We start from the raw sequence: 56,785 nt of genomic DNA on the forward strand, positions 1-56,785 counted from the left end.
TGGCGGGGGCGTTCGAGTCGCCCCATACTAGGCATCCCGTTCCCGCTGCATCGGCCGGTATTGGTCGACTCGCCGCCCGGGGCACATCCGGGGAATGGACGGCGAGTACTCGCTTTCCCCCATCGTACCGAGGGAACGGCCGCGCGGTCGTCCCGTGCATGCGAAGGCCCCGACCTGCTCACAGGTCGGGGCCGTTTCATACTGCTAGAGCGCCTTGAGGACTCGGGGCTCGACGCGGTAGAAGATCCAGCGTCCGAAGAACATCAGGAACACGGAGACGCCCACGGCCACGCACAGCTGGAAGGTGGTCGGCGCCAGCTCGGGGATGAAGGCCGCCCGGTGCATCGAGAAGATGCCGATGAGCGGGTTCGACGAGAAGATGTCGTACAGCCAGGGGTTCTCCTCCATGGTGGGCGCTTCGGAGACCTTGGTGACCGGGTAGATGATCGCCGAGGCGTAGAAGAGCACCCGCATGATGAGCGGCAGGAAGCGCGAGACGTCCTTGTAGAGGACGTTGAGCCCGGCGAGGATGAACACCATGCCGGCCAGGAGCATCGTCTGCACCAGGATCGCCGGGAACAGCCACAGCAGGTTGAGCCCGAAGGTGCCGCCCTGCCAGATCGCGACGGCGATCAGGATCGGGAACCCGACCACGTACTCCGCGAAGCGCGCGAAGACCTTGGAGACCGGGAAGACCTCTCTGGGGACCTTCATCACGGTGATGAGCGCCGCCTGGCCGCCGAGGGACTTCGCGCCCTCGTTGACCCCGGAGCTGAACCACTGGTAGGCGAAGATGCCCGAGACGATGAAGAGCAGGTAGCCCGCGCGTTCGCCGTTCGCGTTCTCGGGCATGGCGTTGCCGCCGCCGAAGACGAGGTCGAACACGAACCAGTAGATGACCGTGAGGCCGAGCGGTTCGATGAGCGACCAGATGTAGCCCATCACCGTCCCCTGGTACTTGACGGCGAGGTCGCGGCGGACGAGGACCGACAGGGCGTTGCGGTGGCGCACGAGCGCCGTGAAGCCGGTGGTCAGCGGGAACTTCCGCTTGAGCGGCTTGACCTCGGCGGGGCGCGTGATCGGGCCGGTCTCGTCGCTGCGGGCCGAGTCGAGGAAGGCCGGGAGCTCGGCGGTGTCGTCGAGGTTGCGGCGGATCGGGGACGCGCCGGCGACCGGCATGTCCCGGCTCGGCTCGTTGCGGGTCGCGTAGGGCGCCTGCGGGACCTGGCCGGCCGGGTTCTGCTGGCCGGCCTGCTGCTGGTTCGCCTGCTGTCCGGGCTGCTGGCCCTGGTTCTGGGGGGCCGACGCCGGGGGCGGCGGGGTCTGGGTGTGCGGGGCCGGAGCGGTCGGGCGCGGGGGCGAGCTCTGGCCGTGGGGGGCCGGCGCCGTCGCGGGAGGCGGCGGGGGCTGCTGCGGCTGGAAGTGGCCGCTGCCGCCCTGGTTCGGCTGACCCTGCGGTTGGCCCTGCGGCTGGCCGTACGGGTTCGGTTGGCCCTGCGGCTGACCGGGCTGGCCGGGTCCGTGGGGCTGCGGAGCCCCGTAGGGCTGCTGGCCCTGCCCCTGGCCGGGACCGTGCGGCGGGGGCGGCGTGCCGTAGGGCTGCTGCCCTTGCGGCGCACCGTAACCGGGGTTCGGCGGGGGCGGCGCCTGGTGGTGCGTCGGCGCGCCGTAGGCCTGCGGCTGCCCGGCGGGCGCGGCGTAGGCGGGACCGTAGCCCTGCGGGGGCTGCGGTGCGTGGGGGCGCGGCGGCGAGCCCGCGGCGTTGCCCTGGTGTCCGGGGGTGATGCCGGGAGCGGCTGACGGGGGCGGGCTCGCGAAAGCCGCCGATCCGGAGCTCATGGACCCCGGCGGGTACCCCGCGGGGTTGGCCGAAGGCCCGGTACCGAAACCGCCCTGAGGGGCGGTCGTATCGGAGTTGTCCGGGCTCCCGTCGTTGTTCCCGGCTGGGCCGGAGACTCCTTCGGGGTGCGGGCTAATCGAGCTCATGCATCATCTCCGTCAGGTGTCGCTCCAGCGCCACCGAGTCCAGTTCACGATGTTCGAGAATCGTATAACGGCCTGGGCGGGTCCTCGGCGCGTAGGCCACCGCTGTGGCGAGCTCCGCGATTTGCAGTCCGAGTTCGTTCGCCGTGCGCGGCAGGCCGTGCCGCTTCATGGCGGCCGACAGCTCCTTGAACAGGGCCTTGTCGTCCCGCAGCCACGTGCAGACGAGCGCGCCGACGGCGCCCTGCGCCCCGTGCGTGGCCAGTCCGGGGTGGAGCGCTTCGAGCGCGTGCGCGATCTCGTGGCAGCCGCCCGAGCAGGGCCGGGACGACCCGGCCATGCTGGACGCGAGGCCGCCTTGGATCAGCGCGTCTGCGAGGGTCGCCAGGAACGACTCGTCGGCGATGGTCCCGGGGTGGCGCAGCACGGCCTCGGCCCCGGTGCGGGCGATCGCGGCGGCGAGGCCGTCCACGGGTTCGCCGTTCACCTCGTGCGAGAGCTGCCAGTCGGCGACGGCCGAGAGGTTCGTGAGCGCGTCGCCGATGCCGGACTGCAGCTGGTGCGCGGGCGCCTGGCGGATGAAGTCGAGGTCGGCGAGGACCGCGAGCGGCGGGTGGACCCCGTAGGAGACGGACACGCCGTCGCGCTCGAGCGAGGCGGTCGGCGACGCGAGGCCGTCGTGGGCGAGGCTGGTCGCGACCGAGACCATGGGCAGGCCGAGGTCGGACGCGGCCCATTTCGCGGTGTCGAGGAGCTTGCCGCCGCCGATGCCCACGAGGGCGTCGACCCGGTGGTCGGCGCGGAGGCTCTTGGTGAGCTCCTTGGCGCTGTGGAGGCTGCCGGGCGTGACGGTGTGGACGGTGGCGTCCGGCAGGTGGTCGAGCTCGGCCGCGATGCTCTCGCCGAGGCCGGGCCCGAGCGCGACGGCGACGCGCCCGCCCGAGGAGATCCGGGAGTCGGCGAGCAGTTCGGGGAGGCGCTTGAGCGCCCCGGCCGAGACTTCGACGGTGATCGGCGCCAGGACGGTGCGCGCGAAGGTCGGCAACCTACAGGCCCTCAGCGATGGTCTTTGCCAGCGCCCAGTCGGCGTGGTCGTCGACTTCGGTCCAGGCCACGGGCCCGGTGGAGACGGTGCCGATCTGGCCGGCCTCGGCGAGGAGCTGGAAGGCGTCCTCGTAGTAGAGGGTCGTGTCGCGCGTGTAGGTCGTCTCGAGGGCCTTGGTGAGGTCCTCGGCGACGCCGGCGGGGATGAGGCTGACGCCGATGTACTCGCCTGCGGCGGCGGCGATCGGCTGCTGCTTGTGGATCAGCTCGACGCCGCCCGCGCCCACGCGGACCTTCATGGCCTCGTCGGTGAGCTGCTTGTGGTCGTCGAGGGCGATGAGGAGCCGCGGGTCGGTCGCGGCGGCGGCGAGGAGGTTCCGCTCGACGCTCGTGGGGTGCACGGTGTCGCCGTTGACGAGCACGGCGCCCTGCGCATAGTGCTCGCGGGCGGTCCACAGCGAGTACGCGTTGTTCCAGTGCGGCTTGTCGTTGTCGACGATGGCGACGGTGACGCCGTAGCGCGCTTCGAGGACCGGGGCGTGCTCGCGGATCCGCTCGGCGGCGTGGCCCACGGTGATCGCGAGGTCGAGGACGCCGACCTCGGCCAGGCCGCGCACGATCGTGTCGAGGATCGTCTCCGTCGCGGTGACCGGTAGGAGGGTCTTGGGGAGCGCGTCGGTGTCAGGGCGCAGGCGCTGCCCTTGTCCGGCGGCGAGGATGACGCCTCTCACGAGTTTGCGGCCTTCCGATCGACGGCTGTAACCCGCCTAGTTTACAAGTCCCGAAAGGGGGGAGGCCCCTGCCGCATGTGCGCCTGCACACGTGGACCGGGGCCTCCGACCGGGATGGAGCGCTACTTGGACGAGACGGACTTGGCCAGGTTCTCCGACAGGGTGTCGAGGAACTCGTCCGTGGTCTGCCACGCCTGCTCCTTGCCGACGAGCGCGGCGAGGTCCTTGGTCATGCTGCCGCCCTCGACGGTGTCGATGACGACCTTCTCGAGCTGGTTCGCGAAGCCGGTGACCTCGGCGGTGCCGTCGAGCTTGCCGCGGTGGGCGAGGCCGCGGGTCCACGCGAAGATCGAGGCGATCGGGTTGGTCGAGGTCTTCTCGCCGCGCTGGTGGGCGCGGTAGTGGCGGGTCACGGTGCCGTGGGCCGCCTCGGCCTCGACGGTCTTGCCGTCGGGGGTCATGAGCACGGAGGTCATGAGGCCGAGCGAGCCGAAGCCCTGCGCGACGGTGTCGGACTGGACGTCGCCGTCGTAGTTCTTGCAGGCCCAGACGTAGCCGCCCTCCCACTTCATGGCCGCGGCGACCATGTCGTCGATGAGGCGGTGCTCGTAGGTCAGGCCCTTGGCGTCGAAGTCGGCCTTGAACTCGTTGTCGAAGATCTCCTGGAACACGTCCTTGAACATGCCGTCGTAGGCCTTCAGGATGGTGTTCTTGGTCGACATGTAGACCGGGTAGTTGCGGGCCAGGCCGTAGCGGAACGAGGCGCGCGCGAAGTCCTCGATGGACTTCTTGTAGTTGTACATCGCCATGGCGACGCCGCCGCCCTCCGGGTACTCGGCGGCCTGGATCTCGATCGGCTCGGAGCCGTCGGCCGGAGTGAAGGTGACGGTGAGGGTGCCGGGGCGGTCGACCTTGAAGTCGGTGGCCTTGTACTGGTCGCCGTGGGCGTGGCGGCCGATGATGATCGGCTTGGTCCAGCCCGGGACGAGGCGGGGCACGTTGCTCATGATGATGGGCTCGCGGAAGACGACGCCGCCGAGGATGTTGCGGATGGTGCCGTTCGGGGAGCGCCACATCTTCTTGAGGCCGAACTCCTCGACGCGGGCCTCGTCGGGGGTGATGGTGGCGCACTTGACGCCGACGTTGTACTGGTTGATCGCGTTGGCGGCGTCCACGGTGACCTGGTCGTCGGTCGCGTCGCGGTGCTCGATGGAGAGGTCGTAGTACTTGAGGTCCACGTCCAGGTAGGGGTGGATCAGCTCGTCCTTGATCTTGCTCCAGATGATGCGGGTCATCTCGTCGCCGTCGAGCTCGACGACCGGGTTCGCCACTTTGATCTTCGCCATAGTCTCGTTACCTCTCCTGCGCTCACCTGCGCCTGGTGTGTCCGCGCCGCTGAGGGCGCCGAGGCTGCCGCCCCTAACAGTACGAGCGTACTGGCTTTACCGTGGAAGCCCGCGCCCGGCCCCGGGAGTCGATGGTCACAGCACGGGCGCAGCGATAACGATTCCGTCTCAAGGCTGGCGTGCCCCGGGTCACGGCAGGTAGCTTCTTTAACTAGAAACATTCTTTCCAATTTGTTTCGCCCCCCGTCATCCGAGGCTCACCGGTTCTTGCGGGAACCGGTCCCCGACTAGCGCACGAAGGAGTGCACCGAGGTGACCGCACCTGCCGCGCCCCCGCCGGGCGACGCGCCGCCCCGTACCGCCGCCCGCGTGGTGCGGCGCGTCTGGACCTCCTACGTCTTCCGCCGCATCCTCCAGTCGGTCTTCGTGATCTGGCTGGTCGCGACCATCACCTTCATGCTCATGCAGCTCATGCCGGGCGACCCGATCGAGATCATGGCCGGGCGCCTCAACAGCTCCGGCATGTCGCACGACCAGGCCATGGCCACCGCCGCGAACATCGTCGCCTACGACCCGAACGCCAGCGCCTGGTCGCAGTACCTCGAGTTCCTCAAGGGCCTGGTCACCCTGGACCTGGGCAACTCGCTCACCAGTCCCAGCACCTCGGTGTTCGAGCACGTCATGGAGTACCTGCCCTGGACGCTGTTCGCCGTCGGCGCCGGCATCGTCCTGGCGGCGGTCATCGGCCTCTCGGTCGGCATGGCCACGGCTTACCGGCGCGGCTCGGTCCTCGACCACACCATGACCTCGGTCGGCTCGTTCCTGACGGGCGTCCCGAACTACATCCTCATCGCCGCGGTGGTCGTCCTCGGCTACACGGTGCTGGGCATCCTGCCGTTCCTTGACATGCGCGGCCGCGTCACGGCCGGCATCGAGCCGGGCCTGGACCCGGTGTTCTTCGGCGACGCGCTGTTCCACGCGATCCTGCCGATCACCGCCTTCGCGTTCACCTCCACCGGCGCGTTCATGCTCAACATGAAGGCCGCCACGACCGAAGTGCTCACCGAGGACTACGTGACGGTGGCGCGCGCCCGCGGCCTCAAGCCCGGCCGCATCAGCCGCAACTACGTGGGCCGCAACGCGCTCCTGCCGGTGGTCCCGCAGATCGCCCTCCAGCTGGGCATGCTCGTGGGCGGCTCGATCGTCATCGAGCAGATCCTCAACTACCCCGGGGTCGGGCAGATGCTGATGCAGGCCATCGGCAACCGCGACTACCCGGTGGTGCAGGCCGCGGTCATCATCCTCGCCACCTCGGTCGTCATCACGAGCCTCATCGTGGACCTCCTGCTGGTGAAGATCGACCCGCGCATCAAGTCCGAGAACCAGGAGGCGTGAGCATGACCGCTGTTGACATGCGCGCTGCCGAAGCGCCGGCCAAGCCCCGCCGCACCTTCCGGGAGAGCACGTTCGGCCAGATCTGGACCGGCCTCACCCGCTCCCCCGCCGGATTCGCAGGAACCGTGCTGGTCCTGGGGATCGTGCTGTTCTCCTTCGTGGGCCCGCTCGTGGTGGACCAGGACAACCCCACCGACACCACCAAGATCTGGACCGCGCCCTCGGGCGAGCACTGGCTCGGCACCCAGTACGAAGGTAAGGACACTTTCACGATCCTGGTGAACTCCGGGGCCGAACCCATCTGGGTCGGCGGCCTGGCGGCGATCATGGCCGTGTTCGTGGCCGTCGTCCTCGGCTCGATCGCGGGCTACTTCCGCGGCCGGATCGACGCGATCCTCTTGCAGCTTACGGACGTCACGGTGACGATCCCGCAGTTCCTGCTCATGATCGCAGTGGTCGCCTTCTTCGAGGACATCCCGCCGTGGGGCGTGGCGATCGTCGTCGGCTCCACCATGTGGGCGTTCCTGTTCCGGTCCATCCGGGCGCAGGTCATGTCCCTCAAGGAGCGCGAGTTCGTGGAGGCCGCGAAGCTCCAGCACCTCGGTCCGATGCGGATCGTGTTCCGGGAGATCCTGCCGAACATGGCCGGGTTCATCTTCGTGAACTTCGTGATCGCCGTGAACCAGGCCATCTACGCCATCGTCGGCCTCTACATCCTCGGCCTCATGCCCTCCGGCACGCCCAACTGGGGGCTGATGATCCACCTGTCATGGCAGAACAACTTCTTCCTCCTCCCGGTCGCGATGCCGTACGTGCTCGCGCCGCTGCTCATGATCGTGCTCTTCACGATCGGCCTCGTCACCATGGGACGCGGCCTCGACCAGGCCCTCAACCCGCGCCTGAGGGAAAGGTGAGACCATGACCGACCCGATTCTCAGCGTCCGCGACCTCTCCATCGCGTACCGCACCGGCCGCAAGGAGTCGGTGACCGCCGTCAGCGGCATCGACCTGGACCTCTACGAAGGACAGTCGCTGGCGCTCGTCGGCGAGTCCGGCTGCGGCAAGACCACCCTCGGCCTCGGCCTGCTGCGGCTGCTGCCGGGTCTGGGCGAGATCACCTCCGGCTCGCTCACCTACCGGCTGAAGGACGGCTCCACAGCGGACCTCCTGAAGATGAAGGCGGAGCAGCTGCGCCGCTTCCGCTGGGCCGAGGCCGCGATGGTCTTCCAGGGCGCGATGAACGCCTTCAACCCGGTCATCAAGATCCGCGACCACTTCGCCGACACCCTCAAGGACCACTCGGACGGCAAGAAGTGGACGAAGGCCGCCGTCGACGCCCGCGCCGGGGAGCTCCTGGAGACCGTGCGGCTCGACCCCGACCGGGTGCTCCAGTCCTACCCGCACGAGCTGTCGGGCGGCATGAAGCAGCGCGCGCTCATCGCGCTCGCGATCGCCCTCGACCCGCAGGTGCTCGTCCTCGACGAGCCGACCACGGCCCTGGACCTGCTGACGCAGCGCTCGATCGTGCAGCAGCTCCACGAGCTGCGCAAGAAGTTCGGGTTCACGATGGTGTTCATCACCCACGACCTGGGCCTCGCCGCCGAGCTCGCCGACCGGGTCGCCACCATGTACGCCGGGCGGATCATCGAGACCGGCTCGGCCCGCGACATCTTCTACGAGCCCAAGCACCCGTACACGGCCGGGCTCATCAACGCGGTCATGCCCGTCAAGGGCGACCGGCCCCAGCTCGAGTCGATCCCCGGCTACCCGCCGAGCCTCAAGGCGATGCCCAGCGGCTGCGCGTTCCACCCGCGGTGCGCGTTCGCCACGGACGCGTGCAAGCGCGAGCGGATCGACCTCGACCTGCTCACCGCGCGCCCGCTCGGCATGAGCCACAAGGCCGCGTGCCTCCACCACGACCAGGTCCGCTTCCAGCGCAAGAGCGCTGAACGGCCCGCGAACACCGTCGACAGCACCGTCGAAAGCGAGACCGCCGATGTCTGAGACACCGCTGCTGAAGCTGTCGGGCCTGGAGCAGGTCTTCGACACCCGCAAGGGCCCCGTGGCCGCCGTCGGCGGCGTCGACCTCGAGGTCAAGGCCGGCAAGGTCCTCTGCCTGGTCGGCGAGTCCGGCTGCGGCAAGACCACGACCGCCCGCGCGGCGGCCGGGATCACCCGGCCCACCGCAGGCTCGGTCGAATTCCGCGGCAAGTCGCTCACCGCGATGAACGCGGCCGAGCGCACCGAGTACCGGCGCTCGGTGCAGTACATCCACCAGGACCCGTACGCGGCGCTCAACCCGACCCGCACCGTCTGCTCCACGCTCACCGCCGGCCTCAAGCGGCACGGTCTGGTCAAGGGCCGCACCGAAGCCCGCGCCAAGGCCGCCGAACTGCTGCGGCTCGTGGACCTCACACCCCCCGAGTCCTACCTGGACGCCTACCCGCACCAGCTCTCGGGCGGCCAGCGCCAGCGCGTCAACGTCGCGCGCTCACTCGCCATGGACCCGAAACTGCTCATCTGCGACGAGTCGACGTCCATGCTGGACGTCTCGATCCGGGTGAGCCTGCTCAACACCCTCGGGCGGCTGCGCGACGAACTCGACGTCGGCTTCCTGTTCATCACCCACGACCTGGCCGTCGCGAAGTACTTCGCGTGGGACGGCGAGATCGCGGTCATGTACCTGGGGAAGGTCGTCGAGCACGGCCCCACCCCGGAGGTCATCGGGAACCCCCAGCACCCGTACACCAAGGCCCTCATCGGCGCGGTGTGCGAACCGGACCCGGACCTGGCGCGGACCAACCGCTCCGCGGAGCAGCTCCGCTCGGCGGAGATCCCGAGCCTCCACGACCTGCCCGCCGGATGCGCCTTCCACCCGCGGTGCCCGGCCTTCGAGCCGGGCCTGTGCGACGGCGAGCGGCCCCTGCTGCAGCTCGCGTCGCGACGGGACGTGGCCTGCCACGTGGTCGCCCGCGACCGCGCGCCGGCCCTGCTCGACGACCGCACCATCACCTTCGACGCCGTCCCCGGCTCGCGGCGGCCCGAACCCGAATCAGCCATCTGACCTCGGTAACCCCTGCTCAACCACATACACATCACTGCCCTCTACATTGATTGAAAGGAAACGGCGATGACCTCTCAGCGATTCGAGCTCAGCCGACGCAACCTCATGCAGGCGGTCGGCCTCGGCGCCGGCGCCGTTGCGACCGCGGGCGTCCTCGGCGCCTGCCAGGCCGAAGGCGCGGAAGGCGAAGGCGCCAGCGGCACCTTCATCTACGTCTACCCGTTCGACATCACCACCCAGCACCACAACGCGGCGATCAACAACGCCGCGCTGCTGGTCCCCGCGCCCGTGGCGGAGCTGTTCCTGCCCCGCCCGGCGATCCTCGACTGGGAGACCCTGGAGTGGATCCCGCAGCTGGCCGAGTCGGTGAGCCTCGACGGCACCACGCTGACGATCAAGCTGCGCTCGGGTGTCAAGTGGACCGACGGCAACGCCGTCACCGCGAAGGACGTCGTGGGCACCATCTACCTGCAGAAGCTCAACGCCGCGCAGGGCACGGTCGGCTGGGACCAGCTGGTCTCGGCGACGGCCGACGACGACACCACGGTCACTGTCACGTACTCGGCGGCGTTCCCCGGCGTCGAGCACGGCGCGCTGAAGGCCCAGATCCTGCCGCACGCCCGCTACGGCGAGTGGATGGACGAGGCCCAGGCCCTCGTCGAGGCCGGTGCGGTCCAGGGCAGCACGGAGCAGTCGGCGCTGGCGGAGAAGATCGCGGCCGTCGACTTCAAGGACGAGGACCCGATCACCAGCGGCGCTTACATGTTCGACCAGATCGGCGAGACCGTCATCAGCTTCAAGGTCCATCCGGACGGGCTGTTCGCCGACAAGGTGAAGTTCGCGAAGGTCGAGGTCCAGGCCGGCGACAACGCCGCCGCGGTGCAGATGCTGCTCTCGCGCGAGATCGACTACTGCACGCAGGTGCTGGGTGCGACCGACCGCCAGACCATCGCCGGGGTGGAGGGGCTCAAGGAGCTCTCGACGCCGGGCTTCGACGGCATCGGCCTCATGCTCAACCAGGGCCGGTTCCCCGAGTTCGCTGACGCGCGGGTGCGCAAGGCGTTCATGTACATCCTCGACGGCGAGTCCATCGGCGAGATCGCGAAGGGCAACGGCGGCTACTACATCCCGGCGACCTACTCGGGCCTGCCCGACCCGCACGCTGAGGGCCTGTTCGAGGGCGTCGAGCTCGAGTACTACACGCCCGACCACACCAAGGCGGCCGCACTGCTCGAGGAAGCCGGGTGGACGAAGGAGGGCGACGCCTGGCACACCCCGGCGGGCGACCCGGCCAAGTACGCGATCACCGGCGTCGAGGGCTGGACCGACTTCGTGCTCTCCGGCGAGCAGGCCGCGGCCCAGCTCACCGAGTTCGGCATCGACGTCAGCTACAAGAGCGTCCCCGAGGACAACCCGTGGGGCATCTGGGGTGCGGGCGACTACGACATCGCGGTGCGCCAGTGGGCGAACCCGTTCGTGCCCTACGCCTACGGCTCGTGGCAGATGGCCTGGTTCACCGACAACGCCGGCACCGCCGACGCCGCGGGCATGGGCATCCCGACCGACGCGGTCGAATCGCCCACCCTCGGCACGGTGAACGTCAACGACGTGTACCTCAAGGCCCAGCAGGGCACCGAGGAGGAGCAGGCCGAGGCGAACAAGACGCTCGGCATCGTCTTCAACGAGACCCTGCCGCGCCTGCCGCTGTTCCTGAACCAGCGGGTGAGCTACGGCGTCGAAGGCGCCCGCGTCAAGGCGATCGACCCGGGCTCCTACGCGCTCAACGACGTCTACTTCGACAACCCGATCATGGTCCGCCTCCTCGAAGGCGGCATCGAGCCGAAGTAACACCCACCTGGGACCGGCCTTCATACCGGTCCCCCGGACGGGCCCTCGGGCCGCGGTCCAGCTCCCCGGGCGGCCTGCTCGCGCCCGGGGAGCCCTGCACTGCCACCGAACACAAGCTCGGACCGGGCCTGCAACCCCGGCCCGGAGCCGCGCAGGACCGAGGCGGGTCAACGCGCGGCGAACAAGAGAAGCAGGGCCCCGGCACTGCGCTCCCAGGAGCGCAGCCGGGGCCCTGCTGCGTGCCAGTCGCGGGAGTCGGAGATCCCTTCACGTCGGCGGCCTTCACGGAATTCGGGGCCGTGCACGACGACAAAGGCTAGGGCCCCATCGCAAAGCGATGGGGCCCTAGCCCGACTGGTCTTGGCGCTCGTTTCCCCGCTAGTTGTCGTTGTCGTTGCAGCTCGGGTCGGTCAGCGGATTACAGGTGTCGTCAGGCGGCGTACTGGTCTCGTCGCCGCCCCCGCCGCCGTCGTCTTCTTCGGCGGCGGTGATGGTCACCGCGGTGTCGGGCGCGACGGCTGTGCCGCTGGTGATCGCGCCGTCCCCGCTCGTGACCGCCTCGATGGTCGTCGCGGCCGGATCGCCGTCGATCGTGGCCGTGAGCCCGAGACCCTGCAGCGTCGCCTGGAGGTCGGCCGGGGTGGTCGTGGCATCCCAGGTGATCACTACACCCTGAGCGGTGATGGTGACCGTGGTGTCTTCCTCCTCGTTCGAGTCGGCACCCGGATCCTGCGCGTACACGACGCCTACCTGCTCGCCTCCGCCGCCGTACTCGACCTCCACATTGAACCCGGCATCGTTGAGCGTCTGGGTCGCCCGGTCGACGGTCATGCCGAACACGTCGGGCACCGTGGCCCGGCCGCCCTCCGAGACGGTCAGCGTGACCTCGGTGGTCGGCGGGACCTTGCTCTCGCCCTTGGGGTTCTGGGACAGCACTTCACCGGACGGCTCGGCGCTCGCCTCCTGGACCACCTTGACCTTGAGGTTCAGCGCCTCGAGCTCGTCGGTCGCCTCTTGGACGTCATCGCCCACGACGTCCGGGACCGTGACGTCCGCCGGGGCGACCGTGACCGTGAGTTCCACCTCAGTACCCTCGTCGACCTCTTCGTCGCCCTCGGGACTCTGGGCGGTGACATGGTCGATGGTCGGATCGTTCGGATCGGTCGCCGCGACCTCCTCGAACGTCACCGTGAAACCGTCATCCTTGAGCGTCTGCTCCGCGACCGCCCGCTCCTGCCCGACCACATCGGGCACCGCCACCGCCTGGGAGGTCTCGAGCATCTGCATGATCCCCCACGACGCCGCGGTGACCGCGACGAGCGCGAGGATCACCCCCAGGGCGACCAGCCACGGGCGGCGCTTGCTCGAGGAGGTCGCGATCGGCGTGATCGGGGCCGTCGAGTCGGCGTTCGCCAGCATCTGGGTCCGGTCGCCCGCGCTCATCACCGCGGGGGCCAGCACGGCCTGCCCGCGCGCGGCGCGGATCAGGTCCTCGCGCATCTCCCCGGCCGAGTGGTACCGGTTCTCGGGGTTCTTCGCGAGCGCCTTCATGATCACGGCGTCGACGGAGTCCGGCACGTTCGGGTTGAGCTCCGAAGCCGGCCGGGCCTCCTCGCGCACGTGCTGGTAGGCCACGGAGACGGGGTTGTCGCCGGTGAACGGCGGGTGCCCCACGAGCAGTTCGTAGAGGACGCAGCCGACCGCGTACACGTCCGAGCGGGCGTCCACGGTCTCGCCGCGCGCCTGCTCCGGGGAGAGGTACTGCGCGGTGCCGATCACCGCGCTGGTCTGGGTCATGGTCGCCTGGCCGCTGGCCAGGGCCCGGGCGATGCCGAAGTCCATGACCTTGACCTGGTTGGTGTCCGAGAGCATCACGTTGCCGGGCTTGACGTCCCGGTGGATGATGTGGTGCTTGTGGCTGAAGTCCAGGGCCGAGCACATGTCGGCCACGACCTCGCACGCCGTCGCCGCGTCGAAGCGGCCCTCGGCGAGCAGGACCTCTTTGAGGGTCCGGCCGTTGACGAACTCCATCACCATGTAGGGGATGCCCATGTCCTCGCCGGTGTCGAAGACGGCGACGATGTTCGGGTGGTTGAGCGACGCCGAGTTCTGGGCCTCGCGCTGGAACCGGATGAGGAAGGACTCGTCGCGAGAGAGGTCGGCCCGCAGCAGCTTCACCGCCACGTCGCGGCCGAGTCGCAGGTCCCGGCCACGGTGGACTTCAGCCATCCCCCCGTAGCCGACGACCTCGCCGATCTCGTATCTGCCGCCTAGCAGGCGGGGCTCTGTGGTCATCGCGTTTTACGTCCTCGTGTTCCGTTCATCGCGGCTTGATTCTAATGGCACGAGCAGACCGGAAAGCCCGCTATCAGTTACAGTTCTCCGCCAGCTGGTTGCAGGTGCGCTCGCCCATCGTGGGCATTTCCATGCCGTTCGACGTGGGCTCTTCCGCAGGGGTGGTGTCGGCCTCGTCGTCGGGCGAATCGTCGGCGCTCTCCTCGACCTGGCTCGGGTCCTGGCTGTCGCCGTCGCCCGACGGCGTGCCTCCGCCGTTCAAGCTGAGGATCAGCCACACCATACCGCCGACCACGATGAGGCCTACCACGCCCGCGAGGACCTTGAGCAGGTTCGGGTTCATGCCCGGCTTTGACGCCGGCGGCGGCGTCACGGCTCCCAGGTTGATCCCCGGAGGCGAGGAACCGGGCGGGACCTGGCCTCCCATGGGCATTTGCGGGGCCGCGGTCACCGGGTCGGCGACGCCCGCGGGCGGCCCGCCCATGCTGACCACGCCCGCGCGGCGAGGCAGCTGCCCGACCGGCGGCATGACCGAGGTCGACATGGGGTTGGCGTCGACCGCGACGCGCGCGAGCGCGGCCATCTCGGTGGCGCTGGCGAACCGCTGGTGCGGGTTCTTGACCAGGGAGCGTTCGACGAACGCCCGCACGCCCGGCGGGATGTCCGGCGGCAGCGGCGGGGGCGGGGTGCGCACGTGGTGGAGGGCGAGCTCGATCGGGTTCTCGGCCTGGAACGGCCGGTGCCCGGTGAGGCCGTGGAAGGCGACGACCCCGAGCGAGTACATGTCCGAGGCGGGCAGCACGCCGGTGCCTTCGGCCTGCTCGGGGGCGATGTAGGAGGCGGTGCCCATGACCGAGCCGGTGGCGGTGAGGTCCCCGGACGCGCCGGAGCGGGCGATGCCGAAGTCGGTGAGGACGGCCTGGCCGTCCCTGTCGCGGACCAGGATGTTGCCGGGTTTGATGTCGCGGTGGATGATGCCGCGCTCGTGCGCCTGCTGGAGGGCTTCGGCGGTGGCCGCGATGATGGGCATGAGCTCGCGGGCGTCGAGGCGGCCGCGTTCGGCGATGAGGTCGGCGAGGGACTTGCCTTCGATGAACTCCATCACCAGGTAGGCGGTGGTCTCGCCGCTGGGCAGGTCGGCGTTGCCGAAGTCGTGCACGTTGACGATGTGCGGGTGGGTGAGGCCGGCGACCATCTTCGCCTCGGCGGCGAAGCGCTTGGCGAAGCCGGGCTCGCTCAGGAGCGCGGGGAGCATCGCCTTCACGGCCACGGTGCGTTCGAGCACGGTGTCCTCGGCCCGCCAGACCTCGCCCATGCCGCCCACGGCAATGCGTTCGCGCAGGCGATAGCGTTGCCCGAGCAGCATTTCGGGGCTCAACACGGCGTCTCCTCATTTCTTGGGGAGGGATCAGCTCCGGGGGGATCGACGCTTCAGTGTACTGGCAGGCAGCTCAGCCCCTGGTTCGTCGTGCGGCGGCACTGCCGCGCGACACCCCGGCCCCGACCTCTCTGAAGATCCACGTTCGGGCGAGCCGTTCGGTTGCTACGTCAGGGGATCGTGAGGAAACCGTGTCTTTGCCGCAATCATTCCCGATCGCGGCCCGGCCCGGTTGGCGGGGGCGCCGAGGCCGGCTCGCGGCCGGTCATTCCTCGGCGCCTTCCAGGACCTGCTGCATGAGGTCGCCGGAGATCTCGGCGGCCTTGGCCGAGGCGCCGTCGCCGTAGGAGTCGAGGAACACGCAGACGGCGACGGCCGGTTCGCCGTCCTTGTCCATCGCCCAGCCGTGGAACCAGCCGTGGTCGGGCTCGGGGTTGTCGCTGGAGTCGGAGTGCTGGGCGGTGCCGGTCTTGCCGCCGACGGTGTACCCGTCGATCTGCGCGGTCTGGCCGGTCCCGTTCTCAACGACCGCCTCCATGAGGATCTGCAGCTCCTGGGCGGTGTCGAGGTCGATCGAGCGGCCCAGGTCGTCCTCGGCGAAGTTCTGGACGGTGTTGCCCTCGGAGTCGGTGAGCTCGGCGACGATCTGCGGGGCCATCCGCTCGCCGCCGTTGGCGATGGTCGCGGCGACGATCGCGTTCTGCAGGACGGTCTCGCGGACCTCCTGCTGGCCGATGCAGGCCTGCGCCCGGAACGCCTCCTCGGAGAGGTCGCCGGTCCGCGAGGGCACGGTCTCCAGCGGGGTCTCGTAGGCCTCGCCGAAGCCGAAGGCCTCGGTGATCTCGGTGATCTGCTCGACGGACAGGTCCTCGACGCACATCCGCGCGAACGTGGTGTTGCACGAGAGCTCGAAGGCCTTCTCGAGCGTGTACTCCTCGTTGGGGCACTGGGCGCTGGAGTTCGTGATCTCGTGGTTCGTGTCCGGCGCGGTGTAGCCGTTCCCGGCCGGGACCATGTCGTCGGCCTTGCCGCCGTTCTCGATGTACGCGGCGGCCACGAGCGTCTTGAACGTCGATCCCGGCGGGTAGTACTCCTGGCGGGTCAGGTCGAGCATGTCGCCGGAGTCGTCGAGCGCGATCTTGGCCGCTTCGGCGGTCTCGCCGTTGTTCGAGGAGACCTCGGTCGGGTTCCAGCCGGGGTAGGAGGCCTGGGCGAGGATGCGGCCGGTCCGCGGGTCGATCACGACCGCGCCGCCCTCGACGTCGGTCTCCGCGAGGGCGTCGTAGGCGGCCTTCTGCAGCTCCGGGTCGATGGTGGTGACGACGTTGCCGCCGATCTTGTTCTCCTTGAGGAGGGTCGCCCAAAAGTCGTCGAAGGCCAGGAGCGAGCTCGTGCCGTTGAGCAGCGAGTTCTCGTACGCCTCGAGGTTGGACCCGCCGTAGTTGATCGACTTGAAGCCGGTGATGTTCCCGAAATAGTCGCCTTCGGGGTAGTTCCGCTGGTAGCCGTACGTGCCGCCGTCGGTCGGGACCGACTCGGCGATCACCGTGTCCCCGGCGAGGATCTGGCCGCGCGGGACCTCGTACTCGGCCACGAGGCTGCGGCCGTTGAGCAGGTCCTCGTAGTCCTCGTGGTGGAAGAACGCCACCCAGGTGGACTGGACCATGAGGGCGGCCAGCAGGACCAGCGCGATGACGCCCATGCGGCGCAGGGCCGGATTCATTCGCCGCCCTCCTTCCTCTTGTCGTCGTAGCCGTTCGGGGGTTCAGGGCGGTAGTCGAAGGCAGAGCTCGGCGGCGGTGGCGGGGTCTGCGGGGCGGGGCGGGTCGTGTTCCCGCCCGGGGGCGGGCTCCCGTAGGCCGAACCGGGCGGCGGCGGGGGCGTCTGCGGCGGGTACTGCGGGCCGCGCGTGTTCGGGTTGCCGAACCTGGCGGCACCGCCGGGTCCTCCCGGGCCGCCGGGGCCCATGGGACCGCCGAGTCGGTCGGGCGGCGGGGACATCGGGGGAGGCGGTCCGGGCGGAGTCGAGGAGGGGGGCATCGGCGGGCCGGAGACCGGGCCGCCCGGAGGCGGGCTGAGCACGTCCTCCTCCATGGTCCCCGCGGGCGGGCCGCCGCCTTGGAGGTGCCCGGGGATGATGAGCTCGGTCGGCTGGTCGCCGCCGGGGATCGGGCCGGAGTCCATGACGCCCGCCAGCTCGGCCTGCTCGGCGGCGCGCTTGGCGGCCTGCTCGGCGAGGAACTCCGGCGGGGCCTCGGTCTTCAGCAGGCCGAACGAGGCCTGCCAGGGTTTGCGGGCGTCGTCGGAGACGCGCACGAGCAGCGCGATGAGCAGCCACGAACCGACGAGCGAGGAGCCGCCCGCGGCGAGGAACGCGGTGGTCTGGCCGGTCATCGGGATGAGCCCGGTGACGCCGCCGAGCACCACGAACAGCTGGAACGCCACCAGGAACGCCAGGCCGCCGGCCATGAGCGAGCCGAACAGGTCGCGCGACATGATGCCGGTCTTGAAGCCGCGCTGGACGAGGATCGCGTACAGCAGCAGGATGCCGATGAGGCCGATGAGGCCGACCTCCTCGCCGATGGCGGCGAGGATGAAGTCCGATTCGGACGCGGGGATCGAGTTCGGGTTGCCCGAGCCGGGCCCGTTGCCGATGAGCCCGCCCGAGTTCATCGCGACCAGGCCCTGCACGAGCTGCCACGACGACGGGGTCGACCCGTCGCTCCAGACGTACTCGTGCTTCCACGGGTCGAGCCAGATCGCCACGCGCACCTGGAGGTGGCCGAAGAACGGGTAGATCGCGATGCAGCCGCCCACGAACATCGTGAGGCCGATGACGATCCAGGAGGCGCGGCGCGTCGCCATGTACAGCATCGAGAGGAAGATGCTGAACAGCAGCAGCGAGGTGCCGAGGTCGCGCTCCATGACGAGGATGACGAGGCTGGCGGCCCAGACGATGACGATCGGGCCGAGGTCCTTCATGCGCGGCAGCTGCAGGCCGAGGATCTTCTTGCCCGCCACCGAGAGCATGTCCCGCTTGCGCACCAGGTACACGGCGAAGAAGATGAGCAGCATCAGCTTCGCGAACTCGCTGGGCTGCACCGAGAAGCTGCCGAAGCGGATCCAGTTCTTGGAGCCGCCCGACGCCGAGATGGAGGCGGGCAGGAAGCCCGGGATCGCGGCGAGGAAGATGCCCGCGAACAGCAGGATGTACGCGTACCCCCGCAGCACCCGGTGGTTGCGCACCACGATCAGGAGCACGGTCAGCAGGAACACGCCGGCCATGTAGTACATGAGCTGGCGCCCGCCCTGGCCGGCGAAGATCCCCGCGTCGGCGGGAAGCGGGTCGTCGGTCTGGGCGGTGCGGTCGATGCGCCTGATGTAGACGATGCCGATGCCGGTGAGGAACGCGGCGATCGGCACGAACAGCGGATCGGCGTACGGGGCGAGGATCTTCACCGCGGTCCACGCGCACATCGAGACGATGAAGATGAGCAGCGGGAGCATGAAGGTCACCGAGGTGGTGGTCTCGGTGAGGGCCACGTCGATGGAGAGCTGGAGGAGGAAGACCGCGACGCCGCCGACGACGAGCATGACGATCTCGCGGAAGACGCGCTTGGGCATGCCCGTCAGCGGAGTGAGCGGCGGCTCGGACGGTCCCGCCGGCCGGGCGGTCGCCGACATCGGCTGGGCCATCAGTTCCCCTTGCGTCTCGGTCCAGAATGCTCTGCGAGCCTATATCGGCCGCGCTCAGTCGTCGCGACAGTCCTTCGCGGCCGCCGGGACGGCCTCGGTCTCGCCTTCCGCTGCGGCGCACAGCGGGTCGAGGCTCTCGTTGGCGGCGTCGGCGTCGACCAGGTCGCTCAGGGCGTCCTCGGCCGCGGCCGCGCCGCCGTCGACGGTCCTGCCGTTCTCGAGTTCGGACTCGACCGAGTCCACGGCGTCCTCGGCGGGCCGTCCGGAGTCCGTGTCGAGCCACGCCATCCGGTAACCCGCCACTTCAAAAGGGAGGCCTCGGTAGAGGCTGATGGTGCCCGCCTCTGAGACGCCGATGAAGTACTGCGTGCGGGCCCACCACACGCCGGCTCCGGCGGCGAGGGTGAGCACGATGAAAGTGGCGAGGATCGTGCGCCACACCCGGCCCTTCCGGCGGGCCTTCGGCTGCAGGTCGGTGGTCTCGGACTCGTCCGGGTCGACGGTGTCCTCGGTATCCTTGACGGCGCGGAGCACGGCCGTGTCGGATTCGGCGAGGCGCGCGTCGGCGGCGGCGCCGCCGATGAGCTGGCGCTGCTCGCCGGGGTGCTCGGTGACGACGTCGGCGACGAGGACGGTGACGTTGTCCGGAGCGCCGGCGTCGAGCGCCTGCTGCACGAGGGTCTCGGCGGCCTCCTGCGGCGACTCGGCGCTCTGCAGGGTGCGGGCGATGTCGGCGTCCGAGACGGGCCCGGAGAGGCCGTCGGAGCACAGGACCAGCCGGTCGCCGGGGACGCCCTTGATGGTCTGGAACGCCGGCTCGACCTCGGCCGCGCCGAGCGCGCGCAGCAGCAGGGAGCGCTGCGGGTGCCGCTCGGCCTCCTCGGCGGTGATGCGGCCTTCGTCGACGAGCATCTGGACGTACGTGTCGTCGACGGTGATCTGCTCGAAGCCGCCTTCGCGGAGGCGGTACGCGCGGGAGTCGCCGATGTGGACGAGGTTGAACCACTCGCCGTCGAACCAGAGGGCGGTGAGCGTGGTGCCCATGCCCTCCTTCTGCGGGTCGTCGGCCACGGCGCGGCGGATGGCGCGGTTGGCGTCGGCCACGGCGTCGGCGAGCTCGTCCACGACCGAGTCGGCGGGCGGGGGCACGTCCAGCCGGGCGACGGTGTTGATGACGATGGCCGAGGCGAGGTCACCGGCGGCCATGCCGCCCATGCCGTCGGCCACGGCGATGAAATGGGGCCCGGCGAACACCGAGTCCTGGTTGCCTTGCCTCACCACCCCGCGGTCGGAGATGGCCGCGTATCGCAGGTGCAAACTCATGAATCAACCGCCGTAGCGCGGGCACGCCCGCTGTTCGATGTCGACATCGCCGTCTCTCGTTCCTCGCGCTGCTAGGGACGCAGCTCGAAGGAGGAACGCCCGATCCGGATGGGCACCCCGAGCGGGACCGGCGTGGGTGCAGTGACTCTAGCGCGACCCAGGTAGGTGCCGTTCGTGGAGCCCAGGTCCTCGACCACCCACTGGCCGTCCTGCGGGCGCACGCGGGCGTGCCGGTTGGAGGCGAAGTCGTCGGAGATGACGATCGTCGAGTCGGGGGCGCGGCCGATCGAGATGGGCTGGCCGGAGAGCACGAACCGGCGGCCCTGGAGCTCGCCGGTGGTCACGACCAGCCACTGCGCGGCGTGGGGGGCCTGCGGGCGGGCGCCGCGGCCGCCGGGGGCGGGCGGGGCCGACACGGGGCCGGCCGCGCCGGGCCCGGCGGTCGCGGGACGGCGCTGGGCGAGGAGGTCGCGGGTGATCGTCCGGGCGGCGGCGAACACGAACAGCCACAGCAGCACGAGGAACCCGAACCGGGCGACGGTCTGGACTATCTCAGGCATTCGGCGCTCCCAGCGAATGAACGATCGGTCTCGGACACGGTAGCCCACCGTGGCACGGGTGCAGGCGCGAGCCGCCGGACCGAGCGGGTCGTCCCACCGCTACGGGCAAGGGGCCCAGGGCTTTCACGACCGGGCCCGGAGTAGCACGCAGCCCCGGCCTCGCGGACCGGGGCTTCACGTGGTCGCAGGCGCTAACCGGCCTGGAGCGTAAGAGAAGTAGTGCCGATCTGAATGACGTCGCCGGGCTGCATGGAGACGGTGGCGATCCGCTGGCCGTTGACCAGGGTGCCGTTGGTCGAGCCGAGGTCGGTGACCGAGACCTGGCGGCCGTCGAAGTCGACGCGCACGTGGCGGCGGGAGATGCCGACGTCGGGGAGGCGGATCTGGGCCTGCTCGCCGCGGCCGATGATCGTGGCGCCGTGGGCGACGGTGAACTGGCGGCCGTCGGCCGTCACCAGGACCGGGCCCGTGGGGGCCTGCTGCTGGGCGGGGCCGTAGCCGCCGCCGGAGACCGGCTGGTCCACGCCCTCGTTGAGGGCCGCGACCTCGGCGGTCACGCGGAACATGCCGGTGTCGAGGCCTTCGCCGCGCTCGATCTCGACGATGACGTCGCCGTACACGGTCCAGCCGTTCTCGCCGATGAACTCGGCCTGGGACTGGGCCAGCTCCTGAGCCAGCGCCGCCGCGTACGGGGCGAGGCGGTCGTGGTCGGGCGGGGAGAGGTCGATGACGTAGCGGTTCGGCACCAGCACGCGACCGCCGGCGAGGACCGCCTTGTGGGTCTCCGCCTCGCGCTGCATGGCGCTGGCGATCTCGACCGGGTGCACAACGCCCTTGAACATCTTGTTGAAGGTGCCCTCGAACAGGCCCTCCAGTTGTTTCTCCAAGCGTTGCAGAACGCTCACCGGTTCTCCTCCTCGTCAGACGCCATCCGGACCGTGACGCTCCCTTGCATAGCCGCGTCGTCTCCCGATGGTATCGGCTGGGTTCCAGCGACGGCGAGCGGTTGAGACGCAACCCGTCCCGGAGTCCTTTTCATATCGTCTGATCGGGTGAGGCCCCTGTCAGCCGCTGGTACCGAATGACGGACAGGCCAGGCAGGGTCGGGTGGCGGTGCCGGTCGAAGGCGCGTAGGGTGACGCGGGTGACAGATCGCGACTTCAGCTCATTCGTCCGGGACGTGCGCAAACGCGCCCACGTCTCGTTCCGCGAGCTCTCCGACTCCGCCGGGGTCTCCAACCCCTACCTCCAGGGCGAACGCGGTGTGCGCCGTCCCAGCGGCGCGGTACTGCGGCAGCTGGCGCTGGCGCTGCGCATGACCACCCCGATCATGTACCTGCGGGCGAACTTCACGCCCGAGAACGGCTCCGCGATGCCGCTGGCGATCGCCACCGACCGCGACCTCACCGCGAAGCAGAAGCAGACCCTCGCCGAGATGTACGAGGCCTTCTGCAGCGAGAACGAGCGCTCGGCCAAGTAGACGGAGCCGGGCGCCGGTGGGGCGCCCGGACTCTCAGATCCTTTCGCACGCGGCACCGGATACGGTGCCGCATTTCGCTTGCCGCTCAAGCACTCTGGCGGGCTACCGCTCGGCTTCGACGAACGCGCGCAGCGCTTCGAGCAGCGCGTCGTTCTCCTCCGGCAGGCCGATGGTGACCCGGACGCCGTCGCCTGCGAAGGGCCGCACCAGGATCGAGCGCTGCTCGCAGTGCGCGGCGAACGCGACCGCGCGCTCGCCCAGGGGCAGCCAGAAGAAGTTCGCCTGCGAGTCCGGCACGTCAGGCACCAGTTCCCGGGCGGCCATGACTGTGCGCTTGCGCTCCGAGGTCACGAGCGCGACCCGGCGGCGCATCTCGCCTTCCGCTTCAAGGGCCGCGAGGGCCGCCCGCTGCGCGGCCGCGTTGACCGCGAACGGGATCACGCAGCGGCTCACGGCGTCGGCCACCTCGGGCCGGGCGACCATGTAGCCCACGCGCAGGCCGGCCAGGCCCCAGGCCTTGGAGAAGGTCCGGAAGACGACCGCGTTCGGGCGATCTGCGTAGCGCTCGATCGCGTCCGGGCAGGCCGGGTCGGTCACGAACTCGCGGTAGGCCTCGTCGATCACGACGAGCACGTCCTCGGGGACCGAGGCGAAGACCCGGTCGAGCTCGTCGGTCGTGACGGCCGGGCCCGTGGGGTTGTTCGGGCTGCAGATCACGATCGCGCGCGTGTCGGGTCCGACGGCGGCGAGCATCGCGTCGATGTCGTGGCGGTGGTCGGGGGTGTTCGGCACCTGGACGCTGGTGAGCCCGGCGACGGTGGCCGCGATCGGGTAGGCCTCGAAGGAGCGCCAGGAGTAGACGACCTCGCTGCCGGGCTTCGCGACCGCCTGCATGAGGTGCCCGATGAGGGCGACCGAGCCGGTGCCGGTGACGATGCGCTCCACGGGCAGTCCGTGCCGCTGCGCGAGCACGCCCCGCAGTTCGGCGACGCCGAGGTCGGGGTAGCGGTGCACCGTGGCGGCCGCGCCCGTGATCGCTTCCACCACACCGGGAAGCGGGCCGTACGGCACTTCGTTGCTGGAGAGCTTCACGGCGTCAGGGATCGCCTTGCCGGGAACGTAGCGGGGGATGGATGCGAGGTCGTCACGCAGAGGATCGCTCATCGTGAGGGCTCCTTCTCAGGTTCGGCCTTCTCGCCGCCCACCTCGACGACGGCGGTGCCAGGGGATTTGTCGTGCAGGCATTGGCGGAAGGGTTGGTCTCGGATGCACCATATCCCGTCGAGGATCCACAGGATCGCGCCGAAGGGGAAGCACAGGAGCGGCAGCGCGAAGTACGACCACCGCAGCAGGAGCCGGCCCCAGCCGAGGTTCACGGGCGCGAGCGAGACGACCTTGATCCCCATGAGCCGCTTGCCGAGCGTCTGCCCGGTGTTGAGCGTCGCCGGGACCTCGTAGGCGAACCACAGGCCGAGGGCGATGAGCAGCACGACCCACAGCTGGTCGGACAGGCGCGAGGGGACGGCGACCTCCCCCGGGTCGGCCGAGGACGCGACCTCGAGGAAGTAGGGCCAGAACGTCTGCATCATCTGGTAGATGAAGTAGCCGTTGACGACCGCGTTGAGCGCCAGCATGCACACGACGTCCACGATCCGGGCGACGAAGCGCTGGCCGGGGTGGGCGAGGACGCGGCCGCCGAGGATGCGGTGGATGTCGTGGCGGGTGATCCAGCCGACCGTGACGCCGAGGGAGCGGATCGGGACGGTGTCGGGCGGCTGCACGGTGCCGGGGGTGCGCTGGATGATGCGCGGCGGCGGCCCGTCGCCGTAGCGGCGGTCCATGGGGAGGGTCTGCACCGCGGCTTCCGGTGCGTCGTCCTTAAGGGACGTGGGGAGGAGTTCCGGTTCGGGGTCGACCGGTTCGGGTTCGGCGGGGGGCTCGGCGTCGGCGGGGACGGGTTTGCCGACCCAGGCGTCGCCGTCCCAGTAGCGTTGCGTGGCCGGGTCGGCGGGGTCCGGGTACCAGCCGGGTTCGATCGTGGTCATCGAGGCCATTCTTGCAGCCTCGCCTCGACATTCCCAGTCAGTTCGCCCACAGCGGCATCGGGGTGGGCGGAACCTGCCTGAAGACAACGACACGGCCCAGTCGGTTACTGCCTCGACTGGGCCGCTCGCAACGTGCTGCACTTCCGACCGAGTTACCAAGCGTGATGTCTTTATAGCGGTGACTGGCCCCTAGGTGGCTGGTCCCGCTGTGCCTCCCGACGGCTCAGGTCGCACGTGGGTGCTCGGCGGCGGTGCCCGAATCCTTCCGGTCTGCGGAGAGCTTGTCCCCGGGAAGTCCTTCCGGATCCGTAACTCATTTCTACTCGTCTACTGACGGGTAGTAAACCCCTAACCGCAAAAAATCCGAGCGGAGTTCCGAATGCCCGAGCCGGGCACGACCTGCGGGGCCTGCGGGACCACCGGTTCCCGTGAATCCCCACGGGACCGGTGGGATGTGGTCTACCTTGCGGGACATCGGGGCCGAGAGCCCGCGCCAGACGAGGAGGCCGCCATGACGACGTACCCGCCGACCCCGGGCCCGCCCGAACCCGAACCGCCAGAGCCGGAACGGCCGGACCGGACAGAGCCGGAACGGCGCGGCGAGACCGAGGAGGGCGGCACCCCGTTCTCGGGGAACCAGCCGGGCCCGTCCGGACCCGAACCGGGCTGGAGCCCGCCGGGGGCCGATCCCGAAGGGGTGCCGCGCCCGACGCACGGGGAGACGCCCGGCGAGACGCCGCAGGCGCCCGCCGACCGGCCGTTCGGCGGCATCCCGCCCGCTCCCCCGCCGCCCGGCGCCGGGCCGGGCGAGTCACCGCCCGGCGGCGGCGGTTACACGCCCTACTCCGGCAGCGCGGTCCCACCGCCGCCTCCGCCCCCGCCGGCCTACGACGGCGACGGGCCGCTGCAGGGCCGCGAACCGCGCAACGGCCTCGGCACGGCGGCCCTGGTCTGCGGCATCATCGCGGTCGTCCTGTCGTTCATCCCCGTGCTCAACACCTTCACGTGGCCGCTCGGCGTCCTCGCGATCGTCTTCGGCGCGGTCGGCTGGAGCCGCGCGAACAAGCACATCGCCACGAACAAGCCGATCGCCATCACCGGCCTGGTGCTGGGCATCGCCTCGTTCTTCACGTTCTGCCTCATCTACGTCATCATCGGCGCGGGCGGCGGGATGCAGTACGACGCAGCCCCCATGCTTTAGGGAAGCGCAGCCTAGGGGCGCGAGCACTGCGCTCAGAACGACAGTGGCCGGGCGCGAATGCGCCCGGCCCGCTGCGTGCAAGAGGTCTCAGACCTGCAGCCAGGCCCCGCGCCGCATCACCGAGACGAGGTTGAAGTCGTCGTCGAGGACCACCGCGTCGGCGTACTTCCCGGTCTCGATCGCCCCGACGTCGCTCAGCCCCAGCAGCTCCGCGGGCGTCGCCGAGGCCATCTGCGACGCGGCCTCCACCGACTGCCCGGCCAGGCGGACCGCGTTGCGGAACGCGTCCAGCAGCGTGATCGTCGAACCCGCGATGATGTCGGTCCCGGCCACTGTCGCGACGCCGTCGTGGACCTCGACTTCGTGGCGTCCGAGCATGTAGCGGCCGTCGTCCAGGCCCGCCGCGTCCATGGCGTCCGAGACCAGCAGCGTCCACGCCGGCAGCGACGTGTCGAACGCGAAGCGCATCGTGCCCGGGTGCAGGTGGACCGGGTCGGCGACGATCTCGGAGAAGATCCGCTCGTCGTCCAGCAGCGCCGGGATCGGGCCCGGCTCGCGGTGGTTGAAAGCCCGCATGGCGTTGAACAGGTGCGTGGCCGCCTGGGCGCCCGCGTCGATCCCCGCGACGGTCTGCTCCCAGCTCGCGTTCGTGTGCCCGATCGCGGGCACGACCCCGCGCTGGTCCAGGAACTCGATGGCCTCCAGCGCGCCCTCGAGCTCGGGCGCGATCGTCACCATCTTGACCGCGCCGGTCTTGCCGTCCAGCTGCCCGGCCTCGATGAGCTCGGTCAGCTCGGACAGGTCCGGGTCGCGCAGCACCTCGACGCGGTGCGCGCCGCACTTCGCGGCCGAAATATAGGGCCCTTCGTAGTGGACGCCGGCGAGCGTGCCGTCCGCGACCAGCGGCTTGAGCGCCCGCGTCGCGTCGAGCAGGAACCCGTGCGTGGACGAGACCAGCGAGGCGACCAGCGAGGTCGTGCCGCGCGAGGCGTGGAACGCCGCGGCCCCCCGGGCCGACTCGGGGTCGCCGTTCGCCAGCGAGAAGCCTCCGCCGCCGTGGCAGTGGACGTCCACGAACCCCGGCAGGACCCAGCCGGTCGGATCGCCCTCCCGCTCGAGGATCCCCTCGAACCGGTCGCCGTCGACGATGAGGGTCCCGTTGACGATCCCGTCGGGAGTGACGATGCGGCCCACGGCCGGCAGCAAGACGCCGTCCACGGCGCTCCTTCCAATCGATCCGGCGTGTATGGGCCCACCCCGGTGCGGCACAATGATCGTGAGCGCACGAGCATGACTTGAGCATCGCTCGAGCGCCGAAAGACGTACAACGAACACTATCGCGCAGACCGCGGCCCGCCCGCCGCGATCCCGACCCGAGGAGCGACGTGGACCGCTACGCCCGGTGGAACACCCTGCTGGAGATCCTCGCAGAGACCGGACGCATCACAGTGGAGGAAGCGGCCGAACGGCTCGGCGTCTCCCAGGCCACCATCCGGCGCGACTTCGACCAGCTCTCCCAGCAGCAGATGATCACCCGCACCCGCGGCGGCGCCGTCGCGGGCGGCATCTCCTACGACCTCCCGCTGCGCTACAAGACCGCCCGGCACGTCGAGGAGAAGCACCGCATCGGCACCGCGGCGGCCGGACTCGTCAGCCCCGGCCAGGTGATCGCCCTCAACGGCGGCACCACCATCACCGAGGTCGCGCGGGCGCTCGCGACCCGCACCGACCTGGTGGCGACCCCCGGCTCCACGGGCCTGACGATCGTCACCAACGCGCTGAACATCGCGAACGAGCTCATCGTCCGGCCCCATCTCAAGGTCGTCGTCGTCGGCGGCGTGGTCCGGCCCCAGTCGTACGAGCTCATCGGCCCGCTCGCCGCCCCGATCCTGCGCGAGATCACCCTCGACATCGCGTTCCTCGGCGTCGACGCCATCGACATGAAGCTCGGCGCCACCAGCCACCACGAGGGCGAAGCGGCCATCAACGCCCTCATGGCCGCCCGCGCCCGCAAGGTCGTGGTCATCGCGGACGGCTCCAAGATCGGCGGCCACGCCTTCGCGCGGATCTGCCCGACCGACCGCGTCCACACCCTCGTCACCGACGGCAACGCGCCGCCCGAGCAGCTGCGCGGCTTCGAGGAAGCGGGCATCCGCGTCATCGTCGTTTGAGGGCATTGCCGCCCGGGCGATAGGCTGGGCGTGCCCACCGGCGCGAGCAAAGGTTACGAGCGATGGCGACCCCCGATCCGAACGTCCGCATCTCCAACGCCGAGCGCGAGGCCGTCATCGGCCGCCTGCACGCCGCGACCGAGGAGGGCCGCCTCGAACTCGACGAGTTCGCCGAGCGCTCCCGCAAGGTCTACGAGGCCAAGACCTTCGCCGAGGTCGAGCAGCTCCTCACCGACCTGCCCAAGACCACGGGCGCGCTCGCAGTCCCCGCGGAGCGCACCACCCACCCCGCGCCGGCCCTCGAACTGACGCACAGCTACACGACCTTGCGGAAGGACGGGGCCTGGAAGGTCCCCGCACGCATCGTCGTCAGGCCCCAGCACGGCCGGACCGTGCTCGACTGCCGCGACGCCGTGTTCACCAGCGACGACATCGAGATCGAACTCGATCTCAAGTACTCAGGGTTCACGCTCGTCCTCCCCGAGGGCGCCACCGCGGTCGACGACAACGTCCAGCTCGACGGCGGCCGCGTGTTCAACCGGAGCCGAGCCGGAGGCGACGGCCCGCGCTTCCGCCTCACCGGCCGCACCCACTTCGCCCGGGTCCATGTCCGCTACGAACGCCGCTTCCTCTGGTGGCGTTGGTAAGACCGACGCAGCAGCGGCCGGCCTCCCGTTTCGGGCGACCGGCCGCTTTCGTGTGCGATCAGCGCTGCTGCGACGTCGCGTCCGGAAGGGTCGGGTCGAAGAGGCCGGTCCCTTCAGGAGCGTTGGGCTCGAAGGGGCGCATCTCCTGTGGGTAGGCGCCGTCGTCGGGTTCCACTGCGTCCTTCGGCTGGCCGAGGCGGTCGAGGGCGAACGAGACGAAGACGGCGACGAGCAGCACGCCCGCGTACATCGCCTGCGAGTAGTCGGCCTGCCAGGAGCCCTCGCCCGCGTCGGCCACCGCCCGGTTCCACAGGAGCAGGCCGGCCCACACCGCGATCGTGGCGAAGACGACGCCGAAGACGCCGCCGCGGCGGCCCCACAGGCTCGTCCCCGCGAGGAGCACGATGGCGAAGGCCAGGAGCTGCGGCTCGACCGCCGTCGCGTAGTCGCCGTACGGGCCGAAGTTCAAGTGGTGCTCGCCCTCGATCGGACCGAGGGCGTACATGTACGTCACGTACCCCGCACCCGCCGCCAGCAGCATCGACAGGACCGTGCCGCCCAGCAGCAGGAACACCGCCGAAGCGGAGCGCTCGCCGTCCCCGTCGGCGAGGCGCTTGACCGCGCTGAAACCGTCGCGCATACCCGGGGCGAGGCCGATGAAGCCGCCCGCGACCGCCAGGACCGCGGCCCCGCCGAGGACGTAGAGGCCGTTCGGATGGGCCGGCAGGGTGTACGTGCCCGGGTCGGCGAGCCGGTAGGTGACCGGGAGGGCCGCGATGACCGCGACGCCGATCGCGAGGCCCGCGAACCAGGGCGGGATCCGGAACGCCGCCACGAGCAGCACGTACAGCAGGCCCGCGACGACCGCCGCGCCCGCCACGTAGCCCATGTAGAGCCACACGTCCGTCTCGAACGGCGCGGCGACCGTGATCGCGAAGGCCAGCGCCGGCGCCGCCAGGTTCACCGCGCCGAGGCGGAGCGAGAGCCCGATCGCCAAGGCCGCCAACAGGACCGGTGTGAGGTGGAGGGCGTGCCGCGACAGCGACTCCATGAAGTCGTCGACGCCGAAGAGGTCGTCCTGGCGGCGGTAGACCATGAACAGCGCGTTCAGGGTGAGCAGCAGGAGGATGGCCTCCCAGATGAACTGGAAGACGAGCCGGTCGCGGGGGGCCGCGGCGGCTACGGGTTCGGCTTCGTAAGGTCCTTGGCCCGCAAAGGGATCGACCGGCCCGCCGTCGCCCGTGGTGGGCATCGGCGGCGGTGTGAACTCGAGCTGGCGGGTCTGGTCGAGGGCGTCGTCGCGCTCTGGGGGGATGTAGGTCATGCGTACGTCCTTTGTGGGAGGTCAGCGGCCGTGGCGCGGCGAGCCGAAGCCGTCGCGGGGGGCGTCGCGCAGGTCGTCGAAGACGCCCGAGGCGCCGAAGGGGTCGGCGGTCGCGCTCTGCTTGGGGATGCCCCCGGTGGTGCGGATGCCGCCGGTGTTCGTCCACTGGTCGCCGCCGGACCCCAGGCCCGCGAAGTCCTCGTCGTACTGGTCGAAGGCGTCGGTGCGCTCGCGCGCGGCGGGCGGGTCGTCCTCACGCAGGTCCTCGATGGACCCGGCGCGGCGGGTGGAGGCCGCCTCGGCCTCGTCCGCGGTGTTCATGACCTCGACGAGGCGGGTGACGAGGAACCCGGCGACGATGGCGCCCAAGGCGATCCAGCTCGGATCGAACGACCAGCCGCGCCCTTCCGCCAGCCACATCAGGCCCAGCAGGAGCGCCGAGGCGAACACGGTGCCGCACACGCCGCCGCGGCGGCCCATGAGACTCGTGCCGCCGACCAGCGCCGCACCGAGGGCGACCACCGTGAGCAGGATCGGGTCGGGCAGCACAGCCGCGCCCCCTTCGGGGACCGCGGTCCAGGCCGAGACGACCCCGGCGGCGCCGGCGAGCGTCGAGGAGAGGAGCACGCCGAAGAAGACGAGCCCGCCTCTGCCGTGCCGCTCCCCCGCCGGCGTCTCGCGGATGGGCGCGAGGCGGGCGCGGACGCCGCCGAACGCACCGACGAGCCCGAGGAACAGGGAGACGCCGACCGCCGCGCCGAGTGCGGCGAGCACGCCCGTCTGCGGGAGCTCGGCGAGCATGAACGCCGCAGGGTCACCGGCGGAACCGGCCCAGAGGCCGATCGCGCCGCCGACCGCGCCGCTCGCGGCCCAGCCGGGGACGCGGAGCCAGGCCGTGAGGGTCGCCAGGACGATGCCGATGAACGCGGCCACGCCGAGGCCCACGCCGAGCGCCATGGCCGAACCGGAGCCGGAGGCGTCGACGAACATCCACGCGGCGATGAGGGCGATGGGGCCCGCCGCCAGGTTGACCGCGCCGACGCGCAGGGAGACGGCCATCGCAGTGGCCAGCATGGTCACGGGTGCCAGGGCCGCGAAGAAGCCGGTCCAGGAGCCGTCCGCGAACGGGCCGCCGCCCGACTGGGTGAGGGCGAACACGACGCCGCCCGCGAGGAGCAGCAGGCCGATCTCCCAGACCAGGTGGACGGCCATGCGGTCGGAGGGGGTCTCGTCGTCGCCCGCAGGCGCCGACTTCCCTGCGTCAGTTCGGATCAGCGTGGTCGAGTCGTCGTTTCGACCCGTGCTTTCACTGCGGGAGTCAAACTTCATGGGGCGCACCTCTAAACGCGCGAGATATTGGGGATATGGGGGATGGGTCCAGCGATGGGGTCGGGGTCGGTCAGGGTCGGTTCGGCTCGCGGGAATCCTCACCGCGCGGCTCTTCCTCCTGCGGGGGGATGCGGCAGGAGTGCTCGAGCCAGAGCGCGGCCGCCGTGAGCGCGGCGCACGCGATGGTGCCCAGGACCGCTGGCGTCAGGTCCTCGGCGGCGGCGGTCAAGCGCCCGGACTGGACCGCGAGCCACACGGTGAATCCCAGGTAGGCGCCGAAGAAGGCGGCACCGGCGATCGCGGCGGCCTTGGCCAGCACCGCGAAGCGGGCGATCTGGAGCGCGTGCTCCGGACCCTCCAGCCCGCCGGACGCGCGGGACGGCAGGCCGCCCGCACTCGCCGCCTGGGTCTGCCTTCGGCTGGGGCGCAAGGTCTTCCGCGTGGTCCAGGCCATCCACGCCAGCAGGGCCGCCAGCGCGAACAGGACCAGGGAGTTGTACACGGAGAGGTCGGGGAACTGCTGGTAGTAGCGGGCGGCGAGCAGCAGTGTCAGTGCGGCCCCGGCCAGTCCGACCACCGCAAGGGTGGACGGCGCGGTGGGCCTGAGGCTCGGTCGGGGACCGTGCTCGTCACTGCTCATACTGTGCTCTCCTTCACGGCTCCCGAGCTTCGCCGTGTTTCGACCATATCGGGTGGAGCCTGCGCAGTGCGCGCGCATCCGCCGCGACGGACTCGTCGCGTAGCAGCTCCCTCACCCGACCGCGGCCGGGCAGCTCCGCGTCGCGGTCGATCGCGAACCACGGCACCAGGACGAACGCCCGCTGGTGGGCGAGCGGGTGCGGCAGGGTGAGGCGGGGCTCGTCGGAGAGGACGGGGGCGCCGTCGTCACCGGTGACGGCGATGAGGTCGACGTCGAGCGTGCGCGGACCGTAGGGCCGCTCGGGGTCGCGGACGCGCCCGGCCTCGGCTTCGAGGCGCTGGCCGAGGGCGAGCCAGTCCTCGGCGGTGCGCTCGGGGTCGCTGGCGATGACCGCGATGTTGTAGTAGGTGGGCTGATCGTCGTCGCCGCCCCAGGGCGGGGTCTCGTAGACCTCGGAGACGGCGTCGGGGTTCACGGCTTCGAGTGCGGCGGTGAGGGCGGCCTCGCGGTCGCCGAGGTTCGATCCCATGCTGAAGACGACGCGGGTCATCTGCTGCCTCCTTCTCGGCGAGGCCAAAGGGCCGGGCACTGCTGGCGAGTGGTCACTTGGCGGGCCTTTCGATGGTGACGGCGACGTCGGCGAAGTGCTGGGCGATGGGGGCCTGGGGCTTGTGGACGGTGACGACGGCGGAGTGGACGCGGTCGAGGGCGAGGCAGGCGTCGGCGAGGCGTTCGGCGAGGGTCTCGATGAGGTTGACGGGCTCGCCCGCGACGATGTCGGCGAGGGCGTCGGCGAGCGCGCCGTAGTCGACGGTGTGCGCGAGGTCGTCGCTGCGGGCCGCTTCGGTGGTCGAGGTGCGCAGGGCGACGTCGATGATGAAGTCCTGGCCCGCTTCCCGTTCGTGGTCGAACACGCCGTGGCGACCGTGCACCCGCAGGCCGGTCAAGGTGATCAGGTCGGTATCCACGGGCCGAGCCTACTCGAACGGGCGGGGGCGTCGAGGAAGGACGATGCGCAGGCTATTCGGCCTCGCGTTCGGCCGCCTCGGCCTGGCCGCCCTCCTCTCTGGCGCGCACCACCAGCCAGGTGGCGGCGGCGAGGATGACGCCGGCGATGAGGATCGGAATGAGGCGGAGGTTCCCGCCGAGCCAGTCCAGGAGCTCCAGGTACTGCGAGGTCGGGTCCACCAGGACCAGGGCCGTGAACAGGGCCGCGATCCCGCCGACCGCCATGACCGCCCACGACCGCCAGCCCCCGGCGACGCCGAAGCGCCGCCCGAGCACCTGCGCGGCGTTAAAGATCCGCTTCGCCCGCAGCACCCGGATCGACCCCACCAGCGTGACCAGCCGCAACACCTGCGCGCCGCCGGCGGCGAGGACGAGGCTGGCGAGCGTGAGGACGCAGACGAGGAGCATCCACTTGTGCCGCCAGAGCCATTCGCGCTTGTGCTCGGCGGCGAGAAGCAGGATGACGGACTCGGCCCAGAGCACGATCCCGGCGGCCCAGCCGATCACCTTGCCCGCCATGGCCATCTCGCCATCGGACCACAACGTGAGGAAGACGGCGGGCACCGAGGCGCACACGGCGATGATGACCGGCAACCGCAGTTTGTACTGGAGGAACCGGGCTATGACCGTGAGCTTGTCGGGGCGCCAGAAGGGGGTGGGAGGCACCGTTACAAACTACCGGGCGGCTGCTGCGCCACGGGAAGGCGTGGTGAGGGGTCCGCGCGGATCGGCTAGACTCGTCTCTCGCGCCCCCGTAGCTCAGGGGATAGAGCGTCGGTTTCCTAAACCGTGCGTCGCAGGTTCGAATCCTGCCGGGGGCACCACCGTATGCAGCGGTTTCACCGCAATTCTAGTGATTTCTCGCGGCGCTTCGCCGTGCTCGGATTCCGGGGGTTCCGTGCCGGTCCGGCGGCGGCTCCGGTATTCGGGGCGGTCGGCCCGAAGTGGAGGGAGGCGCGTGGCGCGCCTCCCCTTTTCGCCGTCTTGACAAGGCTTCTCGCGCGCGGATACGCTGATCCTCCAGTATTTGTTTCCATGACAATATATGGCGGGAGCGCGATGGACGAGGAAGAGCGGAGCGGGTACGTGTTCCGCGGGAACGTGCAGACCGGGGCCGTGGGGACCGGGGCCTCGGCCACCGTGGGGGCCATCGGGGAGGGCTCGCGCGGGTACGTGTTCGCCGGCGCGTCGGACGCCGACCGGGAGCTGCGGGCCGAGCTGCTGCGGCTCGTGGGCGACCTGCGGGCGGCGCTGCGCGAGCAGCGCGAGAGCGTCGGCGAGGAGTACGCGGTCATCGAGGACACCATCGACGACCTCGAGGAGTCGGTCGTCGAGGCGAAGCCGCCCCGCCGCCTCCACAGCAAGGCCAAAGCCATCGAACGCCTGGTGAGCCCGTTCGCGGCACTCGCGGAGCAGGTGTCGAAGCTCTTGGAGCTGCTGCAGCGCCACCAGTCCTAGGGACGCGGAAGCGGGCGGGGCCCGAGGTCCCGCCCGCCGTTCTCAGTGTGTCAGCACTGTTCGCGAACATGAAGCTGTCTTGCTTTTCAAGCCGTATTTTCAGAGCTCGGGGAGGCCCCCACCGGCCTCCCCGAGGCTCTATCCCACCAAACAGAACAAAGTCCCGGGTGCGCGGCGTTCCCTGCCAGGTCGCCGCGCTTGGTGTTCCGCCTCAGCGGAACCGTGCTGTGTAGATGTCGCCGTCGCGGATCCAGGCGAGCTGGAGCGAGGCGAACATGTCGTCGACGATCTCTTCGTCCGGCAGCCCGTAGTGCTCACCGAGGCTCCGGCCGCGGTAGTGCCACAGGAGTCCTGCCTGGACCTGGGCCGCATCCGCGGTGTGCTTCCCGCACGAGCGGGCGCAGCGGTAGAGCACTTGACCGCTGCGGTCGTACTCGATCGCCATCACCTGCTGGCACATCGAGCTCCGCAGCTTGCCTGCCGCAGCTGCCCCCGGCAACGTCTTGGCCTCAAGACGTTCCATGGCACTCAACCCCTCTCCGGCGACGATCGGTCCTCACCGGAACTGGTCCGATCAGGCTCTGCAAAACCACTGGCGTTTCCGGTTGTGCGATGCAGGTCGCCGCGCGGCGAAGACGATTGCCGATCCGAGGGATTTGCGTCCCTTGGCCGACCATGCGCCGTCGCGTACACGAGCGCCGGTTTGACGGCTTTTCGAGTCCGTGACCACGGTCGCACACTTTCAGCGTCCGTGTCTATGTGCATTCTCACATGAATCTTAACATGCATCAACACCGGGCAGATGCACGTGCATCCGCTCGAGCATCCTCATGTGCACTCACGCTGTGTAATGTGGGACACTTGGTCCGACCAGCGATGGGGATGTCGGAAAACTCCTCTGCGCGGCCGCTCTGGTAGGGCCGTGCCCCGGAACCCCGACCGAACCGGATGCCGGTCGTAATTTCCGAAAGATCCGGTCGGACACGCCGACCACTGGTGGAAGGATCTCGAATGGACAAGGCACGCAACGGCATCCCTGCTGGGGAGCTCCCCTCGTCGCTGGCATGGCGCAAGAGCGCCAGGAGCGGCCCGAACGGCGGCAACTGCGTCGAACTGGCCACGCTTCCCGGCGGCGAGGAGATCGCAGTGCGGAACTCGCGCTTCCCCGAGGGCCCGGCCCTCATCTACACGGTCGCCGAGATCAAGGCGCTCGTCGAGGGCGCCAAGGACGGCGAGTTCGACGACATGATCGCCTAAGCCCCTCCGGGCGAGAGCCCTTGGGCAGCACACTCACCCTGGCGGGATCGGCCTAGCGGCTACCCTGTCAGGGTGAGTTTTCGTCCACTGCGAATCGATCTGGGAAGGGGGTGAGCAATGGCCAAGGCGAGTCCGGACGACCTGCCGAGCGGCACGACCACGCTGCGCGTCATGATCGGCGGGAAACTGCGGCAGTTGCGCCAGGACGCCGACATCTCCCGCGAGGAGGCGGCCTACGAGATCCGCGCCGACGCCACCAAGATCAGCCGCGTGGAACTGGGCCGCGTCTCCTTCCGGCTGCGCGACGTGCGCGACCTGATGATCATGTACGGCGTCACCGATGAAGACGAGATCGAGCGCGTCGTCGAGATGGCCCGCGAGGCCAACCGACCCAGCAAGTGGAAGCGGTACAACGACTTCCTCCCCGACTGGTTCAGCAACTACCTGGAGATGGAAGGCGCCGCCTCGATGATCCGCACCTACGAGGTGCAGGTCATCCCCGGTCTACTGCAGAGCGAGGCGTACGCCCGGGCGGTGCTGATGCTGGGCTACGGCCACACCCCGCTCACGGAGATCGACAAGCGGATCGAGGTGCGCATGAAGCGCCAGGAGATCCTCGACCGCGAGGAGAAGCGGCCCGAGTTGTGGGCCGTGATCGACGAGGCCGCGCTGCACCGACCCTTCGGCGGCGCGAACGTCATGCACGAGCAGATCAAGTCCATGATCGAGGCCTGCGACAAGCCGAACGTGCGCGTCCAGGTCGTCCCGTTCATCGCCGGCGCCCACTCCGGAGCCGGTGCGCCCTTCACGTGGCTGCGGTTCGCGTACGAGGAGCTGAGCGACGTCATCTACCTCGAGCACCTCACCGGCGGCCTCTACCTTGAGCGCGACAACGAGATCGACGCCTACCAGGCGGCCATGGAGCACCTCTGCGTCCAGGCCACCCAGCCCCACAAGACCCAGGACTTCCTGAGCAAGGTCCTCAAGGACCATTACAGCTAGTAACCGCCGGCGCCTCTGGACGCTGTTGCACCGAAAATGGAAATTCACTCGATCGAGTGAGGCTTCTTCTGGACACGACGAAGGCGAGCGCCGGCCCGGCGCTCGCCTTCGGTCTCGTCGGTCGTCAGGCCTTGTAGCCGATGCCGGCCATGATGATCCGCTGGTGCTCCTCGAGGTCCTCCACGGCCGGGACCTCCCGGTCGGGCTCCCCGGGGAACCAGCGGGTGGGGTAGTCCAGGCCCGGCGGCACGAGCGGCAGGCCCTGGAAGTGCGCCTCGATCTGCTCGGGCGTGCGGATCCAGCCGTTGCCGAGGGCCTGGATGCAGGACTTCTCCATCGCCTTCTGCTCCGGGTACCCGGTGTCGGCGAAGTCGGTGATGTGCAGGTAGGACCCGCTCGGGCAGGCGTCGAGCAGCGTCTTGATCCAGCTGCCCGGGTCCTCGTCCGGGTGGAAGTGCATCATCAGACCCACGACCATCAGCCCGACGGGGCGGGTGAAGTCGATCATCTTGTTGACGTCGGGGTGGTTGAGGATGCTCTGCGGGTCGCGCAGGTCCGCGGTCACGATCGTCGTCGAATCGTTGGTGGCCAGCAGGGCCCGGCCGTGCGTGAGCACGATCGGGTCGTTGTCCACATAGCACACTTTGGCGTTCGGGTTGATCCGCTGCGCCACCTGGTGGGTGTTCTCCATCGTCGGCAGGCCCGCCCCGATGTCGAGGAACTGGTCGATCCCCTGCCGGGCCACGTACTCCACGCCCTTGCTGAGGCCGAGGCGGTTGTCCTGGCTGGCCTCGCGGATCTTCGGCACGTGCTTGGCGATCATGGCGGCACCTTCGCGGTCGACCGCGAAGTTGTCCTTGCCGCCGAGGGTCGCGTCGTAGACGCGGGCAATGGAGGGCCTGGAGATGTCGAAGTCGGGCACGTAGTCTTCTGCGTTCTCTGCCATCGGCTCAGCCTCTTCGTCGAAGGAACGGTGAAAATATCGTACGACCTTGATCACAGTGCCGAACGTCGGGATCACCCCATCGGGCCACAGTGCTCACATTTGACTCCCGACGAATCAATAAGCACACCAACCACTCCAAGTAACAACGGTCCACTGCGGGCGCTCAAAAACATGAGGGAACGTCAAAGGGCCCGGGCATCACTGCCCGGGCCCTTCGGCGGAAGTCGCTACTCCCCTTCGTCCTCGGGGTTCGCCTCGATCCAGTCGGCGACCTTGTCGTCCCGCACGGCCTCCCAGAGGCTCACGGCCTCGGGGTTGCTCGCCTCCGGGTTCTCGGGGTCCTCGGCGTACACGACGACCGACTGGCCGCCCTGCTCGCCGGTGCCGAGGTGCGGCGTGGTCATGAAGACCAGGTCGTCGCTGCGCATGTTCATCAGGTTGATCGCGGTGGAGACCGCGTTGAACTCCGTGTCCACCTTCACCGCGTCCGAAGTGGAGGAGATGAACGAGGTGAGCTTGTCCTCGCTGGTGAGCACCCCGGCGCTCAGCGCGGAGTCCATGATGGCCTTGATGAGGTCCTGCTGGTGGCGCATGCGGGCGAAGTCGCCCTCGTTGTACTGGTACCGCTGGCGCACGTAGTCCAAGGCCTGCTCGCCGTCCAGCTTGTTCGGGCCGGCCTCGAAGAACATGTGGTCGCCGTGGATCGACTCGACGCCGGGCGGGTCGGTGATGTAGCCGTCCGCGTCGGCCGCCTGGACGTCGAGCGTCACGCCGCCGAGGGCGTCGACGACCTCGACGAGGCCGTTGAAGTCGATCTCGATGATGTGGTCGATGCGCACGCCGGTGAGGTTCTCGATCGTGCGGACCGTGAGGTTCACGCCGCCCCACGCGTAGGCCGCGTTGAACTTGTCGTACGTGTCCGAGACCTCGGCGTCGGCGTCCTCGGGGATGTAGACGTAGAGGTCGCGCGGGATCGAGATGCCGTAAGCGGCATTGCCGTCCTCGTTGACGTGCATGAGGATCGTGGTGTCCGAGCGGGCGTCGGACTCGTCGTTGCCCTCGCGGTGGTCCGAGCCGATCACGAGGAGGTTGAGCGCCTGGTTCGTGCGCTCGGGACGGTCCTCTTCGGGGATCGCGTCGAGGTCGAACGCGCGGTCGAGGTCCTCGTTGGTGCTGTTCGCGGTGGACCAGACCGCGAAGCCGCCGCCGGCCGCCGCGATGGAGGCCACCAGGCCGATCCCGGAGCCGATGAGGCCCCTGCGGGTGGGGCCGCCGGCCGCCGCCTGGGCGACCCGGGCTCCGCCGCCGCTGCCGCCTCCGGGCGGCACCGAGGCGCTGCCGCGGTAATTGGAGCCATATTGCGTCATGGCCCCAGCTTACGTGGTGGCCGCTAGCGGCCTCAGTCGTGGAAGGCCTGGTCGTGTCTCGGAATCCTCTGAGGTGACGGTGAGTCCGCAACCTGAGGATCCGCAGCGCTCTAGCTCAAGCTGCCGATTTCAGCTCAAGCCGCCGATTTCGTGGCGAAGTAGTCGATGGTCGCCTTGAGGCCGGCCTCGTAGTGCACCTGCGGCTCGTAGCCGAGCAGCTCGCGGGCGGCGGTGAGGTCGGGGCGGCGGCGCTCGGGGTCGTCCGCCGGGCGGTCGATGTACTCGATCTTCGAGGGCGAGCCGGTGAGCCGCAGGATGATCTCGGCCATCTCCAGGACGGAGAGCTCGTACTCGGTGCCGAGGTTGACCGGGCCGTACTCGCCGGACTCCAGGAGCAGGATCAGGCCGCTCACCAGGTCGTCGACGTAGCACAGCGAGCGGGTCTGGGTGCCGTCGCCGGCGACCGTGAGCGGCTCCCCCGCGAGCGCCTGCGAGACGAAGCTCGGGATGACCCGGCCGTCGTCGGGGCGCATGCGCGGGCCGTACGTGTTGAAGATCCGCACGATCGCCGCGTCGAGGCCCTTGTGGCGGTGGTAGGCCGCGACGGCGGCTTCGCTGAAGCGCTTCGCCTCGTCGTAGCAGGAGCGGATCCCGATCGGGTTCACGTTGCCCCAGTAGGACTCCGGCTGCGGGTGGACCAGCGGGTCGCCGTAGACCTCGGAGGTCGAGGCCATGAGGAAGCGGGCCCCGTCGGCCAGGGCGCGGTCAAGTGCGTGGAACGTGCCGATCGAGTCGACGCGGAGGATCTCCACGGGGAGGGTGGCGAAGTCGACCGGGCTGGCCGGGCACGCGAAGTGCAGGACCGCGTCGAAGGGCGCGTCGCCGACGGGCAGGCCCTCGGTGACGTCGGCCTCGACCACGGTGAGGCGCGGGTGCTCGGCGAGGTTCTCGCGGGACCCGGTGACGAAGTTGTCGACAGCGGTCACGTCGCAGCCCTTCGCCAGGAGCGCGTCGACCAGGTGGCTGCCCACCAGGCCCGCGCCACCCGTGACGAGGATGCGGCTGCCGGTTCCGTAAGTAGTCATCAAGATCCAAGATTATCAGGGTTGGCCTGGCGTTCACCTGGGCGCAAGCTGAGTGTTCCCTCAATGCACGCCGCTGTGCCCGGTCAGTACGCGCCCTTTCGGCGCAACACTACAGCGACAGTGCGGAACAGGATCTGAAGGTCGGTCGTGAGCGACCAGTTGTCGACGTAGTAGAGGTCGAGGCGGACCGCGTCGTCCCACGACAGGTCCGAGCGGCCCGAGACCTGCCACAGGCCGGTGATGCCGGGCCGCACGAGCAGGCGGCGGCGCACGTCGCCGAGGAAGTCGCCGTTCTCGGCCGGGAGCGGGCGGGGGCCGACCAGGCTCATCTCGCCGCGGACCACATTGATGAGCTGCGGGAACTCGTCGATGGAGGTGCGTCGCAGCCACTTGCCGACGTTGGTGATGCGGGGGTCGTCCTTCATCTTGAACAGGAGGCCGTCGGTCTCGTTGTGCATCATGAGCGCGGCCTGGCGCTCCTCCGCGTCGATGTACATGGTGCGGAACTTCCAGCAGGAGAAGGTCTCGCCGTCGCGGCCGACCCGGTTCTGGCGGAAGAAGACCGGCCCGGGGCTGTCCATCTTGATGGCGATCGCGACGCCCAGGAACAGCGGTGAGAGGAGCACGAGGCCCATCACCGAGGAGGAGATGTCGAGCACGTTCTTGATCAGCCAGCCGATGCCGGAGATCTTCGGCTCCTCCACGTGCAGGAGCGGCAGGCCCTCGACGGGGCGGATGTGCACGCGCGGGCCCGCGATGTCCGTCAGCTGCGGGGCGACCACGAGGTCGCGGCCGGTGCCCTCGAGCTGCCAGGCCAGGCGGCGCAGGTCGGAGGCGTCGGCCGAGGCCGAGCCGCACACCGCGAGCGTGTCCGCCTCGAGCTGCTCGGCGCAGGTGACGACGTCGGTCCCGGCGAAGACCGGGACCGGGGTGTCGAGGTTGCGGACCGAGGAGGCGCCCTCGGTCACGTATATGCCCACGGGGACGAGGCCGGCCGCGGAGGCGCGGCGCACCGTCCGGTAGACCTCGAGGGCCTCGGGGTAGGAGCCGATGAGCAGGACGCGCTGCACGCCGCGCCCGTTCGCGCGCATCCGGTGCAGGCCGTAGCGGGCGCCGTAGCGGAACGTGGTGACGAGCACGGCCGCGGCCAGCAGGATCACCGCGACCGCGACACGCGAGACGTCCGCTTTGAAGGTGAGCGCGGCGAAGGAGACGAGGGCCAGCATGAACATCGAGGCGCGGATGACCCGCTTGAACTCCTCGTTGCCCATGCCGAAGTAGCGGCGGTCGTAGGAGCCGGTGCCCCACAGGGCGAGCAGCCACGCGAGCGGCAGGAGCAGCCACACGGTGAGGTAGAAGAAGTGCTGCTGGTTGTTCGTGTCGAACCCGGCGCTCGGGGAGCGCGTGAAGTTGACCGTGATGACGGTGGCGATCAGGACGGCGAGGAGGTCCGCGCCCACCAGGGCGGCCTGGTAGTACCGGTGCCAGTTGGAGGCCCGGACGAGGCGGCGCCAGGTGGATCGGGTGACTCCGTTGGTGACGAGCTGCGGGTCACCGGATTCGCGAGTTCTGGCCACCGGCGTCCCCGTCCGTCCGTACGGAGCACCCCCACTTCCGTGGAGATCCTTTGCTGGGCGTTCCAGGCTCGTAGCCACTGCACATCCCTGCGGTCGTCAGCTTACGGTGGAGGTGAGTGTCCGCGGGCGGAGATCAGCGCTGCGTCTCCGACTGCGCCTTTTCTCGAGCTGGGCGGCCCGCCGACACGGTACCCGACAACCTACACCTATTCCGCTCCTGCGGTATGTTCGGCCGAGCGGAAAGCAGCCCGCGCCACCCCCGGAGAAGACACCACGAGACCGCACCGCATAAGGACCGCCCCCTGTGAAGATCGTCATCGCCCACAACAGGTACTCGTCCGCGCAGCCGTCGGGCGAGAACACGATCGTGGACTACGAGATCGGGGCGCTCCGCGAGGCCGGCGTCGAGGTGGTGCCGTTCCTGCGCTCCTCGGACGAGATCGCTTCGCTTCCCGCGCATAAGAAAGCAGCACTCGCCGTATCGCCGATCCACGCGGCCGGGACGCAGCGCGAGCTCGCCGCGCTCCTGGAGCGCGAGCGGCCCGACCTGCTGCACTTGCACAACCCGTACCCGCTGCTGTCCCCTTCGGTGGTGGGCACCGCCCACGAGCACGGGGTCAAAGTGGTGCAGACCATTCACAACTACCGGCACGACTGCATGAACGGGCTCTACTTCAGGGACGGCCATGACTGCCGCGACTGCCACGGGAAGCGCTGGAACCGGCCGGGCGTCCAGCACGCGTGCTACCGGGGGTCGCGCGCGCAGAGCGCCGTGATGGCGGTCGCGCTCGGGGTGCACCAGGGGACGTGGCGCGGCGTGGACCGGTTCATCGCGCTCACCGATGCGATGGCCGAGTACCTGCGGAGCATCGGGATCCGCGACGAGCAGATCCGGGTGAAGCCGAACGCGGTCGCCGACCCCGGGGTGGTGCCGCTCGGCGAGGGGTTCCTGTTCGGGGCGCGGCTGGTGCCGGAGAAGGGCGTCGCGCTGCTGCTCGACGCGTGGCGGCGCGCGGACCTGCCGGGGCAGGTGCTGCGCATCGCCGGCGACGGGCCGCTGCGGTCCCTTGTGGAATCTGCTGCGGCCGAACGCGACGACATCGTGTACCTCGGGCAGCTCGAACCCGCCGAGCGGGACGCGGCCCTCGCCGCTTCGGCGGCGGTCGTGGTGCCCTCGATCTGGCAGGACATCCTGCCGACCACCGGCATCGAGGCGCTCGCCGCGGGCCGCGCGATCGTGGCGACCCGGATGGGCGGCGCGCCGTTCATCGCCGGGGCCGACACCGCCGCGCCCGCGGGCGTCGCGGTCGAACCCGACGCCGAAGCGCTCGCGAGCGGGCTCGAAGCGGTCGCGAAGGACCCGTCCTACGCCGCGAATGCAAGGGCGCGTTACGAATCGGTGTTCGCTCCCGAGGTGACGCTGCGGCGGCTCATCGAGATCTACGAAGAGTTGATCGCCGCCGCCTAAAGGCCCGATCCTGCACCATATATCCTATAGGATTCAGCGCAGGGAGGCGCGGGCGTTGCTCGCGATGCTCGCCAGCAGGAACAGCGCGTTCACCGCGCCGAAGCCGAGCAGGACCACCCACATGAACTCGGGCCGGATCAGCGCCAGCGCGATCACCACGATGATGAAGCCGTAGTCGCGCACGAGCTTGATCAGCCGCACGATGATGCTGGTGCTCTTGACCATCGAGACGCCGTCGTCCGCTTTGGCCATCACGGCGGTGACGAGGTTGGTCATCCACAGGGCCGCGAACGCCGCGCCGCACCACGCCGGCACCTCGTACGAGTAGGCGCGGGTCACGGCCACCACCACGGACACCACCGAGGCCTGGATCGCGATGTCGCACAGGATGTCGACGCGCGCGCCCGCCTCGGAGCCGGTGCCGGTGGCGCGGGCGAGCTGGCCGTCCGCGCAGTCGAGCATGTAGGCGACCTGCCAGAGCACGAGCGCGGCGAGGGCCACCGGCCACCACGGCGCGCCCTCCCGGGCGGCCGGGATGTAGGCGATGACGCCGACGCTCGCGCCGATCCCGAGCACCAGGTTCACAAGTGAAAGGTGCGTGGGCTTGAGGCCCGTTCGCCAAGCGGCGTAAGCGAAGTAGGCGGCGCCGCGCTGGTCGAGGAGGGTGGCGAGGCCGCCGCCGCGGTTGGCGGCGAGGAAGTCGGATGGCCGTGGGGACGGGCGCAGGTCGGTCACGCGGGCATCCTATAGGGCGCACGAGGCGTGCCCGGCCGGCAGCGGAACGTGTTCTGTATGACGCCGCTCGTGAGCTGCCTTGATACAGATAGTGAACTTCCGAAACCCTGTTGTGTCAAGATCCCGACACTACGACCCATCGCCGGTCCCTAATATGAGCGCGATCCACACCATTTGGGACGAAAGTGCTTCTCCCTTGGTAGCCAGCACATGACCGAAAGTCTTAAGGTTGATGGACCTTTCATTCCTGGGGAGGAAAATATGGGGGACGAGGTGACCGGTTCTGCCCTGCGGCACTGGGATCATCCCGCGTACACGGCGAGACTCCAGGCAGGTCGGACGGCCCTCGCGCAGCTGCTGACCGACCGGCGTCTCGACCGGGACCGGCCCATGACGGGACTCGAGCTCGAGCTCGACCTGATCGAGCCGAACGGGGATCCGGCGTTCGCCAACGACGCGGTGCTGGAGCACCTGCACACCTCGGGCGAGGAGGACGCGCTCTACGGCGCCCAGCATGAGCTGGGCGCCTTCAATATCGAGCTGAACCTGCCGCCGCGGCTCCTCGACGGGGCCGGGATCTCCTGGTACGAGAGCGATCTGGCGGCGGTGCTGTCGGAGGTGCGGGAGGCCGGGGACAAGGCCGGGGTGCAGATCTGCCCCATCGGGACGATGCCCACGCTGTACACCGACCACATGAGCGTCGACGCGCTCTCGCGGACGAAGCGGTACCGCATCCTCAACGACGAGATCATGTCGCAGCGCGGGGAGGACCTGCGGATCGACATCCGCGGGGCCGAGTCGGTCGACTTCACGTCGTCGACGATCGCGCCGGAGGCGGCGAACACGTCGGTGCAGTTCCACCTGCAGGTGTCCCCTGAGGACTTCGCGCGGTACTGGAACGCGGCGCAGGCGATCGCGGGCGTGCAGGTAGCGACGGGTGCGAACTCGCCGTACCTGTTCGGGCGGCAGCTGTGGGCGGAGACGCGGGTGATCCTGTTCGAGCAGGGCACCGACACGCGGCGCGCGAACCAGCGCAAGGCGGGTGCGAAGCCCCGGGCGTGGTTCGGGGAGCGGTGGATCGACGGGGTGCTGGAGCTGTTCGACGAGAACTACCGGCACTTCGCGCCGCTTTTACCGCTTTGCGACGAGGAGGACCCGCTCGCGGTGACCGCGGCCGGCGGGGTGCCGTCGCTTCGCGAACTGCGGTACCACAACGGGACGGTGTACCGGTGGAACCGCCCGGTGTACGACGTCTTCTCGGGCCGCCCGCATGTGCGGGTGGAGAACCGGGTGGTCGCGGCGGGACCGACGGCCGTGGACATCTGCGCGAACATGGCGCTGTTCTACGGCCTGGTGGTGCACTACGCGAACGCGCCGGTCCCGCTCAGCGAGCAGATGGGCTTCGCGCAGGCGGCGGCGAACTTCCGTTCGGCGGCGCGGCACGGCATCCAGGCCGACCAGTGGTGGCCCGGCCGCGGACTCGTCCCGGTGCGGGCGCTGGTCCTGGAGGAGCTGCTGCCCGCGGCGGCCGAGGGGCTGTCCGCGATGGGCGTGGTGAGCCGGGACATCGGGCGCTACCTCGGGGTCATCGAAGCGCGGTGCCGCCGGGGCGTGAACGGCGCGTCCTGGCAGGTCGCGCGCGTCCAGGTGGCCGAGCACCGGCAGCGCCTGGAGCGGCGCGACGCGCTGCGGGCCATGGTGCTCGACTACGCGGCCCGATCCGCCGACGGCAGGCCGGTGCACGACTGGGAGGTATGAGCGGCCGGTCCGAATGAACCGGCGCTCGGAGTGACGAACAGCGGAGGCCGGGACCTGGGGTCCCGGCCTCCGCTGCGTGTCGATGTGGTCGGGCGTCTGCGCGGCTGCGTGGCTGCGTGGCTGCGCGGGCATAGGGCATGCCCCTTCCCACCCGCATCCACCTCCGACCAACCGAAGAAATGAGACGACTCTCCCACACGGGTCCGACACTCGGCCGAACCCGAGGGGTCGTCACGCCTGGTCGTCGGCGGGCGGCTCCTCCGAATCGAGCTTGCGGCGGGTCCGCGCGGACTTGCGGGGGCGGCGCTTGGGCTTCTCCTCGGCCTCGTCCTGGGTCGTCGCCTCGGGCTCGGCCGTGAGGGTCGCGCCGGGTTCGACGGGCTTGAGCTCCTGGACCCAGTCGAGGTCGGGGTCGGGGGCCTTGGCGGGGAGGTCCGCGGTGTCGGCGGCGCTCGCGGAGGTGTACACCTGCGCAGTGTCGCCGTGGCGGGTGTCGTCGTAGGCGGAGGCCGGTTCGGGGACGGTCCAGCCGGGGGCGGTCTCGACGAGGCCGGTGCGGTCCTCGCGGGGCGCTTCGTGCTGCGCGTCGTCGAGCTGCCCGCCGCCCTTCGGGAGCGCGCAGACGATCAGCGAACCGAGGAGACCGGCGATCGCGGCGTACGGGCCGACGAGGATCACCGACATCGAATCGGCGCCGTCCACGGGCGACGGCCCCGCGTAGAGGTGGGCGACGGTGACGATGAGCGGCCCGGCGATGCCCGAGGCCGCGGCGATGCGGTACCCGGAGCTGGAGATCGGTCCGCGGCGGGCGAGCACCGCGACGACCACGCCGATGAGGGCCGATCCGACCACGAACGGGACGGCGATCGCGAAGCCGCGCGTGCCGAGGAACGTGTCAGGTCCGGCCCACGAACCCCACACCGCGAGCTCGTTCACGGGCGAGACCCGGTCGCCGATCTCCCAGAACACCGCGAGGATCGCGAGCGTCCACACCAGGAGCACCGAGGCCCCGACGTTGACCGCGACCGAGCGGGAGCTGAGGCCGATGAGCGCGAGCGCGAAACCGACGGCGGCGCCGATCCCGGCGGCGATGAGCGGATCGGTGGGGAAGCTGTTGAAGACCGCGCCCTGCTCGGCTGAGAGCGACACGAGCGGGCCGACCGCGAACGCGCCGACGGCGCTCGCGAGCACGGCGGTCACGCGGATCGCGGGGCCGAGGCGGGCGGCGGCCCGGGAGCCGATCGCGCCGGAGGCGAGGCCGCCGACCACGCAGGACGCGGCCGAGAACCAGGCCACCCATGCGAGGTTGGCGTTCGAGCGGTGGTCGAGCACGGGGTCGCTGGCGCCGGGGGCGGCGTCAGCCCAGGAGAGGAGCCCGAAGCCGTAGGCCAGCCCGAGCTGCGCGAGGGCGGCGAGCGCCGCGACCGCGAACCCGGCGCCGACGGTCTTCGCGGCGAATCTAGGTGACATACGTCGCACCGTACTGCGTGTACGCAATGGAGTCTCGGACGGGCGATCGGGTGAGGTGACGCTCGGTGTGCATGGGCGGCCGCGGCCACCCCCCTTGATACCCGCTTCACGGGTCCCAGGTGGCCTCGCCGACGCCCGTCATCGGCTCGCAAGCGGCCTCGGCGAAGTCTGCGAGCCGCAAATGAGTCGGGCCGAGGCCGCTCGCGGGCCCCGATCGAGCACGGCCGGGTCGCCCGCGAGCCGCAGCCGCGCGGAGCCGAAGGCGCCTGCGAGCCGATGGACCGGCTCCCCCGAGGCCGGGCAGTCTCACAGGTGAGGAAATGCGCGGTGCCCAGCTCAGCAGCCCCGGCTATGCTCGCATCATCAAGGCCACCTGCCCGGTCGCCGTGCGAGATCATGCCGATCAGCGAGGAGCATTGCATGTCCGACGCCTACGAGGCCCTCACCGCGTCGCTCGCGGCCATCGACCCTGAGATCGAACAGGCCATCGAGAACGAGGGACGCCGCGAGTCCGAGAAGATCCGTCTCATCGCGTCCGAGAACTACGTGTCCCAGGCGGTCATGGAGGCGACGGGGTCGATCCTGACCAACAAGTACTCCGAGGGGTACGCCGGGAAGCGCTACTACGAGGGCCAGCAGTTCATCGACGTCGTCGAGCAGCTGGCCATCGACCGGGCGAAGGCCCTCTTCGGGGCCGACCACGCGAACGTCCAGCCGTACTCCGGCTCGCCGGCGAACCTGGCCGTCTACATGGCGTTCCTGAACCCGGGCGACAAGGTCCTCGGCATGGGCCTGCCCGCGGGCGGGCACCTGACCCACGGCGCGAAGGTCTCGGCCACGGGCAAGTGGTTCGACGCCGTGCAGTACGGGGTCCGCCGCGACACCGGCCGCATCGACCTCGACGAGGTCGCCGAGATCGCCCGGCGCGAGCGCCCGAAGATGATCATCTGCGGCGGCACCGCGATCCCCCGCACCGTCGACTTCGCGGGCTTCAAGGCCATCGCGGACGAGGTCGGGGCGGTCCTCATGGCCGACATCGCGCACATCGCCGGCCTCGTGGCCGGCGGCGCGCACCCGACCCCGGTCGGGCTCGCGGACGTCGTCACCACCACCACGCACAAGACCCTGCGCGGCCCGCGCGGCGCGATGATCCTCACCAAGGAGGAGCACGCGAAGGCCATCGACAAGGCGGTCTTCCCGGGCCTCCAGGGCGGCCCGCACAACCACACCACCGCGGCGATCGCGGTGGCGCTGAAGGAGGCCGCGAAGGACTCCTTCAAGGACTACGCGGCGCAGATCGTCAAGAACGCGAAGGCGCTCGCGGCGGGCCTGTCCTCGCGCGGGTTCGACCTTGTCTCGGGCGGCACCGACAACCACCTGATCCTCGTCGACCTCACCAGCAAGGACATCCCCGGCAAGCCGGCGGCGAAGGCCCTGGACGCGGCCGGTATCGAACTGAACTTCAACTCGGTGCCGTTCGACCAGCGCAAGCCGTTCGACCCGTCGGGCCTGCGCATCGGCACCGCCTCGGTGACGACCCGCGGCATGACCGAGGGCGACATGGACCTCATCGCGGGCTGGATCGACCGGGCAGTCGCCGCGGCGAAGGACGGCAAGGACTCCGAACTGGACGTGGTCGCCGGTGAGATCCGCGAGCACACCAAGGCGTTCCCGATTCCGGGATGGAACAAGTAGGGCACAGCCGGGATCGCACAAGTAGGACACAGCCAGAGCCGACGGGCGTAGAGCCAAGCGGCACAGGCGAAGAGGGGCGTTCGACCGACAGGTCGGGCGCCCCTCTCCCGTGCTCCCGGTCACCTCGGGGAAATTTCTGAAATCCGGTTGCAACAGGTGACGGGTCGAAGGCGTCTAGTACATATCAAGTCCCTCCACCCCGCATCGCCCCTGACCACGGCACCGCGGTCTCTCCAAAAAGGAAGCCACCCATGCATTCGTCATACCCTCGGCGCGCTGGAAGGCGCGCACTCGCCGTGCTCGGCACGGCCGCATTCGGCGTCGGGGCGTTCGCGCTCCCGGCCGCCGCGCAGACCCCGGAGCCCGCCGCCGACGTCCTGTTCGACGAACCCGTCGAGGCGGGCGCGGACTCCGCCACCGGCGCGATCAAGCTCGTCTTCGGCGACGACTTCGAGCCCGGCGAGCACGACGTGACCGCCCAGTTGAGCGTCTACGGCAACGGCTGGCAGCTCGCCGGCGGCACGACCGACGACGGTTCCTGCGAGCTCGGCGGCACCCCCGAGCAGTGGGTGAACTGCACCGCCGCGGACGCCGACGCCGAGATCGAGTTCGCGTTCGACTACCTGGCGGGCGCCGACATGCCCTCCGGCGAGTACAACTACTCGCTGCTCATCGGCGTCGACGGCGTGAACCTCGAGGTGATCAACGGCACCGTCGAGGTCGACGGCGACGACGACAACGGCGGGGACCCGACCGAGGACCGCCCCTACCTGCACGGCAGCACCGAGTACACGGACGCCAAGCCCGGTGAGGGCGTCGAGGTCGCGGCCGACTTCCTCCAGGTCGAGCCGCTCCCGGAGGACACCGCGGCCGTGGTCGTCACGGCCTTCGGCTCCGACTACGTCCTGAACGGACTCACCCGGGCGACCGCCGGCTACGACAACTGCAAGGAGTACGAGGACACGGTCTCCTGCGTCGTCACCGACTTCGAGGACCTGCCCGACACGGTGTTCGGCTTCGACGACCCGATCACCTACGAGGTGAGCGGAACCGCGCCCGGCCCGGTCGAGGTGTGCGCCTGCAGCTACTCGGTGCGCACCGTCAACGCCGACGAGCTCGAGGAGCACTACGGCGGCGTGTTCTGGGACGAGGACTCCGACAACCTGTTCGGGTTGCGCGTCGTCACCGAACCCGAATCGGAGTTCGAGGACTCCCACTCCGGGTACATCGGCATCACCACCAGGGCGCATCCGTTCGACCTGTCGGTGTCCGCTTCCAACGCCAAGGGCGCCAAGGGCGACCAGGTCACCCTCACCGTCCCGGTGAAGAACCTCGGCACGGCCGACGCGTGGAGCTTCTTCGACGGACCCGGCTCGTACGGGCTCATCGGCGAGCTGCCGAAGGGCCTGGAGCTGGTGAAGGTCGACAGCGACGGCGACGACGACGTGAACTGCTTCAAGTCGGACGACACGTTCGTCAAGGACTCGTTCCCCAAGTCCGACCTGAAGAACGCCGACTTCGTGTGCCTCTTCTACAGCCTGGACGCCGGTGAGTCCTTCGACTTCAAGTTCACCGTGAAGATCACCGACGCCACCGCGAACGGCAAGGGCACGCTCGAGGTCGCCGCGATCGACAACGACGGCTACCCCGGCGTCGCCGACGCGGTCGCGACCAACAACAAGGCCGACATCACCGTCAACGGCAGCGGCACCCCGCAACTGCCGAAGACCGGCACCTCGCTCGGCATGATCATCGGCATCGCCGCCCTGGTCCTCGTCGCCGGCGTCGTGATGATGGTCGTCACGGCCCGCCGCCGCAAGGCCGGCGCCGAAGAGTAGGCGCACCCGCCTGAACCGCAAGGAAACCCGCGAGACGGGCCCGGCCGCACGGCCGGGCCCGTTCGCGTGCATGTGCGGCCGTTGCCGGGCAGGGACGCCGAAGGCGGGCCCTGCCTTCCGGCAGGACCCGCCTGGCGAAAGCGAAACGCGCCCGGCTCTCGGGGAGCCGCAGCGCGTCGCGTTCTAGTGGGTTTTCGAGTCTGCAGTCTTCGGCCGGCGCCTTGTGGGCGCGCTCGCCTCGGTCCTTAGCGGGCCAGACCGGCGAGGGCGCGGCCCTCGATGCGGTTGGCCGCCCGGCGCAGGACGCCGGCGGTCGAGAGGCGGACCTTCTCCGGGCGGGTGACGCCGAAAGCGTAAGGCTTGTCGGCACGCCCGTCGTCAACGACCGGGGCGTTCGGCAGGGCCGAGGTGGCAACGGTGTTGGCGGCGTCGACTGCGAGGTATGCACCTACGAGCTCGTTCATGATGATTCCTTCCCGGCAGGGTAAGCCGGTTTTGGTATTCCTTGGGGAACCGCTCGTCGATGACGCCATTGTCGACGGCGGGAATCCGGTGCGGTCGCGGTGGACCGCCTCCGGGCCGGGGCTTTGAGAACGTTTGCGGGTTCGCCGCTCCGTTCCTGCTTCCCTCGGCTTCGTAATCAATGCTAAGGCGTGCGCGCCCGGTAAATCCAGGTATTTTGCGTGGGTCACAGGTGTCCCGCGACACTGTCCACAAAGAGCTTAGTTACCGTTCGGTTATCGCATTCCAGGAGCGGTTCGAGCCTGGGCGGCGGTACTCTTTCCGGATGCGGGACTTGGGAGTTCGCGTCGGGCACTGGACCGGCGAGCACACCGGCTGCACGGTGCTGCTGTTCGGGGAGGCCACCACCGCTTCGGGCGAGGTGCGGGGCGGGGCCCCCGCCAGCCGCGAGATCGAGCTGCTCGACCCCCTGCGCGCGAACACCGGCATCGACGCGGTACTCCTCACGGGCGGTTCCGCCTTCGGACTGGCCGCCGCCGACGGCGTCATGCAGTGGCTGGCCGAGCACGGCCGCGGCGTCCTGACCTCGGGCGGACCCGTGCCGATCGTGCCCACCCTCGGGCTCTTCGACCTCGACGGATCCGGCACGGTTCCCGGTGCGGCCCAAGGCTACGAGGCGTGCGACGCGGCCATGGCGCCGTTCGAGCCGGCCCTCGACGGACCGATCGGCGCGGGCCGGGGCGCCACCGTGGGGCAGTGGCGGGGCGTGACGCTGCCTTCGGGCCTGCGCACGGCCACCGTCTGGGCGGGGCCCGTGGGCGTGTGCGCGCTCGCCGCGGTGAACGCGTTCGGCGAGCCGGGGCCGCTGGACCGGGGCCTGCTGCGGCCCGAGGGGTTCGCCACGGGCGCTTTCGGACGGAACACGACCATCGGCGTCGTCGTCACCAACGCCCGGCTCGACAAGGTCGAATGCGCCCTCGTCGCGCAGGGCGCGCACGACGGCCTCGCGAAGGCGATCAGCCCGGTGCACACGCGCATGGACGGCGACGCGTTCGTCGCGGCCTCCACGGGCGGCCTCGAAGCGTCGGTCGACGTGGTCAGGGCCCTCGCGGTCGAAGCGGTGGCCGAGGCGATCAGCGCGTACTGACTATCCTGCGCAGCATGAGACCACTCCGTGCCGCGCTGCTCGCACTGCCGCTGCTCCTCGCCGCCTGTTCCAGCGGCGGCGTGGGGATCGAGTCGGCGACCGCGACGCCGACCGACGCGGGCTCGCTGGGACCGCCAGCCGCCGACGCGCCCGCGACCTGGATCTACCAGCTCTCCGGCTATCAGGAGGACGGGCTCGACGCGCTCGTCGCGGCACCGCACGACGCGGCGGTCATCGACCTCGCCCGCGACGGCGGCGACGACTACTTCACCGCCGCGGAGATCGCCGCCCTCAAGGACTCCGGCAAACACGTCTACGCGTACTTCACCATGGGCTCCATCGAGACCTACCGGCCCGAGCACGCCGCCGTCGCCGCCACTGACATGGTCCTCAACCAGTGGGGCGACTGGCCCGACGAGTTCTTCGTCGAATACTGGGACCAGCGCTGGTGGGACCTCGTCATGCAGCCGCGCCTCGACCAGGCCGTGACCGCCGGATTCGACGGCGTGTACCTCGACGTGCCGAACGCCTACGAGGAGATCGACCTCGCGCTCGTCCCCGGCGAGACCCGGGAGTCGCTGGCGCAGAAGATGGCCGACCTCGTCATCGCCGCGAGCGACTACGCCGGGGAGGACCTGCAGATCCTCGTCCAGAACTCGCCTGAACTGCGCGAGTACCCCGGCTACCTCGACGCGATCGACGGGATCGGCATCGAGGAGCTGTTCTTCCTCAACGCCGACGAGCCCTGCACCGAGGACTGGTGCGCGGAGAACCTCGACCACACGCGCGCGATCCACGACGCCGGGAAGCTGGTCCTCGCCGTCGACTACGCCTCGGACCCGGCCAACATCGCCGCCGCCTGCGTGCACTACGAAGCAGAGGGGTTCGCGGGAGCCGTCGCGGGAGTGGACCTGGACGCGGTCAACGCGCCCTGCGACTGACCAGGGCCACCGGTCGACCGGCAGAAGATCCGATGCACTGAGACGCGCCCCATAGACTGTGTCCGAGACCACCCAGACGGGCATTGAGGGCGATCTATCGACCTTGCGCGCGCAAGAGGGACATGAACAGTGGTTCTTCTGCGACGAAGACCACTGTATGGTAAGCACCATTGCCCGAATACCTTCGATTGCGAGGTAATCCAATGGTTGAACTCTCAGGTCCGATCGTGACGACCTTCATCGCGTACCTCATCGTCATGGTCCTCATCGGCGTGTGGGTCTACAAGCGCACCAAGACCCTCTCCGACTTCGCGCTGGGCGGCCGCTCGCTCAACGCCCCGACCGCCGCACTCTCCGCCCAGGCCTCCGACATGTCCGGCTGGCTGCTCATGGGCCTGCCGGGCGCGGTCTACGCCGCCGGCATCGGCGAGGCGTGGATCGCCATCGGCCTGGCCGCCGGCACCTACCTCAACTGGCTGTTCGTGGCCCCGCGCCTGCGCACCTACACCGAGCGCGCCCACAACTCCATCAGCCTCTCGGCCTACTTCGAGTCCCGCTTCGAGGACCGGACCAACCTGCTGCGCGTCATCTCGGCGCTCATCATCTTCGTGTTCTTCACCGTGTACGTCGCCTCCGGCCTGGTCGCCGGCGGCCTCCTCTTCGCGGACATCTTCAACATCGACGCCACCCTGGCGATGACCATCGCCGTGCTCGTCGTGGTGCTCTACACGTTCCTCGGCGGCTTCCTGGCCGTGTCCTTCACCGACTTCGTCCAGGGCGTCCTCATGTTCATCGCCCTGGTCGCCGTCCCGGTCATGGTCATCGCCGCGATCGGCGGCTTCGACGCCATGTTCGGCGAGGTCGAACAGGCCAGCCCCAACCTGCTCAACTGGATCGACGAGGCCAGCTACGCGGACGGCGCCTGGGGCGCCGGCGGCACGCTGAGCTTCGTCGCGATCGCCGGACTCCTCGCCTGGGGCCTCGGCTACCCGGGGCAGCCGCACATCCTCGCCCGCTTCATGGGCATCCGCTCCGCAAAGGACATCCCCGTCGCCCGGCGCATCGGCATGACGTGGGTGCTCATCACCCTCGCCGCCGCCGTGCTCATCGGCCTGGCCGGCATCGCCTACATCGAAGAGCCCCTGGCCAACCCCGAGACGGTCTTCCTCGCGCTCGTCCAGGACCAGTTCAACCCCTGGATCGCCGGGCTCTTCCTCTCCGCGGTGCTGGCCGCGATCATGTCGACCGCCGACTCGCAGCTGCTGGTGGCCTCAACGGCCGTCTCCGAGGACTTCTACCGCCGCTACGCCCGCCGCGAGGCCAGCGACAGCGAACTGGTGTGGATCGGCCGCGCCGCCGTCGTCGCGGTCGCCGTCGTCGCCTACGCCCTGGCGCTCCAGGGCGGCACGGTGCTCGACATCGTCGCCTACGCATGGGCCGGCTTCGGCGCGGCCTTCGGACCGATCATCATCCTGTCGCTGTACTGGTCGCGCATGACCTGGATCGGCGCACTCGCCGGGATGCTCGCGGGCGCCGGCACCGTCGTCATCTGGGAGGCGCTCGACTCGCCCGGCGGGGTCTACTCCCTGCTGCCGGGCTTCGCGGCGGGCCTCCTCGCCGCCTGGATCGGCGGCAGCACCGGCCGCCGGCCGGAACGCGCCTGGGTCGGCCACTACCGCGACGCGACGCCCGAGGAACTCGAACCCGCCACTAAGAACAACGGCTTACGGGACCGCTTCATCTGATACATCGCCTGGTCGGCAGCCCACAGCGTCTGCGATGGGTTGCCGCCGGCGGCCAGCCGCGCCCACCCGATCGACACGTCCACGGGCGTGCCCGGCACCGAGTACTCCCAGTTCTCGCTGGAGACCGCGATCCGGATGCGCTGCGACACCGCGTCCGCGTCGTACTCGGTCGCGCCCGGCAGCACCAGGATGAACTCGTCGCCGCCGGTCCGCGCGAGCAGGTCGCCCGTGCGGACCACGCTCGACAGGAGCGCCGCGACCCGCTGCAGGATCGTGTCGCCCGCCTGGTGGCCGTGCGTGTCGTTGACCGCCTTGAAGCCGTCCAGGTCCAGCACCGCGATCATCCCGTCACTGTCCACACCGGACAGGAACTCGTCGAGGCGGCGCCGGTTCGGCAGGCCCGTCAGCTCATCGGTGTTCGCCCGGTCCGCCCAGCCCGCGACGGCCCGCCGCAGCTGGTCGCGGTCCACCAGGGCCCCCGCCGAGTCCAGGTAGATCGAGTGGAACTCGTTGATCTGCTTGTACAGCGCGTACGTCGTCGCGTGCGCCGCCAGGATCGACGCCGCATGGTCGCCCTTCGCGACCAGCGCCAGCGACTTGAGGTGCTGCGGCTCCATCACGCCGAGGGTCTCGTCCCCGATGTCGCGGGCCTCCAGCACTTCGAGGGCCTCCAGGCCGCGCGCCTGCGCGATGAGGCGCGACGCCCGCGCGAGCGTGCGCAGGTCCATCGCCTCCACCGACGAGGTGTCCTCCGGCAGCAGGTGCTCCACGGTCCAGTTCTCGCCCACGCCGAGCAGGCTCACCCGCGCCAGCGCGTAGTGGATCCACTCGATCTCGCGGGCGTCGAGCTCGTGCAGGCTCGGCTTGACGCGGCGCAGCTCCTTGAGCAGCAGGTAGTTGCAGGCGCGCGCGTCCCCGGTGTAGTAGCGCAGGAGGGCGTCGCGGACGCGGACCTCGACCCCTTCGACCGAGGAGCGGCCGACGCCGGTGCGCTCGGCGAGGGTGTGGCACTCGTCGAGCGCGTGCGAGGCCTGCTGCTGGTAGCCGCAGTTGGAGAGGATCACCGCGAGGTCGTACCAGGCGTCGACGGCGGCCTGGCTCGCCTCGGTCATGGCCTGGAGGGCGCGGCGCGAGAGGACCAGCTGCTCGGCGGTGAGGCCGAGGGCCTTGATGTAGTGGTGGTAGTACCAGGCGGCGAGCGCGTGGTACTTGCCGGTGAGGCGGGGGTCCTGGCAGCGGGAGACGGCGGCGCCGGCCTGGTCGATGGTGCCGGGGATCTTGTCGGTGGCGCGCTGCGAGATCTGGCCTTGGAGGATGAAGAGCCAGGCCTGGGCGCGCTGGTGCACGGTGTCGGAGTTGTAGACGATCCAGGTGGCCTCGGCGACGGCCTCGGCGACCTGCCCTGACCGCATGAGGGCGCGCAGACGCCGGTACTGATCGGCATAATCACGCGCAGACGTGATCCCCCTCCGTGGCGTCACGCGCTCTATCCTGCCACCGCGGAGCCGATATATCCAGTGGCGCACGTCGTGGCCGTATTCGCCTTGTGTTCTCGAAGAGTCAAGCGCCCGAACCGTTTTCCTCCCCGTCCTGGCCGCGGCGCATAAAGTACAGGCAGTGCCCGAAATGGAAGGATGGTGGGCTTTGCTCCCTCGGAGTCCGCACAGCGTGCGGCCGTGCAGCGCCTGCGGCGAGCTACTGCGGGCGGCTCCCGGCGCGACGGTGCTGGCCTGCGGGGCGTGCGGCACGGAGCTGCACGGGCGCGCGGCTTCGCGGCGGCTCGTGGATCCGGACTGGACTGCGTTGGCGCCCAAGCCGACGCTGCGGTACGCGGACGACACCCCGGAGGCGTTGACCGCGCCGGAGGCGCTGGTGCCGTTCCGGGTGGAGCGGGCTGCGGCGCGGCTGCTCCTGCGGGAGTGGGCGCGGCGGTCGCGGTTCGCGCCGCGGGCGTTCCGCAGGATCGACGAGTCGGCGTCGTTCCGGGGCGCGTACCTGCCGTTCTGGGTGTGGCAGGCGCGGACTCGGTCGCGGTACCGGGCGGCGCGGGGCGACTACCAGTGGGTGCAGGGCCGCGGCGGCCGCGTGCGCGGGGTCAAGTGGTCGCCGGCCGCGGGTGTGGTGGACCGGGACTTCGCGGCGGTGCCGGTGGCGGCGACGGTGCGGCTGGAGGGGAGGGCCCTGGCGGACCTGCTGCGCGACTGGACCCTCGATGCGGCGGTGGGGTTCGAGCCGGGGATGCTCGACGGCTACTGGACGCACGGCTACGACCTGGGGCCGGAGGTGGGCCTGGAGCTGGCGAAGGCCCGGATGGCGGCCGAGGTGG

49 protein-coding genes and 1 tRNA gene (1 of these 50 cut by a window edge) are annotated in these 56,785 nt (G+C 70.0%); 21 read left to right on the top strand and 29 right to left on the bottom strand.

All coding sequences use genetic code 11. From position 1 onward, the window contains the following. Window positions 1-204: 204 nt before the first annotated feature. The 4 genes from AB0I03_RS08145 to AB0I03_RS08160 all read right to left on the bottom strand — a co-directional run bounded on the left by AB0I03_RS08145 (window position 205) and on the right by AB0I03_RS08160 (window position 5,104). A complete protein-coding gene (locus tag AB0I03_RS08145; protein ID WP_360408429.1) occupies window positions 205-1,839 on the bottom strand; it encodes an ABC transporter permease in 1,635 nt (544 codons plus the stop codon). A gap of 133 nt (window positions 1,840-1,972) precedes the next feature. After that, entirely contained in the window at window positions 1,973-3,028 is a 1,056-nt protein-coding gene (locus tag AB0I03_RS08150; RefSeq protein ID WP_360408431.1) for an iron-containing alcohol dehydrogenase family protein, read from the bottom strand. 1 nt (window position 3,029) lies between these two features. Continuing rightward, window positions 3,030-3,758, bottom strand: coding sequence for an NTP transferase domain-containing protein (locus AB0I03_RS08155; protein WP_360408434.1), 729 nt, complete (start codon window positions 3,756-3,758; stop codon window positions 3,030-3,032). A gap of 122 nt (window positions 3,759-3,880) precedes the next feature. Further along, on the bottom strand, window positions 3,881-5,104 hold the full coding sequence (locus AB0I03_RS08160; protein ID WP_360408437.1) for an NADP-dependent isocitrate dehydrogenase: 1,224 nt from the start codon (window positions 5,102-5,104) through the stop codon (window positions 3,881-3,883). A gap of 312 nt (window positions 5,105-5,416) precedes the next feature. On the opposite strand from AB0I03_RS08160, the gene AB0I03_RS08165 reads away from it, so the two are divergent. The 5 genes from AB0I03_RS08165 (at window position 5,417) to AB0I03_RS08185 (ending at window position 11,411) form a co-directional block, all read left to right on the top strand. After that, the gene (locus AB0I03_RS08165) at window positions 5,417-6,499 is read left to right on the top strand and encodes an ABC transporter permease (RefSeq protein ID WP_360408440.1); all 1,083 of its coding nucleotides are present in this window, start codon (window positions 5,417-5,419) and stop codon (window positions 6,497-6,499) included. A 17-nt stretch (window positions 6,500-6,516) separates the two neighbouring features. Next, window positions 6,517-7,413, top strand: a complete 897-nt coding sequence (locus AB0I03_RS08170; RefSeq protein WP_360409951.1) for an ABC transporter permease — start codon at window positions 6,517-6,519, stop codon at window positions 7,411-7,413. A gap of 4 nt (window positions 7,414-7,417) precedes the next feature. After that, window positions 7,418-8,503: an ABC transporter ATP-binding protein gene (locus tag AB0I03_RS08175; protein WP_360408443.1), complete on the top strand. Its 1,086-nt coding sequence runs from the start codon at window positions 7,418-7,420 to the stop codon at window positions 8,501-8,503. Next, complete coding sequence (locus AB0I03_RS08180) at window positions 8,496-9,563, top strand: ABC transporter ATP-binding protein (RefSeq protein WP_360408446.1); 1,068 nt, start codon at window positions 8,496-8,498, stop codon at window positions 9,561-9,563. Before AB0I03_RS08175 ends, AB0I03_RS08180 begins: the two co-directional genes overlap by 8 nt. A 66-nt stretch (window positions 9,564-9,629) precedes the next feature. Continuing rightward, complete coding sequence (locus AB0I03_RS08185; RefSeq protein ID WP_360408449.1) at window positions 9,630-11,411, top strand: ABC transporter substrate-binding protein; 1,782 nt, start codon at window positions 9,630-9,632, stop codon at window positions 11,409-11,411. Window positions 11,412-11,789: 378 nt separating this feature from the next. Here the strand turns inward: AB0I03_RS08185 and pknB are convergent, their stop codons facing one another. From pknB to AB0I03_RS08220, 7 genes are all read right to left on the bottom strand, one after another. After that, window positions 11,790-13,706 (bottom strand): Stk1 family PASTA domain-containing Ser/Thr kinase, encoded by a 1,917-nt coding sequence (pknB, locus tag AB0I03_RS08190; protein WP_360408452.1) that lies wholly within the window; start codon window positions 13,704-13,706, stop codon window positions 11,790-11,792. A gap of 73 nt (window positions 13,707-13,779) precedes the next feature. Beyond that, window positions 13,780-15,087: a protein kinase gene (locus AB0I03_RS08195; RefSeq protein ID WP_360408455.1), complete on the bottom strand. Its 1,308-nt coding sequence runs from the start codon at window positions 15,085-15,087 to the stop codon at window positions 13,780-13,782. Between the two features lie 262 nt (window positions 15,088-15,349). Next, complete coding sequence (locus AB0I03_RS08200; RefSeq protein ID WP_360408458.1) at window positions 15,350-16,807, bottom strand: penicillin-binding transpeptidase domain-containing protein; 1,458 nt, start codon at window positions 16,805-16,807, stop codon at window positions 15,350-15,352. Next, entirely contained in the window at window positions 16,804-18,780 is a 1,977-nt protein-coding gene (locus AB0I03_RS08205) for an FtsW/RodA/SpoVE family cell cycle protein (protein WP_360408461.1), read from the bottom strand. Before AB0I03_RS08205 ends, AB0I03_RS08200 begins: the two co-directional genes overlap by 4 nt. Before the next feature lie 54 nt (window positions 18,781-18,834). Continuing rightward, window positions 18,835-20,103, bottom strand: coding sequence for a PP2C family serine/threonine-protein phosphatase (locus tag AB0I03_RS08210; protein WP_360408464.1), 1,269 nt, complete (start codon window positions 20,101-20,103; stop codon window positions 18,835-18,837). Window positions 20,104-20,174: 71 nt separating this feature from the next. After that, on the bottom strand, window positions 20,175-20,663 hold the full coding sequence (locus AB0I03_RS08215) for an FHA domain-containing protein (protein WP_360408467.1): 489 nt from the start codon (window positions 20,661-20,663) through the stop codon (window positions 20,175-20,177). 191 nt (window positions 20,664-20,854) lie between these two features. Further along, window positions 20,855-21,568: a DUF3662 and FHA domain-containing protein gene (locus AB0I03_RS08220; RefSeq protein ID WP_230602397.1), complete on the bottom strand. Its 714-nt coding sequence runs from the start codon at window positions 21,566-21,568 to the stop codon at window positions 20,855-20,857. 239 nt (window positions 21,569-21,807) lie between these two features. Here AB0I03_RS08220 and AB0I03_RS08225 point away from each other — a divergent pair, with 239 nt between their 5' ends. Beyond that, entirely contained in the window at window positions 21,808-22,143 is a 336-nt protein-coding gene (locus AB0I03_RS08225) for a transcriptional regulator (protein ID WP_360408470.1), read from the top strand. Between the two features lie 102 nt (window positions 22,144-22,245). On the opposite strand, the gene hisC is transcribed toward AB0I03_RS08225, so the two are convergent. After that, window positions 22,246-23,307, bottom strand: coding sequence for a histidinol-phosphate transaminase (hisC, locus tag AB0I03_RS08230; RefSeq protein ID WP_360408473.1), 1,062 nt, complete (start codon window positions 23,305-23,307; stop codon window positions 22,246-22,248). Next, window positions 23,304-24,188, bottom strand: a complete 885-nt coding sequence (locus AB0I03_RS08235; protein WP_360408476.1) for an RDD family protein — start codon at window positions 24,186-24,188, stop codon at window positions 23,304-23,306. The genes hisC and AB0I03_RS08235 overlap by 4 nt, the downstream gene beginning before the upstream one ends. A 511-nt stretch (window positions 24,189-24,699) precedes the next feature. Between AB0I03_RS08235 and AB0I03_RS08240 the strand changes: the two genes are divergently transcribed. Further along, window positions 24,700-25,389 (top strand): DUF4190 domain-containing protein, encoded by a 690-nt coding sequence (locus AB0I03_RS08240; protein ID WP_360408479.1) that lies wholly within the window; start codon window positions 24,700-24,702, stop codon window positions 25,387-25,389. Window positions 25,390-25,476: 87 nt separating this feature from the next. On the opposite strand, the gene nagA is transcribed toward AB0I03_RS08240, so the two are convergent. Further along, complete coding sequence (gene nagA, locus AB0I03_RS08245) at window positions 25,477-26,607, bottom strand: N-acetylglucosamine-6-phosphate deacetylase (RefSeq protein WP_360408482.1); 1,131 nt, start codon at window positions 26,605-26,607, stop codon at window positions 25,477-25,479. A gap of 167 nt (window positions 26,608-26,774) precedes the next feature. On the opposite strand from nagA, the gene AB0I03_RS08250 reads away from it, so the two are divergent. Together AB0I03_RS08250 and AB0I03_RS08255 are read left to right on the top strand one after the other, a co-directional pair. Continuing rightward, window positions 26,775-27,560 (top strand): DeoR/GlpR family DNA-binding transcription regulator, encoded by a 786-nt coding sequence (locus AB0I03_RS08250; RefSeq protein WP_208498914.1) that lies wholly within the window; start codon window positions 26,775-26,777, stop codon window positions 27,558-27,560. A gap of 62 nt (window positions 27,561-27,622) precedes the next feature. Next, complete coding sequence (locus tag AB0I03_RS08255; protein WP_360408487.1) at window positions 27,623-28,207, top strand: DUF1707 domain-containing protein; 585 nt, start codon at window positions 27,623-27,625, stop codon at window positions 28,205-28,207. A 58-nt stretch (window positions 28,208-28,265) separates the two neighbouring features. On the opposite strand, the gene AB0I03_RS08260 is transcribed toward AB0I03_RS08255, so the two are convergent. The 6 genes from AB0I03_RS08260 to AB0I03_RS08285 all read right to left on the bottom strand — a co-directional run bounded on the left by AB0I03_RS08260 (window position 28,266) and on the right by AB0I03_RS08285 (window position 33,174). Continuing rightward, complete coding sequence (locus tag AB0I03_RS08260; RefSeq protein WP_360408490.1) at window positions 28,266-29,531, bottom strand: hypothetical protein; 1,266 nt, start codon at window positions 29,529-29,531, stop codon at window positions 28,266-28,268. A gap of 21 nt (window positions 29,532-29,552) precedes the next feature. Then, window positions 29,553-30,860: a hypothetical protein gene (locus AB0I03_RS08265; RefSeq protein ID WP_360408493.1), complete on the bottom strand. Its 1,308-nt coding sequence runs from the start codon at window positions 30,858-30,860 to the stop codon at window positions 29,553-29,555. A gap of 70 nt (window positions 30,861-30,930) precedes the next feature. Further along, a complete protein-coding gene (locus tag AB0I03_RS08270) occupies window positions 30,931-31,500 on the bottom strand; it encodes a DUF3180 family protein (RefSeq protein WP_360408496.1) in 570 nt (189 codons plus the stop codon). 13 nt (window positions 31,501-31,513) lie between these two features. Next, window positions 31,514-32,050, bottom strand: coding sequence for a 2-amino-4-hydroxy-6-hydroxymethyldihydropteridine diphosphokinase (folK, locus tag AB0I03_RS08275; RefSeq protein WP_360408499.1), 537 nt, complete (start codon window positions 32,048-32,050; stop codon window positions 31,514-31,516). A gap of 52 nt (window positions 32,051-32,102) precedes the next feature. Continuing rightward, the gene (gene folB / locus AB0I03_RS08280; RefSeq protein WP_360408501.1) at window positions 32,103-32,468 is read right to left on the bottom strand and encodes a dihydroneopterin aldolase; all 366 of its coding nucleotides are present in this window, start codon (window positions 32,466-32,468) and stop codon (window positions 32,103-32,105) included. A 52-nt stretch (window positions 32,469-32,520) separates the two neighbouring features. After that, window positions 32,521-33,174, bottom strand: a complete 654-nt coding sequence (locus tag AB0I03_RS08285; protein WP_360408504.1) for a hypothetical protein — start codon at window positions 33,172-33,174, stop codon at window positions 32,521-32,523. An 82-nt stretch (window positions 33,175-33,256) separates the two neighbouring features. Here AB0I03_RS08285 and AB0I03_RS08290 point away from each other — a divergent pair. Next, a tRNA-Arg gene (locus AB0I03_RS08290) sits at window positions 33,257-33,332 on the top strand. Between the two features lie 235 nt (window positions 33,333-33,567). Further along, complete coding sequence (locus AB0I03_RS08295; protein WP_360408507.1) at window positions 33,568-33,966, top strand: hypothetical protein; 399 nt, start codon at window positions 33,568-33,570, stop codon at window positions 33,964-33,966. A gap of 211 nt (window positions 33,967-34,177) precedes the next feature. Here the strand turns inward: AB0I03_RS08295 and AB0I03_RS08300 are convergent, their stop codons facing one another. Then, entirely contained in the window at window positions 34,178-34,489 is a 312-nt protein-coding gene (locus AB0I03_RS08300) for a hypothetical protein (protein ID WP_360408510.1), read from the bottom strand. A 488-nt stretch (window positions 34,490-34,977) separates the two neighbouring features. On the opposite strand from AB0I03_RS08300, the gene AB0I03_RS08305 reads away from it, so the two are divergent. Together AB0I03_RS08305 and AB0I03_RS08310 are read left to right on the top strand one after the other, a co-directional pair. Continuing rightward, entirely contained in the window at window positions 34,978-35,223 is a 246-nt protein-coding gene (locus AB0I03_RS08305; protein WP_360408513.1) for a DUF397 domain-containing protein, read from the top strand. Between the two features lie 117 nt (window positions 35,224-35,340). Continuing rightward, window positions 35,341-36,225: a helix-turn-helix transcriptional regulator gene (locus AB0I03_RS08310; RefSeq protein ID WP_360408516.1), complete on the top strand. Its 885-nt coding sequence runs from the start codon at window positions 35,341-35,343 to the stop codon at window positions 36,223-36,225. Between the two features lie 124 nt (window positions 36,226-36,349). On the opposite strand, the gene AB0I03_RS08315 is transcribed toward AB0I03_RS08310, so the two are convergent. The 4 genes from AB0I03_RS08315 to AB0I03_RS08330 all read right to left on the bottom strand — a co-directional run bounded on the left by AB0I03_RS08315 (window position 36,350) and on the right by AB0I03_RS08330 (window position 41,200). Continuing rightward, window positions 36,350-37,171: an SAM-dependent methyltransferase gene (locus AB0I03_RS08315; protein WP_360408519.1), complete on the bottom strand. Its 822-nt coding sequence runs from the start codon at window positions 37,169-37,171 to the stop codon at window positions 36,350-36,352. Window positions 37,172-37,398: 227 nt separating this feature from the next. Further along, window positions 37,399-38,538, bottom strand: a complete 1,140-nt coding sequence (locus tag AB0I03_RS08320) for an LCP family protein (RefSeq protein ID WP_360408521.1) — start codon at window positions 38,536-38,538, stop codon at window positions 37,399-37,401. Between the two features lie 134 nt (window positions 38,539-38,672). After that, complete coding sequence (locus AB0I03_RS08325; protein WP_360408523.1) at window positions 38,673-39,623, bottom strand: UDP-glucuronic acid decarboxylase family protein; 951 nt, start codon at window positions 39,621-39,623, stop codon at window positions 38,673-38,675. An 83-nt stretch (window positions 39,624-39,706) separates the two neighbouring features. Then, complete coding sequence (locus AB0I03_RS08330) at window positions 39,707-41,200, bottom strand: sugar transferase (protein ID WP_360408526.1); 1,494 nt, start codon at window positions 41,198-41,200, stop codon at window positions 39,707-39,709. Between the two features lie 304 nt (window positions 41,201-41,504). On the opposite strand from AB0I03_RS08330, the gene AB0I03_RS08335 reads away from it, so the two are divergent. Further along, the gene (locus tag AB0I03_RS08335; RefSeq protein WP_360408529.1) at window positions 41,505-42,668 is read left to right on the top strand and encodes a glycosyltransferase family 4 protein; all 1,164 of its coding nucleotides are present in this window, start codon (window positions 41,505-41,507) and stop codon (window positions 42,666-42,668) included. 33 nt (window positions 42,669-42,701) lie between these two features. Here AB0I03_RS08335 and AB0I03_RS08340 read toward each other — a convergent pair whose 3' ends face one another. Beyond that, window positions 42,702-43,403, bottom strand: a complete 702-nt coding sequence (locus AB0I03_RS08340; protein WP_360408532.1) for a CDP-alcohol phosphatidyltransferase family protein — start codon at window positions 43,401-43,403, stop codon at window positions 42,702-42,704. Window positions 43,404-43,676: 273 nt separating this feature from the next. On the opposite strand from AB0I03_RS08340, the gene AB0I03_RS08345 reads away from it, so the two are divergent. After that, window positions 43,677-45,161 carry a glutamate--cysteine ligase gene (locus tag AB0I03_RS08345; RefSeq protein ID WP_360408535.1) on the top strand — a complete coding sequence of 495 codons (1,485 nt, stop codon included), beginning with the start codon at window positions 43,677-43,679 and terminating at the stop codon, window positions 45,159-45,161. A gap of 231 nt (window positions 45,162-45,392) precedes the next feature. On the opposite strand, the gene AB0I03_RS08350 is transcribed toward AB0I03_RS08345, so the two are convergent. Continuing rightward, window positions 45,393-46,631, bottom strand: a complete 1,239-nt coding sequence (locus tag AB0I03_RS08350; RefSeq protein ID WP_360408538.1) for a hypothetical protein — start codon at window positions 46,629-46,631, stop codon at window positions 45,393-45,395. A 420-nt stretch (window positions 46,632-47,051) separates the two neighbouring features. Here AB0I03_RS08350 and glyA point away from each other — a divergent pair, with 420 nt between their 5' ends. Together glyA and AB0I03_RS08360 are read left to right on the top strand one after the other, a co-directional pair. After that, complete coding sequence (glyA, locus tag AB0I03_RS08355; RefSeq protein ID WP_360408541.1) at window positions 47,052-48,326, top strand: serine hydroxymethyltransferase; 1,275 nt, start codon at window positions 47,052-47,054, stop codon at window positions 48,324-48,326. Window positions 48,327-48,577: 251 nt separating this feature from the next. Further along, a complete protein-coding gene (locus AB0I03_RS08360) occupies window positions 48,578-50,164 on the top strand; it encodes an LPXTG cell wall anchor domain-containing protein (protein WP_360408544.1) in 1,587 nt (528 codons plus the stop codon). A 245-nt stretch (window positions 50,165-50,409) separates the two neighbouring features. Here AB0I03_RS08360 and AB0I03_RS08365 read toward each other — a convergent pair whose 3' ends face one another. Beyond that, entirely contained in the window at window positions 50,410-50,628 is a 219-nt protein-coding gene (locus tag AB0I03_RS08365) for a hypothetical protein (RefSeq protein WP_205325913.1), read from the bottom strand. A gap of 323 nt (window positions 50,629-50,951) precedes the next feature. On the opposite strand from AB0I03_RS08365, the gene AB0I03_RS08370 reads away from it, so the two are divergent. The 3 genes from AB0I03_RS08370 to putP all read left to right on the top strand — a co-directional run bounded on the left by AB0I03_RS08370 (window position 50,952) and on the right by putP (window position 54,459). After that, entirely contained in the window at window positions 50,952-51,773 is an 822-nt protein-coding gene (locus tag AB0I03_RS08370) for a P1 family peptidase (protein ID WP_360408547.1), read from the top strand. A gap of 14 nt (window positions 51,774-51,787) precedes the next feature. Next, the gene (locus AB0I03_RS08375) at window positions 51,788-52,714 is read left to right on the top strand and encodes an endo alpha-1,4 polygalactosaminidase (protein WP_360408550.1); all 927 of its coding nucleotides are present in this window, start codon (window positions 51,788-51,790) and stop codon (window positions 52,712-52,714) included. A 203-nt stretch (window positions 52,715-52,917) separates the two neighbouring features. Beyond that, window positions 52,918-54,459, top strand: a complete 1,542-nt coding sequence (putP, locus tag AB0I03_RS08380) for a sodium/proline symporter PutP (RefSeq protein WP_360408553.1) — start codon at window positions 52,918-52,920, stop codon at window positions 54,457-54,459. On the opposite strand, the gene AB0I03_RS08385 is transcribed toward putP, so the two are convergent. After that, the gene (locus AB0I03_RS08385) at window positions 54,387-55,871 is read right to left on the bottom strand and encodes a diguanylate cyclase (RefSeq protein WP_360408556.1); all 1,485 of its coding nucleotides are present in this window, start codon (window positions 55,869-55,871) and stop codon (window positions 54,387-54,389) included. The genes putP and AB0I03_RS08385 overlap by 73 nt on opposite strands. Before the next feature lie 232 nt (window positions 55,872-56,103). Between AB0I03_RS08385 and AB0I03_RS08390 the strand changes: the two genes are divergently transcribed. After that, on the top strand, window positions 56,104-56,785 hold the 5' portion of the coding sequence (locus tag AB0I03_RS08390) for a hypothetical protein (protein WP_360408559.1). 359 nt of this gene lie beyond the right edge of the window; the window shows 682 of its 1,041 coding nt (coding positions 1-682); the start codon lies at window positions 56,104-56,106; its stop codon lies beyond the right edge, outside the window.

It is taken from the genome of Glycomyces sp. NPDC021274 (assembly GCF_040641195.1).
GTDB lineage: Bacteria > Actinomycetota > Actinomycetes > Mycobacteriales > Micromonosporaceae > Glycomyces.

What these genes read in the sequence shown, in the direction of transcription:
- AB0I03_RS08145 (WP_360408429.1), bottom strand. Translation starts at nt 1,839, where the DNA reads ATGAGCTCCGGATCGGCGGCTTTCGCGAGCCCGCCCCCGTCAGCCGCT.
- AB0I03_RS08160 (WP_360408437.1), bottom strand. Translation starts at nt 5,104, where the DNA reads ATGGCGAAGATCAAAGTGGCGAACCCGGTCGTCGAGCTCGACGGCGAC.
- AB0I03_RS08170 (WP_360409951.1), top strand. Translation starts at nt 6,517, where the DNA reads ATGCGCGCTGCCGAAGCGCCGGCCAAGCCCCGCCGCACCTTCCGGGAG.
- AB0I03_RS08175 (WP_360408443.1), top strand. Translation starts at nt 7,418, where the DNA reads ATGACCGACCCGATTCTCAGCGTCCGCGACCTCTCCATCGCGTACCGC.
- AB0I03_RS08180 (WP_360408446.1), top strand. Translation starts at nt 8,496, where the DNA reads ATGTCTGAGACACCGCTGCTGAAGCTGTCGGGCCTGGAGCAGGTCTTC.
- AB0I03_RS08185 (WP_360408449.1), top strand. Translation starts at nt 9,630, where the DNA reads ATGACCTCTCAGCGATTCGAGCTCAGCCGACGCAACCTCATGCAGGCG.
- pknB (WP_360408452.1), bottom strand. Translation starts at nt 13,706, where the DNA reads ATGACCACAGAGCCCCGCCTGCTAGGCGGCAGATACGAGATCGGCGAG.
- AB0I03_RS08200 (WP_360408458.1), bottom strand. Translation starts at nt 16,807, where the DNA reads ATGAATCCGGCCCTGCGCCGCATGGGCGTCATCGCGCTGGTCCTGCTG.
- AB0I03_RS08205 (WP_360408461.1), bottom strand. Translation starts at nt 18,780, where the DNA reads ATGGCCCAGCCGATGTCGGCGACCGCCCGGCCGGCGGGACCGTCCGAG.
- AB0I03_RS08210 (WP_360408464.1), bottom strand. Translation starts at nt 20,103, where the DNA reads ATGAGTTTGCACCTGCGATACGCGGCCATCTCCGACCGCGGGGTGGTG.
- AB0I03_RS08215 (WP_360408467.1), bottom strand. Translation starts at nt 20,663, where the DNA reads ATGCCTGAGATAGTCCAGACCGTCGCCCGGTTCGGGTTCCTCGTGCTG.
- hisC (WP_360408473.1), bottom strand. Translation starts at nt 23,307, where the DNA reads ATGAGCGATCCTCTGCGTGACGACCTCGCATCCATCCCCCGCTACGTT.
- AB0I03_RS08235 (WP_360408476.1), bottom strand. Translation starts at nt 24,188, where the DNA reads ATGACCACGATCGAACCCGGCTGGTACCCGGACCCCGCCGACCCGGCC.
- AB0I03_RS08240 (WP_360408479.1), top strand. Translation starts at nt 24,700, where the DNA reads ATGACGACGTACCCGCCGACCCCGGGCCCGCCCGAACCCGAACCGCCA.
- AB0I03_RS08255 (WP_360408487.1), top strand. Translation starts at nt 27,623, where the DNA reads ATGGCGACCCCCGATCCGAACGTCCGCATCTCCAACGCCGAGCGCGAG.
- AB0I03_RS08260 (WP_360408490.1), bottom strand. Translation starts at nt 29,531, where the DNA reads ATGACCTACATCCCCCCAGAGCGCGACGACGCCCTCGACCAGACCCGC.
- AB0I03_RS08265 (WP_360408493.1), bottom strand. Translation starts at nt 30,860, where the DNA reads ATGAAGTTTGACTCCCGCAGTGAAAGCACGGGTCGAAACGACGACTCG.
- AB0I03_RS08270 (WP_360408496.1), bottom strand. Translation starts at nt 31,500, where the DNA reads ATGAGCAGTGACGAGCACGGTCCCCGACCGAGCCTCAGGCCCACCGCG.
- folK (WP_360408499.1), bottom strand. Translation starts at nt 32,050, where the DNA reads ATGACCCGCGTCGTCTTCAGCATGGGATCGAACCTCGGCGACCGCGAG.
- AB0I03_RS08295 (WP_360408507.1), top strand. Translation starts at nt 33,568, where the DNA reads ATGGACGAGGAAGAGCGGAGCGGGTACGTGTTCCGCGGGAACGTGCAG.
- AB0I03_RS08300 (WP_360408510.1), bottom strand. Translation starts at nt 34,489, where the DNA reads ATGGAACGTCTTGAGGCCAAGACGTTGCCGGGGGCAGCTGCGGCAGGC.
- AB0I03_RS08305 (WP_360408513.1), top strand. Translation starts at nt 34,978, where the DNA reads ATGGACAAGGCACGCAACGGCATCCCTGCTGGGGAGCTCCCCTCGTCG.
- AB0I03_RS08310 (WP_360408516.1), top strand. Translation starts at nt 35,341, where the DNA reads ATGGCCAAGGCGAGTCCGGACGACCTGCCGAGCGGCACGACCACGCTG.
- AB0I03_RS08315 (WP_360408519.1), bottom strand. Translation starts at nt 37,171, where the DNA reads ATGGCAGAGAACGCAGAAGACTACGTGCCCGACTTCGACATCTCCAGG.
- AB0I03_RS08320 (WP_360408521.1), bottom strand. Translation starts at nt 38,538, where the DNA reads ATGACGCAATATGGCTCCAATTACCGCGGCAGCGCCTCGGTGCCGCCC.
- AB0I03_RS08325 (WP_360408523.1), bottom strand. Translation starts at nt 39,623, where the DNA reads ATGACTACTTACGGAACCGGCAGCCGCATCCTCGTCACGGGTGGCGCG.
- AB0I03_RS08350 (WP_360408538.1), bottom strand. Translation starts at nt 46,631, where the DNA reads ATGTCACCTAGATTCGCCGCGAAGACCGTCGGCGCCGGGTTCGCGGTC.
- glyA (WP_360408541.1), top strand. Translation starts at nt 47,052, where the DNA reads ATGTCCGACGCCTACGAGGCCCTCACCGCGTCGCTCGCGGCCATCGAC.
- AB0I03_RS08360 (WP_360408544.1), top strand. Translation starts at nt 48,578, where the DNA reads ATGCATTCGTCATACCCTCGGCGCGCTGGAAGGCGCGCACTCGCCGTG.
- AB0I03_RS08365 (WP_205325913.1), bottom strand. Translation starts at nt 50,628, where the DNA reads ATGAACGAGCTCGTAGGTGCATACCTCGCAGTCGACGCCGCCAACACC.
- AB0I03_RS08370 (WP_360408547.1), top strand. Translation starts at nt 50,952, where the DNA reads ATGCGGGACTTGGGAGTTCGCGTCGGGCACTGGACCGGCGAGCACACC.
- AB0I03_RS08375 (WP_360408550.1), top strand. Translation starts at nt 51,788, where the DNA reads ATGAGACCACTCCGTGCCGCGCTGCTCGCACTGCCGCTGCTCCTCGCC.
- putP (WP_360408553.1), top strand. Translation starts at nt 52,918, where the DNA reads ATGGTTGAACTCTCAGGTCCGATCGTGACGACCTTCATCGCGTACCTC.
- AB0I03_RS08385 (WP_360408556.1), bottom strand. Translation starts at nt 55,871, where the DNA reads ATGCGGTCAGGGCAGGTCGCCGAGGCCGTCGCCGAGGCCACCTGGATC.